This is a genomic window from bacterium, assembly GCA_030647555.1.
Lineage (GTDB): Bacteria > Patescibacteriota > Andersenbacteria > UBA10190 > CAIZMI01 > CAIZMI01.
Window position 1 is genome coordinate 1 of record JAUSJG010000008.1, and the last position, 57196, is coordinate 57196.

Sequence of the window (57196 nt, forward strand, 5' to 3'; positions counted from 1 at the left end):
GTTTCCGCCTTCAGGCGGACCCGCCGATGTGGCGGGCGATACCAATGAGATGCAAATTTAAAAAGCGAATAGTACAATAATAACTAAGGGCGCATAGCTCAGTGGTAGAGCGTTGCATTCACATTGCAAAGGTCGAAGGTTCGATACCTTCTGCGCCCACTCGAGATTTGTTTCGCTTTGCGAAACCATATTACCCGCGAAGCAAATTATTCTAATGTAATTAACAGACTTCACAATCATGGCAACAATTCACAAAAAAGTTTGGTCGGAATATTTTGAACAGATTATTGCGGGCAAGAAAAAATTTGAGTTGCGTCTGGCGGATTTTGAAGTGAATGAAGGCGACACTTTGGTTTTGGAGGAGTGGGATAAAGATAAAAAAGAGTATACTGGACGAAAAATTGAAGTTGTCGCAACCTATATTATTAAAACCAAGAGTCAAACTTTTTGGTCGGTGGAAGAAGTTGAAAAATACGGGTTTCAGGTTATTCAATTTGAACCAAAAGGCGGTAAAAATAAAGACTGGTCGGAGTATTTTCGGATCACAGGAAACAATCCGCCTTCAAAACTTCTCGTTAAATCCCTAGGATATGTTGCCCAAAAGAGTAAGGCAATTGATGTTGGCGGAGGTGCATTGAAAGATACACGATATTTGTTAGAGCAGGGTTTTGATGTAACCGTAGTTGATAAATCAGATTTAATAACAAAAGAAGCGGAGGCGATAAAATCCGATAATCTTCATTATTTTGTCTCATCTTTTGAGGATTTTGATTTTCCCAAAAACGAATACGATATCGCTTCTGCCATGTATGCTTTGCCATTTAATCCGCCGGAAAGTTTTGACGTTGTTTTTGCAAAAATCAAAGGTTCATTAGTAAAAGGTGGGATATTTTGCGGGCAGTTTTTCGGTGTTCATGATGAATGGAGTAATGATAAAAAGATGACTTTTCACACCAAAGAACAGGTCGAAAAATTGCTTTCCGACATGGAAGTTATTTTGTTTGACGAAGAAGAAAAAGACGACAAAACCGCCAACGGCACGTCAAAGCATTGGCATATTTTTCACTTTATTGTCAGGAAGTTATAGTGTTATAATAAGTTCATGAACTACAGCCAAAAGTCAAATTATCAAGCGTAGTTAATATTTTGTTATGATTGAAAAAGAAGGTGAAACAGTTATGAATAAGGAGACAATAACAAGTGACCCGCATGAGTTGAAAACACTCGATTATTTAAGCATGGAACGTCTTAATGAAATAAAAAATAAACTAGCTAATTTTGACGGATTAGGTGGTCAAGATGTGAAGTCGCAGACAGAAGTAGTTCGGCAACAATATGCTCGTTTATCCGGAGGAATGAGCTTATCTACAGAGTCTCAACGGCAACTTGATTTAAAAATGCAAAATGAAGTTGCTACGTTGCAAGAGCGGGGCTTGGAAAAACGGGAACAATTTGTTGATTTACAGATTGAGAAGGTGGTTTTAGAAAATTCGCTTGGCGTACCTCTTAGGCAAGAAAAAGTGTCTGCTCGTCCAGGAATAGTTTTTGAAAATAGTGCCGTTCTCTCTCCATATGGAAGCGGTGATTTTATTGGTTCTTTATATATTGGTGGAGCCGTGGTTGAAGGGTTACCTCTTTGCGTAAAAGCGACAAGGGGAATGGGAAGAGCAGTCTTTATTGAGGGAAGGACGCAATTAGAAGGTCGGGACTATAACTTTATTCAGTGGAAAGGTGTTGATTCTCTTGTTGGTGGAGGAATAGAGCAAAATCTCGCCGAAGCGGACGGTAGTGTCGATTATATTGTTGGTGAAAAGGTAGATTTTTCGCCGTTAATGATGATTAAGTTTCCGGGTGGCAAGGAGTCGGTGAGATTTCGCGGTACATCATTTTACAAAAATCTTTTGCGTGAGGCTGAAAAGAGCAAGCAGTTCGAACAATATGGTCTGCGGATGCCCAAAATTTTAAAAACAATAAAGTTTTCCCGGGAATTCTGTCAAGAACACAATTTGCCAGTGCCGGAAAATGATGAAGAAGGAGATTCGAACGGTGAGATGCTGAAGGATTTTGTCGAACGTCAAGATGTTGTTATGGGTGATAAACAAAAAGAAATAATACTTTTATCTTATGAAGCGAAAAAACATAATAAAGGTTTTGTTTTAGGACAAAGTATTAGGGCTTTTCGTAACGTTTGGCGCGTGGATGACGCTGAAAAGTTGCGCGGAGATAAAGAGGGGCTCGCGCAGATTATCGAAACTTCAAAAAAGATACTATCGGAAGAATTTGGACGAGAATTGGGGGATAGGGAGTTTGTTGAAGAGTTTGCAAAATTGCTTGGTCAACAAGTTGCTATACTTCTTGAAAATCGATTAGTGCAAGGCGCAATGCGAGACCACAAACAAGACATTACATTTGCCGCGGAAATTTGTGATTTTGATGGTGCTTATAATGTGGATGAGTATTTGGCAGATCCTAATAATGAACCGCAATGGTTAAAAGATGGTCAAGGCACGAGAGAAGATTGGATAAAAGAGCGAGAGTTGAAGTTGTACAGGCAGATTTTGCTTGTTGGTGCCCACTTAAAACCCATTATTGGGACAATGGAAGAATTGGGAAGAGGTGATTTTTCAGAAGAAGTTATTAGTCAGTTTATTGACGGAATTGCAAGTAATCTATCTGAAGAAAAAAAGAAGCAACTCGAGCAGTTTTTAGTGGAAAATCAAAATAAAATAGAGACGGAATATGATAAGAAAATGCAAAATATCGAAGATATTGTTGGAGATTCGGAAGTGGCACGTAGAAATTTTGCGGGATATAAGTTGTATTTCGAGGATATTTGTGCTAAATTACTGCAAAGCATACAAGGTAAAAAATAATTAATTTATTTTTAAGACATGCAATTTTATGTCAGAACGTGCTCCAAGGGTATTACCAATTGAGCCGGAAGAAACCGGGATGATAAAACGAAACTTAGAAGATGGTGAGTTAAGAGAGAGGCCTTTTGGGGAGGATGTTTTGCGGGTCATACGCAATAGTGGGTCATTTAGAGCAAACGTCGTAGCGATTCCTCCCTTTTTCAAAGGGAGGTGAGGAGGGATTGTAAAAATAAGAACATCTCAACTTCTTAACTTAATCCACCCTCGCCCTTTGCTCATCAGAGTAACACCGCCGAAGCGCGTGCAACTTTGAAAAAGGAGGGGGACAACGACGTCGTTTTCTTTAATGTTGCGATAATTCTGTTTTGTTGGTATCCCACTATTGCGTATGACCCTGTTTTGCAGGCTTCACTTGGGTTGGTGGAAAAATTACAAGGTCCAGAGTTTCAGAAAGCTTATGCAGATAGTCTTGCATATGGCTGGAGATATAAAATGAATTTTTCCACCTCTAAAAGAGATGAAAAATTTATAAAACAGATGACGTCGGGCGAATTGGATATGACAAACAGAGGATTTGGTCTGTTATATACAGTGATTGATAGGATGAAAGAGAAAATTAGTCGTGGTCTTGTTTCTCTGGATAACATGAAGGATTTGCAAAAAATGGCAACAGAGAAGCAAAGAGGAAGTGGTGAGACCTATAATGAAGGAATTATGGTAGAAACTCTTACAAATTGGCTCACTAGTTTTAAACAAGAGCAAATTGATCCAAAAAAAGTTGATGCAGAATTTTTAAGTGTTTTGTGTAGGGATATATATCAGATGATGTACAAAATTAATGAGCATGGTAACGCTAGAAAATTTGTTGATAACCCACGACAATTCAACGATGCGGCAATTGATTTAGATCGTGCCTATCAAGTAATAAAAGATGTTTCACGGAGTAATTACAAATTATAGATATCTCAAAATATTGGTATTGTATAAATAGCGCATTCTTGTTTGTGTTATAATATCCGTATGAACTACAGTCAAATTTTAAGGCGTAGCTGGGAGATTCTTAAAAACAACAAGTTTTTGTGGGGATTGGGGATCCTCGCAGGATTAGTGTCGGGTGGCGGGGGAATACCTTCTTTTAATTTTCCTTCTAGTTATCAATCTGCTCAACCTACGCCTGCTGTAATTGAAACTTTGCCGACAACTAGTCCAGTAAATCAAAACATGGATCTTTCAATGGCAAGTGCTGGGCGCATTTTGGGGGATGCTGTACAGAAAAGTAAGTGCATAACTCGCGATTTGGGTGATAAATCCTTGGGTGACAAGTGTGGTAATGGACCAGTTCTTACTTCAGCGGTGATTACAATAATCGGTTTGTGTGTATTGCTAGGTATTGTTGTCGGACTAATAATTCTGTATTTTGGTACTTCCGCCAGAGCGGGGTTGATATTGGCTGTGGATAAGTTAGAAACAACGGGTGAAAAAATGGGTTTCAAAAAAGCGCTCAATGAAGGAAAAAAGTATTTTTGGCGTATTTTTGGCGCGGGGTTGTTGTACTCGGCTTATGTCCTGTTTTTTTTGGCGATTTGCGGGGCACTGATTGGTATCGCGATATTGCTAAATAACACGGTTTCAACCGTTGTGATTGTGCTGATTGGCGTAGTTTTGTTTATCGCATTTTTGGTGTCATGCCTATATTTAGGGGTACTTTATTTGTTTATCGCGCAAATCATTGTTTTGGGAAATTTTGGTCCGATTGAGGCGTTAAAGAAAGCGCATCTTTTGGTGAAGAGTCAGTGGCGTGATGTGCTAATTAGCTGGATTATTATGATTGGAATCGGTTTTGCGATGGGACTAGTGATTGTTCTTTCCTTGTTGATTGTCGGCACAATTTTGGCACTTGTCGGATTTGGTATTTATGGATTGGCGGGTGTAGTTGGCGCGGTAATTTTTGGGATTATTTTTGGAACTATTTTGTTTGTCGTTTTATTTATTATTAGAGGTTTTGTCACCGCGTATATGTCGATTTTTACCACTTTGGTTTATCGTGCGCTATACTATATTCAAGCTCAAAAATTTATTAATTAATTTTTAATAACAAAACGATGGAAAATAATCAAGAGCAAGTTCCGGTACAGCCACCTGTTACCGCGCAAGTGCCAGTTGGGGTTAATCCGGCAGGCGCAAGTGGTGTTGATGGTCCAAACGGACCGTTTCCCGCGGAATTAAATCATTGGAATTGGGGAGCATTTCTTTTGAGCTGGATTTGGGCGATTGGTAACCAGGTTTGGATTGGATTACTAGTTTTGCTTTCATTTATTCCTGTTATCGGGGGAATTATCGCTTTAGTGATGGTGATAATGTTGGGTATCAAGGGTAACGAATGGGCCTGGAAAGCGAAGAAATGGGATAGCGTTGAACATTTCAAAACAGTGCAGAAAAAGTGGGCAAAGTGGGGAGTCATTCTTGCTATTGTTGGTGTTGTTATTGCAATTTTGATGGCCGTTGCCATGATGTTTTTGGTGGCGAAAGTGGCAACGGATGAGCCAAGTCGCGTTCAGCAATACAATGTAAATATTCCGGAGTAATAACAGTAAAAAAGTAATTGTAATATCAGTTAAATTTAGACGAGTTCGGACATTAAAACAGTTCTGTCTGCGGAAGGAACAGTTTTAATGTCCGAACTCGTTTATTTTGAGGAAATTTTAGCATTCGCCATTTTCTATATTTAGCTTTATTCTTTTTCTATGACCGAAAATACATTGCAGCCAAATGAAGGCAAAAAATTGGAAAAAGTTGTGGCGGGGGTAAATTATCTTCGTTTTCCGATTAAAACTCACGTCGTAAAACCAACGGATGATATTGAAGCGGTTGTAAAACAGTATTTGGCTCACCTGCTTCAGACGGGTGACATGGTGGCGATTTCGGAAAAAGTGGTGGCGATTACCCAGGGTCGTTCATATCCAATTAAGGATATTAAGCCGTCCTGGCTGGCAAAATTGTTGGTAAAATTTGTTTTTAAACCAAAGTGGGGAATCGGATTGGGAAGTCCGTGGACAATGGAATTGGCTCTGCGTGAGGCGGGGGCACCACGTATTCTTTTCGCCGCCCTTGCTTCGGCTATTACAAAACCGTTTGGCGTGCGCGGTGTGTTTTACCGCGTGGCCGGGAAAAATATCAACGCGATTGATGGCCCAACGCCTTACACACTTCCGCCCTACAACGAATACGCAAAATTAGCACCGAAGGATCCGGAAAATGTCGCACAAAAGTTAGCCGAATTGCTAAAAGTTGGCGTAGCGATTATCGATGCTAATGATATTGGTGTGCAAGTGTTGGGTGCTTCAGAGGGAATGAACATAGAGCTAATTCGTGAACTATTTAAAGACAATCCACTGGGACAGACAACAGAGCAAACACCACTTTGTATAATTAGAAAGTGTTGAAGTAGACAAATTAAGTAAATAACTACCGACCAGGGTTGAACCTTGGACAAGACTGTCCAAGGTTCAACCCTGGTTTGCGTGGCTTTGATTACCCGTTCCCTTGAAAAGGGGAACTTTTTGGTGTATATTGGTTGTAGGTGGAAAAAAGTGGGGAAAAGTGGGGAAAACAGTGGATAACTTTTCAAAAGCCAAGATGTTTATCGGCGAATATCACCATAGTATTGATGAAAAAGGACGTTTGGCTCTTCCAACAAAGTTTCGGAAGGAATTGGCACAGGGAATCGTGGTAACCCGTGGATTAGACCATTGTTTGTTCGTTTACACCCAAGCGATGTGGGAAAAAATGGCCGGTAGAATTGGCAATTTGCCCATGAATCAAAAGAACAATCGTGCGTTTGCCCGTTTGATGTTGGCCGGTGCGATGGATAGCAAAATTGACGGTCAGGGCAGAGTGGTGTTGCCGGATTATTTGAGAACGTTTGGCGGGTTAACAAAGAATGTGGTGGTGGCCGGTGTGCAAGATCGTCTGGAAATTTGGGACGAAGCCGAATGGGCCAGATACACCAAGGATGCGGAACAGCACAGCGAGGAAATTGCTGAAGCAATCGAGCTCTTTCAAAACGAAGTATAAAAATATAAACAATGGCGTTAGATCTTAATACGCAAAGTTTGGGTCGCACTGACCGTATCTTGCATCAACCGATATTTTTGCAAGAAATCCTTAAGTCTTTGGTTCAACCAAAGGCGCGTTACGTTGATGGCACTTTGGGGGACGGGGGACACGCCAAAGCTCTGCTTACCGCGAGCGATGAATCATCAAAATTGATTGGTATCGACTTGGATACGGAAGGACAAGTGCGTGCCAAAAAAGAACTCGTAGCATTTGGCGACCGCGTGTTATTTGCACACAACACGTTTGCGAATGTGGACGAAGTGGTTAAGCAGGTGGGCTGGGGGTTCGCGACGGGAATTCTTTTCGACTTGGGAATGTCAACTCATCATCTCCAAGCCGAACGAGGTTTCTCTTTCAAAAATCAAGGAGCATTGGATATGCAGTTTGATCCCACGGGGACGATCGCGCTTCCGGAACCGACGGCGATTTATCTAAAACGAATCGCGCGAAAAATTCCAGCTTATACCGCGAAGGATTTGCTGAATAATTTGCACGAGGATGAATTGGCAGAATTGATTCAAAGCTACGGCGAAGAAGCATTCTCCGAACGGATTGCTGCGGGAATTGTGCAAGAGCGCCGTAACGGCGATATCGATTCCGTTCCGCAGTTGGTCCAAATTGTCTTGCGAGCCTATCCCGGAGGAAAGAGACACGGGCGTATCCATATTGCGACTAAAACTTTTCAGGCATTGCGGATCGCAGTGAATAGGGAATACGAAACGTTGCAAATTGCCATCAAGAAATCATTAGCGATTTTGGCAGATGGTGGGCGATTGGCAATTATCTCTTTTCACTCCGGAGAAGATCGCATTGTAAAGCAGGTGTTTAGGCAGGCGGCACAAAGTGAAAACTTTACGCTTCTGACCAAACATCCAATTAAGCCGACGTTTCAAGAAGTTCGCGCCAACGCCTGGAGTCGTAGCGCAAAACTAAGAATTTTAGAAAAATCCAAATAAACAAATGACAATCTATTCCATCAATAATCACAATAAGTACGGTTCTGGAAAAGCAACACCGCGTCGCGTGTCGGCATTATTGGCGCATAATAAAAACACAAAAGACCAGTATTCTTCACAGCGAGGTTCGACTATGGGAATATTTCTCTCCGGATTGGGAATATTGTCGATAATAGTTGTCGCGGGCTTTCTCTATATTTTTCAGGTGACGAGTTCGGCGGTGGGTGGATATGATACAACATCATTGGAAAAACAAATTGTCAAATTGCAAGACGAACGACGAGATTTGGAAATGCAAGCCGCTGATTTGCAATCATTGCAATCTATCGAGCGAGGGGCAAAAAAGTTGCAGTTGGTGGCTTCTGATAAAGTTTTATACACCAGCCCGATTTCTAATAACAATTTGGTCGCGTATTCGGGACAAGCAAGTGGATTATAAATCGTTCACAACTGCGTCTATCAGTGACCGACCCTGACGTCCCCACTTCGCTCACCCTTTGCATAAAGCTACGGCGTGACACGGTAAAGCTACGAGGGGCAGGTCAGGGACGGTCCCTGATTTGTTGACAGTTAACTTGCTATAATAAATTGATGCGTGAGACTCCCTTAAAACGCGATAAAAATATGATCAAACGAAAGGGTGATCGGTTTTTCCTTTTATTCCTATTTGTTTTTGTGGTTTTTACGGCGCTTTTTTTGCGTTTAGGGTATTTACAGATTTTACAATCGGCAAAGTATACTTCATTGGCAGAAAATCAACGAACACGAACGTCAGATCTATTACCGCGACGCGGAAGTATCCTGTTGTCGGAAAAAGACGGCGTGGAACCATTCTCTGTGGCGACCACCAGGCAAGCAGAGTCCGCGTACGTAGAACCGCGCGTGATTAAAAATTTGGATTATACCGTAGGCATATTATCAGAGATATTGATGCGTTATGATCAGCGGGAAGTGGCGAGACGCGAAAAATTATTAGACGATTCCGGTCAGAATACGTTAGGGGAAATTGAAACAAGAAATAAGGATCGGAAAATTTTAATAGGAGAGGAAAAGTTAAAACAAGATGAGCAGGCTAAGCAGGATATTCAGAACCGATTACGTAACAAATTGAGTAATCCGAAAGATCCGTACGAGCCGTTAATTGCCTCTTATCAAAGATTCGACGATCAACTGATTCAGGATTTAAAAAATTTGAATTTGCCGGAAATTCGCTTTGAAAAATTTTACGATCGATATTATCCGGAAGAAACTTTAGCGGCGCAAGTATTGGGTTATGTGCGTCAAGAAGGAATAGGAATTAAGGGAGAATATGGAATTGAAGGGGCAATGAATGATGTTTTACAAGGTCGTTCCGGTTTTATGGCGTCGGAACGGGACGTGATTGGGCGTTTAATTTCCGTAAGCAGTATGGACCTTAAACCGGCAGAGGACGGGGCGGACATCGTGTTGACAATTGATCGAATTGTTCAAACCTACGCGGAAAGTGTCGCGAAGCAGGGGCGCGATAAATTTAGCGCGGAAAAGGCCAGTATTATTGTTGCGGATCCTTACACGGGAGAAATAAAGGCAATTGCAAATTATCCGACATTTGATCCAAATTATTTTGGGGATGTTCGTGATATAAGTGTTATGCGCAACAATGCAATTCTTGATGTTTTTGAACCCGGGTCTATTTTTAAGCCGTTAATTATGTCGATTGCCATCGATTTGGGCTTGGTTACCCCTAACACGACGATGAATGATGCGGGTGCCTTGAAAGTTGGAAAATATATAATTAATACTTTTAACGGTAAGCATTTGGGGGTGATAACGATGACTCAAATTCTCGAGCAATCAAATAACGTCGGAATGGTTTGGGTGGCGCAAAAAATCGGTGCGGAAAAACTTTTTGAAGGATTGCGTCATTTCGGGATCGGCGATAAAACAGGTTTGCCGCTCACTGGAGAGGCGGCTCGCGCTTTACCACTTCCGGATACTTGGTCGGAAGTAAAACTCGATACAATCAGTTTTGGACAAGGCGTCGTGGTTACTCCGATGCAGATGTTGGTTTCGGCAATGGCGGTAATAAACGGGGGACAACTTTTGGAACCGCATATTATCAAAGAAATTCGTTACTCCAATGGTAATGTTGATAAAACGCAAGTAAAGCTGATTCGACAGGTTGTTTCTCCTGAATCCGCAACGAAAGTTTCGGCAATGATGACTTCTGTTGTTGAAAATGGCGTGGGTGCGTTGGCAAAAGTAAAAGGATATTATGTGGGCGGTAAAACCGGGACTGCGCAAGTGGTGGAATCGGAAACGGGGCGTTATTCCGCCGATAAGAAAATTATTTCCTTTTTTGGGTTCGCGCCGGCCGATAAGCCCAAATTTGCGGTGCTAATTATTCTTGATAATCCGAAAGGTTTAAGTTTTGCTTCTGGAACCGCAGCACCAATGTTTCATGATTTAGCGAGCAAGCTTTTGAACTACTATATGGTGCCACCGACGCGGTGAGGGTGTCGGGAGAAGGTGGTGTAATTTTTATGAGCACCTTTTTTAATAAGAGCTCTTTCTGAGTTCAGATTTGTATATGGTATTTAGTATATAGTATATGGATTTACAATGTTTGGTGGTAAGATAATTTTTTGCGGTTGACTAATCATTGGTCGGAACTTTACAAAACAACATCGGACAATAATTCCATATACCATACACTAAATACTATACGCTTTTTCTAATTGTGCACGGTGTTTGTTTTGTTGTTTATGTTCTTGACTTTGGAAATGCCAAATAATATACTCTAAAGTCCGCTATGGTGGCGGAGTATGAAGATCCTTTCACAACTGAAAGAGAGGTGCGATATGGCAGGCACGGAGCGTGTTTTGACGCTTCCGGAGTTGCAAAAAAGGGCACTCCGGGCGTTGGACGATGCACGGCTTGTTTGTTGGGCGCGGGACGAAAGTCTTAAGCCGAGGGAGGTTTTGCGTTTGGCGCAGGGGCTTAAGGGGTTGTCTCGTCGACAACCCGAGGCAGCAAGATGCATGGCGGTGATCCGCCGTGACTATGGCCTAGAAGCCCTGGATCTATTTATCTCAAGCATGGCGCGAGCACGGGCGGAATTATCCGCCACGGAGCAGGCCCACCGAGGAGAAATCATGGACACTCGAGTATTGCAGAGTATTGTTGGTTTGACTGATGTTCGCAAGAAGTTTGAGCTGTTACTGAAGAACGGTTACGCGAAAGAAGCGGCCGAGTTCTTGCTTGAACTGGCTACGAATGGCACGGCTTTTTGTTGGCTTTCTGTGGGTCAAGTAAGAATTGCAAATCCGCTTGGCGATGAGTTTTGTCAAGAAAAGAGCGGTTCTGCAATTTCCAGTGTGGTGTTTGTTTTTCGGAGGGAAATTGGGAAAGGATTTTTCCCTCTTGATGACCAAGAACAAAAATCAGAATCAGAACTTTCAATTCGGTTAGTCAGCTTGGTGCCGATGTTGGAAAAGGCCGGTTTGACTGAAACTTGTCGCGTTGTCGCAATGGAGATCGTAAAGGCTGTGTTGGAAAATACCGTCAAACACGATCCGCGCGGTGAAGAAAGTCCTGCCAACTATTGGAATGTAGTGGGAACTACTGCGACGGCGCGGGAACTTTGGCCGGTCGGTCAGCGGAATCTGGAAAACAATTCGTTGGCTTTTCAGGTCGAAATTTGGCAAGCACGTTTTCACTTTTTTGTCGGTGATCTTGGCCCGTTAACACAGCAAGTTTTACCGTCATTGGATGATGGTTACCGTGGAACGTTGGAAACGTACCAACAGCTCGATTGGTTGGTCGATTATCTGCAGGAATGCGGATGGACCATCGAGCAAGTTTGCCAAGAGTTTATCGATTGGCTGGAACGGCACGCGGAACATAATTTGAACAATCAGGTTTTTGTGGCCGTGGCCGGTTCCGCGCGTTTGCAGTACGGACTGTCTTTGTCGAAAGCTCACTTCGCGCTTCACAAACGTCTCGAATTCTGCTGGCGACAGTTGTGCAACGAGGATCCAAGAGTACTTTCGTTAGAGATGTTTGTTCAACTGGGACGGCTTGGCTTGTTTAGTAAAGATGACGCCAGTTTTTTCCTGCGCGAACTCACGGATTTGTTGGCGCGGGGAAGAGTGGCGTTAACGGCGCAGATTGTACGCGTACTTTGTTCTCTAACCTCGGTTGGTTTATGTCAATGTTTTTCAGGGCCTTATAGCGCGTTGAAAAAAACAGTGTTGGCGGAATTGGGAGAGCTTGCTCCCGAAGCCTTCGATCTGGCAATAGAAAGGCAAGCGTTCGGCGTTGCCGCCGCGCTTGGCCAGCACTTCAACTGTGTGGATGAGGCAGCTTTACGCCTCGAGGCCAACAGATCATTGCGAGCGAAATTGGACGAGATCATTCCCGGTCCAGAAACGATGAAAAGCGCAGATCGAGAAGAAGTGCTCCTTTACGCGCTTGATGGTACCTGTCCTTCCATCGGAGACGAAGAAGATTGCTCGGACGCCACTCCCGAACTGATTGTCATGGGAATGCCGGGGAAGGGTTGGAATGGCACCTTGACTCACGAGCAAGCGGAAAAGTATTTCGACGTGCGTGCACAGCGCGACGAATTGCTCAAGACTTTGGTTGAGATTCGCAAAACCGTGATCAAAGGATCGGTCGAAACGGCACTCGCGCTGGAAATGCCGATCGCGTTGGAAGTCGTAACGCTTCTGTAGTCAGTCGTAGTAGGTTAGTAGTTTGACCCGCATGGTTCTTTGGAACTATGCGGTTTTTTGTATTTGGCAGATGATTCGTAGGGGAGCACGTCCCCGTGCTCCCGCAATAAAACGATATCAGTTTGTCACTCGGATAATTACTTTTTGTATAATTCTAAGTAGTATTTATACATAGCACCGATATTGCTGGTAGGTATTTGTTTTATCACAGAATAAGCTGAGAAATGATTCTTGTTCAAAACTATCGGATTTCCATCCGATACTTTTATTAGATACCCGGTTGATAAATCTTGTCTATTATTTTCCGTATTAAATTTGCCTACAAACTGACTGAGCATTATTTTATCTTTTGGATTGATATTTAAACCAACCTCTTGTTGGGCGATTCTTGTAAGTGTGGCATCTATACTTTCTCCCTTTAACATCCGCAAACCAGGGAGTGCCCATTGATTTTTGTATGGAGCGATTTTTCGCTTTACCAAAATTACTCCTTCATCGCCGTATTCAATAATAAGATCAAAGGTGGGAATAACAGCCCATTCCAAAATTAGATCAAATATTTCATTGGGGGCAAAACCCTTGTACTCCTTCATTACTATTTCTGTTTTTGTATAGATTCGATAACCAAACGGACATTCGGATTTTCTGAAGGAACGATATTGATTTTTCCCTTTCCATAAGTTTCTTCCAGACCGTGAAAAAACTCATCAGCCCACGACGGAGTAATAACGGTTACTTGGCTAAAATCAAGTTCAATTTGTTCTTTTGTATCTTTTGGGATTGTGTATGCTTGCGCGGCCAATAGCGCTTCGCGGCCAGCCGGTCGCGAAATCAAAAACTTGCCAAATTTACTCATATCGATACGCATAATTATAGTTTATCTTGTATTCATTATTATTTCAACTTCGGCATAGGTGCCATATACAAATTCTTGTTTATCTTGTACAAATGAAGCCACAACGCTTTCGTTTATTGGAAAAACTGTTTCAAATTTAGCGTCGCCTGTTTGAATGAAAAAATGTGCCTCGGGAAATTCTTGATTTAGTGATTTCATGATAAATTTTAATCCTCTTCCGCGATTTTCAGGTTGGCGGCCACTTATCTGCTTGGTCAACGCAACAATTAAGGCATCATGATGGGAGGTTAGATTTTTGTCTGCTTGTTGTAGGGAACGTAAAACTCCCTGTCCGCGGTCTGCAATAATGATCCGTAAAACATTATTTTGTACTTCAAAAGAAAACCAACAACCGGATATATCCTTCCATGAACCCAAATTATGATCAAAACAGTTGGTTGTAAGTTCGGCGGCAAGAGCCGTGAGGAGCGCTGTTTTTTCTTCAGCAAGGCCATTGGCGATTGCTTCTTGGTATAATTTTGGCAGGCGGCCGTCGGCAATATCGCGCGTTGGACAATAATATTGAGGTGGTGGTTCATTCACAAAATTTTCTTTTGCCCAAATTATTGCTTGATTTTCCATAGAGCTATTATACATCGCTTTTACAAAATGTGTCCGTATCCAGTAATTATTTTGTCTTTCTTGCTTCTTGTTCGAAAATTATTTATTCTATTATAGTCAAAGGAGGACGGCGTTCCGACTTCCGATATCCCGCCCATCTGGGCGAGGCTCGCCCTGAGGGGCGGCTGACTTCCGATCTCCTCGTACGGCCTCATCGTCTAACGGCTAGGACGAAGCGTTCTCAACGCTTAAATCGGAGTTCGCCCGCCAAAACGGCGGGCGCCCGCTGAAATAGCGGGCGATTCTCTAGTATGATTTTGCAATAGACAACCGCAAGAAAACAGATAAAACTGTAAATACGGCCTCATCGTCTAACGGCTAGGACGAAGCGTTCTCAACGCTTAAATCGGAGTTCGATTCTCCGTGAGGCTACCAATGTTTTATTGCTGTTGTTTCAGCAGTTTCGAGCAATCCGCTTCCTTCATATATGTTCTGGTTGGTAGGTTATCTGACAGAAAACTGCCCATGCTTTGTACACCAGATTTTGTGCGTTCCCAAAAACTTAACTGTTTGGACGCTAGTGGGTTGGGATTTGGGGCAGGAGTGGCCGGAAAATCTTTTGGCAGAATCTCTATTTCTAATTTTTTGGCGCCGAAGGCGATTGCTTCCTTTGTTGTCGGGTGCCAGATGTCGATAATTTTTACGCCGTTGTATTTGGCGTTCATTCGATCTTCTACGGTATAAAAATCATTGCCGATTTTCAAACGGGTGCCAATTGGAAGAAAATTGGTGGCAACTACTCCTTTGCGAACAACAGTGCCAGACGCGGTAATGCATGGCGACGCATCGTTTTGATCGACAGTGGGCGAATAGGCGACGGCAGTGACTTTAAATTTTTGACCGACTTTTGGGGAAAGGTATCCGACAGTACTCATTTGCAATTTACTGAAAGCGTCACCAATCGCGCTAAACCAGCCAACCTTTTTTTCTTCGGTTACTGTGATTCTGTAGCGCGGGGAGTTGATTTGTTGGGCAAAGGCAATAGAACTCATGATAAGAATGAGTAATGAAGTTGCGACAACAGAGTATTTCCAGGATGATTTTTTGTGTTTCTTTGGCACTAATATAAGTATATAGTGAGAGAAAAAATAAATCCAAAGCTGGAGTTTGGAAATAATTTTTCAGTCTCCAATTTGAAATTTGAAATCAATTTTTAATATCTAAATTTGAAATACGAACGCGTTTTTCAAATTAATTTATTACGATATTTCAAATTTCAAATTAAAAATTCACAAAATAAGATTGCTTTTCTACTGATGTATTTATAACAGTATGGTCTTCTCTCTATCTCTTCGCTTTCGAACGTATTGTCGCGTTCAAAATCTTTTTGCGAAGACGTAGATTTTTTGGTGTGACTTCCAATAATTCGTCTTCTTCCAAGAAGTCCAAACATTGTTCCAGGCTGAAAATTGTCGGCGGGGTAAGGATGAGAGCATCATCGGAGCCGGAAGCGCGCATGTTGGAAAGACGCTTTTCTTTGGTGACGTTAATTTCAATATCTTCTTCACGAGAATTAAGCCCGATAATCATTCCTTCATAAACTTCCGTCTGTGGTCCGGTAAATACTGTGCCGCGTCCTTGCGCGATATTTAAGCCATACGAAAAGGTTTTGCCTGTTTCAGATGAAATCAACACACCGTTGCGGAGTTGTTGCAAAAGCGCGCCCATTTTATCGAAGCGTAGGAATTGCGAGTTCATCACCGCTGTTCCACGTGATGCTGTCATGAGGGTGCTACGCAAACCAATCAAGCCACGCGTAGTAATTTCAAAAGTCAGGTGGGTGGTGTTGTCGGAATTAACGGTGTTGCCAAGTAGTACTCCGCGACGACGACCGATTTCGCTGGTGACCGTACCGACATGTTGTGTTTCAACGTCGACTGTTAATTCTTCGATTGGTTCCATTAAAACACCATCGACCATCTTTGTGATGACGTGTGGTTTACCGACTTCCAATTCGAAGCCTTCACGACGGAGTGTTTCGATAAACACGGACAAATGTAATTCACCGCGACCACACAACACGTATTCACCGGCATCACTGCGATCAAATTTCATGGAGACGTTTGTTTCCAATTCTTTGTTGATGCGATCCAAAATTTGGCGGGATGTGACAAACTGGCCTTCGCGACCGGCAAACGGGGAGGTGTTGGCACCGATGGACATTTTTAATGTCGGTTCTTGGATGGCAATCGTCGGTAAAACATCAGGATGTTCCGCATCGGCCACCGTATCGCCAATTTTGACGTTTTTAAGGCCCGTGAGGGCGACAATGTCACCCGCAACGGCTTCTTGCACTTCTTCACGGCTTAATCCGCGATTTACAAACACCTTATCGATTTTGGTGTTTTCAATTTTGTTATCTTTGTCGATAATTGCAATCGCCATACCGGGTTTCGCCACGCCACGGCGCACTTTTCCAACGGCATATTTTCCGCGGTAGTCGTCCCAATCAAGAGCGGCAATCAAAATTTGAAACGGCTTTTCCGGTTCAATAAATGGCGGTGGAATGTGTTTGATAATCGCTTCAAAAATTGGTGTCAGGTCGGCAGGAGCAGTCATATCGGCCGGCATTTCGTTCCAGGCTTTTCCTTCGCGACCGATAGCGTACAGAACGGGGAATTCCAAGTGATGGTCGTGCGTGGCCAGTTCCAAAAACAGGTCGTTGGTTTCTTCCAGGGCTTCTTCGACTCTAGCGTCACGCTTGTCGATTTTGTTGATGACAACGATTGGTTTTAGTCCAAGTTCAAAGGCTTTTTTCAAAACAAATTTTGTTTGGGGCATCGGACCTTCTTGCGCGTCGATCACCAAAACAACGCCGTCCGCCATATTGAGTGTGCGTTCCACTTCACCGGAAAAATCGGCGTGACCGGGAGTGTCGACGATGTTGATTTTCGTGTCTTTGTACATGACCGCCGTGTTTTTGGCCAAAATTGTGATGCCACGTTCGCGTTCCTGGTCGTTACTATCCATAATCAACGTCTGCGACATTACCGCTTCGTTTTCACGAAACGTATGTGCCTGTTTTAAAAGACCATCAACTAAAGTGGTCTTCCCATGATCGACGTGGGCAATAATAGCGACGTTGCGAATTTCCATGACGGCAATTAGAAACTAGAACTTAGGGTTTAATAATATATTGAACGGATGAAGTATAGCTGTGGTTGTAGTTTTTGGCAAGCGTTCACGATGCTAAATTTTTGACGTCTCAATAATTTAGTAATAACATTATACACATGAATAAAACAATTAAAACAGTGATATTTATTGTGGCGATAGTTGTAATCGTGATTATAGGTTTATTATTTTTTGTGTCTAAGAAGGGAAATACTGTAAATAATGAACAAAAGGCAGGTAATGTTTCTTCTTGGACTTGCGGGAGTCCTTTGGTTGATACTCGGGACGCAAAAAATTACAAGACTGTGCTGATCGGAAAACAGTGTTGGATGGCGGAGAATATCAACGTGGGGATTAAAATTGCTGGTTCTGAGAATCAAGGAACAAACTGTAGTTCGATTCAAAAATACTGCTATGATGATAATGATAATAACTGCAAATTATATGGCGGACTTTACCAGTGGAACCAGACTATGTGCGGTTCAATCACGGCCGGCACTCAAGGAATTTGTCCAATTGGCTGGCATGTTCCATCTCACGATGAATTTACTACCCTAGAAAGAGCCGTATGTATTTCTAGTACCTGCGCAACTGATTTTCCGTATGATTCTTCAAATTATATTGGTGAAAGGGGTACCAATGAGGGGCGTGTGTTAAGGGTAGGCGGAACATCAAAATTTAATGTTATGTTTGCGGGAAGTAGGTACCCAACGGGAGAGTATAATTCCAAAACAGCCTCTGGATCATTTAACGCGATTAACGTTTGGGGTACTTTTTGGTCATCTTCAACAAGACCACCGGCCACCTGGAGTGCGTGGGATCGAACTTTTGATTCGGGAAAGTCAACAATTTACCGAATAGATAATGAAAGGGGATATGGTGTTTCCGTTCGTTGTCTGAAAAACAAATAGAATTTTATTCCGCTTCGTGGATTTCTTTGTTTTCCATGTTTACCAAACTCTTTTTGATTTTGAGATGGGGGAAGGCTTGGGCAATTTTGGCTTCTAACTTTTGCATTACTTCGAAGTGGTCTTCTTTTGTTTCACTGCCACCGTGTGCCGCACAGTTCATGTGATCGTGGATGATGACTTCGTCGAAAGCGCCCTTGATTGCCTCGAGTGAGCGCATTTCGTCAGCGAGTGTTTCAAAATATTTGAGGGCACCGACGGCGCCACCGACAAAGGATAAAACGTACGGACCTTGGGGGATACATTCTTTAAATTCGTCTTCGTACATGCGATGATCGACACATAAGACCATGAAGGATTTCATAAATTGATATTATTAGGATTTAGTTGATAAATAATACTTTTGAGGGATTTAGATTTGTATATTGTATTTGGTATATAGTATATGGGTTTATTGACAATAAATCGTAAGATATTGTTTTGCGGCTGATTATTTCTTGGTCGGAATTTTATATTACAACTTTGGGATAATAATTCAATATACTATATACTAAATACTATATACAAAGAGCTACTGGAGTTTGCCGCGCCCATGCACCACAAGGGTGCAGGGCTCGCAAAGACTGATGCTATACGCGGTGTTTCTTGCGACGCAACTCTGCTACCTTAAGTCTCGCCATACTCTGTTCTATCACCGACGTTGCTTCGGCAAGTGATACCTGATCCTTGGCAGTCTTTTGCATTTCCATTGCACGTTCCAGTGCTTCTTTGGCGTGCATTTCGTTGATGTCTTCGGCTCTCTCTGCTGTGTCGGCTAAAAGGCGGGCGCGTTTTCCATCGATTTCCATTAAGCCACCGGATGTTGCTAGGTGTTCGAGATTCGCATCAGGATCGCCTTCTTTTTTTCGAACGGAAATTACGCCAGGTGTCACAATATTTATTAACGGCATGTGGTGCGGGAAGATTCCTATTTGTCCATTTGGTGTTGGCACCAGGATCTCATATACATCTTCCTGTAACTTGAGTCCTTCCGGCGTAACTAATTCGAATGATATTGAAGTCATGTGAAAAATTTTCAATTATCAATTGCCAATTATCAATGAATTATCAATTCTTAAATTATCAAACGACGACGTCGAAAATTGATCATTGAGCCATTTGATAATTAATTGAAAATTGGTCATTGAAAATTGATAATTATTTGGTTGCAACAGCAACCTCATCTATCTTTCCTTTCATATAAAATGCCGATTCCGGTTTGTCGTCGTGTTTGCCATCCAAGATTTCGCGGAAACCACGGATTGTATCGGCGAGACTGACGTACTGGCCGGGGATACCGGAGAAAACTTCGGCAACGGAGAACGGTTGCGACAAGTAGCGCTGGATACGACGAGCGCGACCGACGATTACTTTATCTTTTTCAGAAAGTTCTTCCATACCCAAGATGGCGATGATATCTTGTAAATCTTTGTAACGCTGTAACAGTTTTTGAACGTCGCGCGCCACTTTGTAGTGTTCTTCGCCGACGATGTCAGGAGAAAGAATTGTAGATGTTGATGCAAGCGGATCAACTGCCGGATAAATACCTAGTTCAGACAACTGGCGGGACAATACGATTGTCGAATCCAAATGACCGAAGGTGGTGGCTGGAGCCGGATCGGTTAAATCGTCGGCCGGCACGTAAACAGCTTGAACGGATGTGACGGAACCTTTTGTTGTTGAAGTAATACGTTCTTGCAGAGCACCCATTTCTTGTGCCAAGTTTGGTTGGTAACCGGCCGCGCTGGGGAGGCGACCCAAAAGGGCGGACACTTCGGAACCGGCTTGCGTGAAGCGAAAAATATTATCAATGAAAAGCAAAACGTCTTGACCCGCGTCGCGGAAAGACTCCGCCATTGTTAATCCGGAAAGTCCGACTCTTAGACGTGCTCCCGGAGGTTCATTCATTTGACCGAAGACCAGCGCGGTTTTTTCCAATACGCCGGATTCTTTCATTTCGTTGTAGAGGTCATTTCCTTCACGCGTACGTTCACCGACACCGGCAAAAACGGAAATACCACCGTGTTCGGAAGCAATATTATGAATGAGTTCTGTGATAAGCACTGTTTTTCCGACGCCGGCGCCGCCGAACAATCCCACTTTGCCACCCCTTGTGATTGGGGCGATTAAATCAATAACTTTAATACCGGTTTCGAAAATTTCAATCTTGGTATTTTGCTCACTGAATTTTGGAGCCAGCTTGTGAATAGGAGAGTGTGCCGTAAAAGTTCCGCCTTTGCCGTCGATTGGTTGACCAAGCACATCGAACATGCGACCCAGCGTTTCTTTGCCTACCGGAACAGAAATTGGGTTGCCGGTATCAGTGACGATGTGTCCACGGCGCAGGCCATCAGTGGCGCCCAAAGAAATAGCGCGAACGGTATGCGCGGAAAGATGTTGCACAACTTCAAGAATGATTGTTTTTTTCTGGCCTTTTTCTTCGACTTCGATAGAAAGCGCATTGTAAATGGCAGGTACTTTTTCCGCAAATTCCACGTCGGCGACAACGCCGATGATTTGTTGAATTTTTCCTTGGTTGATTTTCACTTCGTGTTCTTTGGTCATGGGTTTTGGTTAAGATTCTACAATTTAATAGTTGCTGAGATTGCTTCGCCTCGCCCCTTGGCGATGGCTCGCAAAGACGGACGGGTATCACGCTGTCGCATCTGCTCCTGATGTTATCTCTGAAAGTTCCTGGGTAATCGCTGCTTGACGTACTGTGTTGTATGTCAATGAGAGATCATCCATAATATCGCTCGCGTTATCAGATGCATTTTTCATGGCCATCATCCGCATCGCTTGTTCAGAGGCGATTGCTTCCAGGTTGGCTTGATAAATTTGCATTTCAATAAGCCTGGGAAGAATGAATTGAAGAACAAGTTCCGGTGACGGCTCAAAAGCGGTGTCTTCATTGATGTTCATCTGGATTTTTGACGGAGCCAAAGTTGCCGGGTCGATTGGCAGGATTGTGTGCAAGGTCGCGGTCTGGCGAATGGTGGAGACATAGTCGGTGAATAAAACACCGACGCGATCGATTTGGCCTTCGGAAAAAAGATTAATTGCCGTGGAGGTAATTGGTCTCAAATCAACTGTGGTTGGTTCGCTTGGCCAATTGGTGTAAAGACCAGTAAGTTCGATACTATCTTTTATTTTACTGACAAACTGTCCGCCTTTTTGTCCAATGATAATCGTCTTAACTTTAATCGTTGGATTTTCTTCAATGTGGCTGATTAGTTTTCGAAAGATATTACCGTTGTAGGCGCCGGCCAAGCCACGGTCGCTGGTAAACACAATCAACAGTTCACTTACGACTTCGCGCTTGGCAAAGAGCGGGTGCAGGTCGCCGGAAACAATCTTGCGTAGACGGTGCAGTGCTTCTCGCGCCGTGTAGGAGTACATTCGGGAGCGCAGAGCCGCTTCTTGGCAACGGTGCAACTTACTGGCGGCCACCATTTGCATCGTTTTAGTAATCTGGTGAATATTTTTCACCGATTTTATGCGACGGCGGATGGATTGCGCTTTGGCCATGACGGGGAATTATGAATGACGAATGATGATTGATGAGAATTACGCGCTGTTGGAAGTAGCTGTGAAATTTTTGGCTACTTCTTTTGCTGTTACCAATACCTTTTCCTTATCTTCGTCCGGCCAATTACCATTTTTCTCCAGATTTTCTAACACTACCTTATGGGCACTTTGAACGGCTTCGAAAATCGCTATTTCCGCTTCTTTTACTTTTTCCACCGCAACGGTATCAAATACGCCTTTTGTGGCAGAGAGTAATACAACGGCTTGTCTGCTCAAACTTTCCGGGGCATATTGTCCCTGTTTGAGAATTTCCGTTAAGCGTTTTCCCCGTTCGATACGACTAACGGTGTCCGGGTCCAAATCGGTGGAGAGTTGGGCGAAGGCCGCTAATTCACGATATTGCGCTAATTCCAAACGGAGGCTTCCGGCAACGGATTTAATCGCTTTTGTTTGCGCGGAACCACCGACACGGGAGACCGATAAACCGACGTTAATGGCCGGGCGTACGCCTTGATAAAACAAATCGCTTTCCAAATAAATCTGACCGTCCGTAATGGAGATGACGTTGGTTGGAATATAGGCCGAAACGTCATTGGCTTGTGTTTCAATGATTGGCAACGCCGTTAATGAACCGCCACCGTGTTCGGCAGAAAGTTTGGCGGCGCGTTCCAATAAGCGAGAATGGAGATAAAACACATCACCCGGGTAGGCTTCACGTCCTGGTGGGCGACGAAGAAGTAATGAAAGTTGACGATAGGCCCAGGCGTGCTTGGAAAGATCGTCATAAATGATCAAGGCATCTTTGCCGTTATCGCGGAAATATTCACCCATGGCGGCGCCGGCATATGGAGCGATGAATTGCAGAGCGGCGGGATCAGATGCGGACGTCATAATAATAATCGTGTTTCCCAAAGCACCTTCCTTGCGGAGACGATCGACAATGCGGGCAACGGTGCTTTGTTTTTGGCCGATGGAAACGTAAATGGAAATGACGCCACTCTTTTGACGACTTTGATTAATTATCGCATCGATGGCCAAGGCAGTTTTTCCGGTTTGGCGATCACCAATAATTAATTCGCGCTGGCCGCGACCAATCGGAATCATGGCATCGACGGCTTTGACACCGGTCATTAATGGTTGTTTCACGGATTGTCGGGCGAGTACGCCCGGAGCGATTTTTTCTACCGGGCTGGTAATGGTTGTTTTGATTGGACCTAAACCGTCCAGGGGTTTTCCAAGCGGATCAATAACACGACCGACCAATTCTGGGCCCACCGGTACTTCTAAAATTTTTCCGGTCAAGCGTACTTTTGCGCCGGCTCTAATATAACGGTCTTCACCAAGGAGCACAGCGCCGATTTGGTCTTCTTCGAGATTTAAAGCGAAAGCGTAAATTGATTCCTTTTCGTTTTCCGTCTCGATTAAGATCATTTCGTTGTAACCGCAATTCATCAAACCATAAATCCAGACAATACCATCCGAAACTTTCGTGACAATACCTGTTTCCGAAATTTCCGGCTTCGTTTTTAAGTCATTAATAGCGGATTGAAGTTCTGCGGTTAAGTCGGCGAGTGATAGATTGGTCATTTGGTTATACTAAAGCTTTTAGTTGATGAAGTGGACGCGCAAGCGACGCGTCAATTTCGATTGTTGGGGTTTCGACTTTGAAACCACCCACTAGCTGTTTGTTGATTTTATGCTTTAAGTGAACAGACTTGGCTGACGTGAGGTTTTTTAACAGATACTCGATTTCTGCGTTTAGTTTTTCCGTGAGTGGAAAGACTGTTTCCAGTATGCCAGTTAGTTGGCCGTGTTTCTGAAGCATTTGACTACCGATTTCGCGTATAATTACTTCCACTTCGTTTGTGCGTTTTTCTTTAATGATGGCTTCCGCCAAGATTGGTAAAACTTCTTTAATTGGGTGTTTTTCCAACAATGCCAAGGTCGCGACGGCTAATTGTTTGCGGGAAAAACGTTTCATTACGCGCGGTTTTCAGTGATATTCGTTTCGGCAATCGCTTCTTTGATGATGTTGTGATCAGCCGAAGAATCTAATTTGCGATTCAAAACCCTTTCGGTTGCTTGACTGATAAATAAGGCCGCTTCACTGAATAAAGATTTTCGCACCTGCTCGGCTTCGTGAACTATCTTGGCGTTGGTTGCCGTCAGGAGTTGATTATCCCGTTCGGCGGATTTTTGTTCGGCCGTCGCCAGAATTTCGACGGCCTGTTTTTTGCTTTGTTCTAAAATACCCCGGGCTTTTAGATGAGCATCTTTTAGAATCGTTTCTTTTTCTTTTTCCAACGATGTTTTAAGATGTTCGATATCCTTGGCGTTTTTTAGACTTTCTTCAATCTTTTTGTGGCGTTTTTCCAAAACATCCAAAATCGGTTTGTAGGCAAATTTCTTTAAAACCAAAAGAAGAATCGCGAAATTGATAATTTGAAAAACAAGACTGCGCAGGTCAATACCTATCGCGCCAATACCGCCGGAAGCAGCCACTTCCGCGGCTTTTTCTGAGGCTTGGGCAATTAGTACAAACAAGGAATCGTCTATTAGTGGTTAGCGATCAAACGAACTTTAAGATGAGCGCGATGACCAAGGAATAGATGGCGATAGCTTCGGCGAAAGCGACGACTAAGATCAAAACTGTTTGTAATTTACCGGCGGCTTCCGGATTACGACCAATGGCGTCCATGGCGTGCGAGCCCATCAAACCAATCGCGAGGGCAGGCATCGCGCCACCCAAGAGAATAGTGAGACCCGGCATTACTACTTTCATTGTTTCTGCGTCCATTTTTTTGTACTTAATAATAAATAATTGACTCGCGTTTGTTCAGTGGCCAACTGACGCTTCGGCATGATTATATTCCGAATGATCGGTTGTGGCAATCGCCAGAAAAACCAAAGTGAGCATTGTGAAAACAAGTCCCTGAACCAATCCGACGAAGAGTTCTAAGCCAAAAAATGGCAACGGCGCGATCAGGGGTGACAAGAAAGCGATTACCGCCAATAAAACTTCGCCGGCGAAGATGTTGCCGAATAACCGGAAGGAGAACGAAAACATTTTAGAGAATTCACCGACTAATTCCAATATTCCCACAAATGTCATAATCGGGTTCAAACTGAAGTATTTTTTTAGATGTTTTGCGACACCGAGTTCGCGGGCGGCATAAATTTGCGTCATTACGACCGAAATGATTGCCAGGGCGAGAGTCGTATTTAGGTCGGCGTTGGCGCCACGAAACAGGGGGGCAAGACCTTCTTTAGTCATAACCGTGATTGAGCCTACTCCAGGTAATAGGCCAAGCCAGTTGTTAATGACAATAAAAATAAAAATTGTCATCAAAAAAGGGAAATACTTTAGCGCTTTTTTGCGATCATGAAAAACTTCATCGACAAGGTCCAAAATCATCTCGCAAATCGCTTCAATCATGTTGGCAAACTTGCTTTTCGGATGAAGAGTGACTTTTTTGGCCGCCGAAATAAAAAGGCCAATAATTACCGCGCTTCCAACGACACCCGTAATCAGGGAGTTATTAATAGGTAAGCCAAAAATGTGATAAAGCGGTTCGGCGGCGAGAGAAATATTAATCATATTCCGTTGATTTTGTTTAATTGCTTAATTTTACGGCCAATCGTGATTGTCGAAACGGTAATCGCTAATAAAATTCCCACGATCATAAACAGTGGGGTAGTGGCTAGTTTTTTATCGACCCAAATGCCGGCGACAATAGTGACAAGGAGTGGAACGGCAATAATAAAACCCAATTCGCCGACCATCCCGGCCAGTGTGGCAAAATTAAACAAGGCTTTAGTATTTTTTTCCGATTTTTCGGTATTTCCAGGGTTCAAATCAGGCTGATTCATGGGTATTTAGGCGCCTTCAGTTTACCTGTCAGTCTCAAAATAGTCAACGAATTTTTTTTACCTGGACCACATTCCAAGTGGACCAACCTTGGTCCACTTGGAATGTGGTCCAGGTTTGGCAGTCTTGGTACAAAAAACACCCTCGGACCGGTTTGGTCGGAGGGTGGGGATTAGCTTGGCTTCCCCCTCGTAGTCTCATGTAGATTGAATTTCGATAGTCACGACTTCGAATTGGTCTTCATCAACCTCGAACGATACAATCAAGTCCGTTGGTGTATGGGAGGGTTCAATTGGCTTCGTCAAATTCAGCTCAACGCCGTCGCGATTCCTAAACATGCGAAAGTCATGAATTTGACCGTCATAACCGATTTCCACGAGTGGCAACTTTCCTGCGGGTGCTGACAAGAGTGTGACGCTGTTTATGTGGCCATTTATTGGGTGGTAAAGTCGAGTGTCTTGGCCTGCCGTGCAGGAGAAACTTGTTCCATCGTTCAGGATCAGTGCAAATTTGCCGCCCCACTTATCCTGTATTTTCTCTGCGTTCCATGAACCCCAGACGAAGCAGGTGAGAACCGTGAATACACAGATAACCAAACCGATAGAAACGTAAGTCCACATAATTAGCCCCTTATTCATTTGTTGAGCACAGAACAACCAACAACGACCGACACCACAACATAATATAGTTACCCAAAAATTGCAACCGATCAGGGTCGGACCCTGATAAGCTTCATCATTCATCAATCATTATTCATCATTCGCAAAAAGAAACAGCCCCTCGGGGCTGTTTTCTTTTTGCTTAATGAATTAAGCGCGGTCTTTCTTAAAGCAGTTTAAGCAATAGACCGGGCGACCTTCCGTAGGACGGAAAGGCACCTGTGTGGCTTGGCCACAAGCGGCGCAAGTAGCGTCAAACATTTGACGATCGCCTCTTGGTGCTCCAGCTCCACCACGTTCTGGTCTGTTTCCACGTTCCTTTTTAAAGCACTCGTTGCAATAAACCGGTCTGTCGCCAGACGGTTGGAAGGGAACTTGGGTTTGTTGTCCACAGCCTGAGCACGTTGCATCAAACATAGGACGATTTGGATCTTGGTTCAAAGAGAATTCACCTACTTTCGTTTCGTAAATATAATCGAGGTTTTTCCTTCGCTCTAACGCTATGGACGCTCTCGACCTTATCTACGCTTTTCGAACTCTCTTTTAACCGAGATCGCTAGTACGTTTCTTTGGTCTGCTACGTCTGCTATTTGAGGAGTATTTACCCCGTGACGAAAATATAGCATAGGGGGTGGAAAAAAGCAAATTGACAATGAAAACCCTGAGACCAAGCAATACCTATCATCCTTAAAATTATCAATTTTCAATGACCAATTATCAATTAATTATCAATTAATTATCAATGCTTAAATTATCAAACTTCGGCCGTTGCATTTGAAAATTATAAAAATTGATCATTAATTGATAATTGAAAATTGACCATTGAAAATTTTACATGGTTATTTTTTGGGAGAATTTGAATATTCATATTTGTTCTATCTTCATGTAATTTGTCTTATACTTACCTTGTCCTTTTCCACAACCGAATAGGAACCGTTTGAAAGGAGCTGACGTTGATTTGCGACGTATTGCATCGTCGTGATCTTTACGCACTTTCGAAACCCCCAACCAGAGAAAGGAGATCAAGAACAAATGTTCATCACATTTACGCCATATCGAGGTTTCCCCACTTACGTCACGCGCAGTGGAATCGTGTTCGTTGTGATCCGGTAGCGCACGAGTTGTTGCATATGGTGTTTGGCAACAGAACGCCGGAGGAAAGTACGGCCCTTGTTCGTCGATATTTCAGGCTGGTTGAGGGCCGGATGGGCGAGCAGGCTATTCAACATTTGGCGCGAAAATATTGGCCATGCCTTCAACAGCACTCAAGTGATCCGACAAGTTTGTGGATCGGCAAAAGTCAATGGCGTGACTTGCTTCGCGGGAATACTGAAAAGGAGTATTTGATCGCTGTTTTTGGAAAGAGTTTGCCATGGAAGATTGTTCGCTGGATTGTCCGTTTGGATGAACTGGTTGGACGACGAAGCGAATCCGAGATGATTAAGCATCTCGCGCGAACTTTTTGGAACGGCATGCAGTTGGATTGCGCGCGAAAGCCGGCAAAGAAACGTATTAAACCGCGAAAGTATCATCGGTTTCACCGGCCGTGTCGGGTGTTCGCCAGAGCTTAACCTTCCCTTGAGGAAGGTTTTTTTTACCATCATTAATATCATTCGCGCTTGCGCGAATATAACTAATGTCGGTAACCCCTCATAGCTCCGCGCGTTTCGCGGAGCGACGTGGCCGCCCATCTGGGCGAGCTTCGCCCTGAAGGGCGGGGATTATTCAATACAACAGTCGATCGCTTTTTTGACCAGTGCACCCAACTTTCCCATAAAACCGGATTTTTCTTGGTCGTGTTTGTTGACGGCTTGGTCATCGATTTTTTTCACGTCGCCAATATTTATCACATTTAAATTGATGCCCCAGAACAGGGAATATAAATTATAAGACTTGCGGAATAAGTCATAAGCATCTTCTTTTTTGCCCATCGATTGTTGTTTGGTGCCCACCTCAAAAAGGCGCATTGAGGCAGCGAGCAAGTGTTTACTGATGCACCAAACCTCGCCTTCCGGATTTTTGACAATTTTCTTTAATAATTCTTTGCGCATTTCGCGCACTTCGCTGATCATATCGAAATATTCTGTTTTTTCGGTTTTATTGCCCGAAAAAAGCAGATGCTCTTCGATGCTGACGAGATTCATAATCGCGATACTCAAATCTTGATCGGACGAAAGGTCCATTTTTTCCTGCTTTTTCATATTGTCGACTTTTTCGATAAACGCGTTTATTTTTTCTTGGTTATTTTGGTCCATAGTCGCGAATTATTTAGTGATAATATAAAAAACAAAACTGATAATTAGTAGTGTCGCAATCGGTGTGACTACTTTTTGAAAAGGGAAATAGGCATGTCCGTTGTTTTTGTTCTTTAGATATCCGTAATAAGCATTACCGAGCGTGAAGAAAATTGTGCCGATTGTCATACCGAGCAATATTTTATCAAATCCCCAAAGTTTATTGATGGGGTGTCCGATAAAATTGCTCCAGCGAAGTGATATTAAGATTAAAATATAATACGCTAAAAAGGTGAGGATGTTTCTCGCTGGGAACTTAATATTTTTCCTTTGAAACCAATTGATGTTCCAGATGATGATGGATAATGTTAATCCGCCGATCCAAATGCCGGTAATAGAGTCGTCGATGCCCAGCCAGCGCGAAAAACCTACGCCGGCACCAACAGCAACGACGCACACGGGACAGACGGCGTAGACGGAAAAGGGAACGAGTGCTAAAACAAGAGACGCGGGGAGAAGTTTTGTAAAATTTTTCACGGCTATTTTATTCCTGCTTTATCTTTAAAAAAGTTGATTGTTTGGTCTTGGCCCTGAATACAGGCTTTTCCGTCCCAAAGGAACGGGACGCCGATCGCGTCGGTCGCTAATCCGCAGGTTTTGGCGACTTCTGCCAATTCCTTGGCATTGGCCTGATTGTTATAAACTTCTTTTTCTTCAAAGGTCACTTTTTCCTTTATTTTATTATCTTCGATAAACTGCGCGACAATTTTGCAATGCGGACATGTGTCGCCAAAATAGAGAACTATTCCAGTGGGAATGCTCGGTTCCGGTGTGGTCGTGTTTGGTTGGTTGGTTTTCCACCACATTGATCCGCCAATAATTACTAAGGCTACGACGATAATCCAGAGGGTTGGGTTTTTCATAATATAATATATTTAGAATTATTCATAACGCAAGGCTTCGATTGGGTCTTTTCGCGCCGCTTTACGTGCGGGGTAGATTCCAAAAACCAGTCCCACGACCCCAGCCATTCCTACACCCAGTATGATAGCAGATAATGGTAATTGGAAGGGCCAAGCGAGACCGAACCGCGCTTTTAACACAACCGAAGTAATAAACGCTAAGCTTATGCCGAGTATTGTACCAGATGCGCCACCGCTGACCGTAAGAATTACCGCTTCCAGTAAAAACTGTCTTAAGATGTCGCTGTTTGTAGCACCCAAGGCCTTGCGTAAGCCAATTTCCCGGGTGCGTTCCGTGACCGAGACAAGCATAATATTCATAATGCCGATACCGCCTACAACCAATGAAATAGAAGCAATCATTGCGAGAAAAACCGTTAACGCCTGTGTAATTGTGCTCAAACGGTTCACAACGTCCTTTTGAGTCATAGCGTAAAAATCATCTTTTTCAGGATCAATAATGTTATGCATATCGCGCAAAGTTGTCTTGATGTCGCTGGCTGCCAGATCAACGTTTGCGCCGTCTTTGATGCTCACGAATACTGTATGAAAAAAATTAATGCCCAAAATATCTTTTTGCGCTGTTGAATAAGGTAACAGAACAAGTTCATCTACGTTAAAAACGGAAACTTGACCCAAGTTGGGCAATACACCAATTACACGTATATTTTGGTCGCGGATTTTAATAAATTTCCCCACTGCATCAGATTGACCAAAAAGTTTTTCACGGACAGTGGCACCAATTACCGCCACTTTGTTGCGCTGTAAAATATCATCGTCGGAAAAAATGGTACCTTCAGATGGAGAAATTTGAAACATTTCCGTTAATGCGCTTGATGTCCAGCCGAGAATTGTCGGACGGTAAGAGTTTTCCTGATAAGTAACAGCACCGGTGACCAAGACGGATGGGTCAACAGAGGCGACATCAGGTACATTTATAGGATTACGCAGGGCGTCGATTTCTCGTTGTTTTATTGAATTGGAGAGGACAGTCTCGGTGGCTTGGTTGGGGTTGGTCGGCTGGCGACCAGGATGCAACATAATGATGTTTCCGCCAAAACCTTTTACCTGGTCGAGAATCAGGCCTTGGGCACCTTGACCAAGAGCGACGACTAAAACAATCGCCATTACGCCGATGATAATGCCGAGAATCGTAAGAAGAGAACGGGCAAGGTTCGTTCTTAAACTGTGAAATGCTGTTTTGGTGATGGTGATTATGTCCATTGTTGAAGCAAGAAGTTGATTTAAATAGTGAAACTACGCGCACAACACAGCTTTTTTGTATATCGTATTTGGTATATGGTATATGGATTTAGTATGTTGGGATGTGTCGTCAAGTTTTTCGATGAAATTAACTTTAAAATGTAATACTTAATTTTGACGGATATTTTTCTGAACCCCATATACTATATACTAAATACCACATACAAAAATATTACTTTTCGTAACCGTTATGGCCGTGCATAAGACTACTTTGTTCATCAGATACAATCGTGCCATCTTGCACGCGGATCATTCTTTGGGCATAGCGTGCGGCCGGTGTTTCATGAGTGATAACCAGAATGGTGTGCCCTTGATGGTGTAAATTGTCCAATGTTTCCATAACGCTTTTTCCGGATTGTGAGTCGAGGTTGCCGGTGGGTTCGTCCGCCATTAAAACTTTTGGATTATTAACTAAGGCACGCGCGATGGCCACCCGCTGTTTCTCGCCACCCGATAGTTGAGACGGTCGGTGCTTGAGGCGATGGAGCATATTTACTTTTTCCAACATTGCCAAAGCTCTTTTTTCGTGTTGATTTTTTGGGATTGACGAATACTGGAGAGGCAATAATACATTTTCCATTACCGTAGAGCGGGCCAGAAGATGAAAAGCCTGAAAAATAAAACCGATTTGTTCATTGCGAAAGTGCGCGGCGTAAGGTTCATCGAACTTTGTGGTGTCGTGACCGTCAAAAAAATATTTTCCTTCGGATGGTTTGTCGAGCAGACCCAGAATATGGAGAAGTGTTGATTTTCCCGAACCGGAAGGGCCCATTATAGATACAAATTCGCCTTGGTTGATTGAAAAACTCACACCACGTAATGCGAGGGTTGCCACGCCGTCGTCTTGGTATGATTTTTTGACGTCACGAAGCTCGATGAGCGGAGCCATTATTTTACTGTCGAAACAATAACTTTATCACCGGAGTTTAGTCCGCTAACAACTTCAATTGTTCCGTTTGAGCCTAAAAGACCGGTGACAACTTCGCGCTCCGTCTCTGTGCCTTTGGTGTCAACAATTTTGACGTATTGTTTTTCATCACGCGTGATAATTGCCCGGCGTTGAACTCCGACAACATTTTCTTTTTTTGCGGCATGTACAATCACGTTGGCCGTTAAACCCGCTTTTATTTTTTCACTCAAGTTGTCTATTTTGAGACGTATTTCAAATGTTGGCACACCGCCAATCACTTTTGCCGCCGGCGCAACGCGTGTAACTGTCGCGGGGTATTGTTCCGTGGAGGGGAAGGCGTCGAATGTTACCGTTGCTTTTTGGTCAACTTTGATCTTCATAGCGTCGGTTTCCGGCACATTCGCCGTTACTTCCAGTACGCCGTTGCCCTGGATGCTTAAAATGGGTTTCGATGCGCTGGCCAATTCGCCTTCGTTAATATCGCGAGAAGCGATAATGCCGTCAAAGGGGGCAGTAAGCGTGCTCTTGGCGAGAGCGAGTGCGGCAAGGTTTTCACTCGCCTGAACCGCGGAAAGGCCCGGTGTGTTGAGAGACGCTTGGACGGATGCCTGATATTGCGCGCGTGCCAATTCCGCTGTTTTTTGGGAGTCGTAAGTACTGTTTAACAGGGAATCTTTTTGTTCGGAATAAACTTTCTGGGCGTTGTGATAGGTGGTTTCGGCGCTTAGGACAGTGGAATATTTTGTTTTGGCAGTTGAAGACTCGTCACCGTATTCGTCTCTTGTGGCGTTATAAGCATCGCCTGCTTGTTCAAAAGCGGCTTTCGCATCTACGACGGCTAAACGGTATTTCAGGATTGTTTTCTCGTTCAATTTCTTCGTGTTCGTGTAGTCCTGTTCCGCTTTTTGGGAAGAAATCAGGGTTTGGTCTTGCGTGGCGACGCGTTGGGCGCGGGCTTGGGCCAATTGTAATTGAGCGGAACGAACATCTATTTGGGCTAATTTTTGACCCTTTGTTACAACATCGCCACTATCAACAAAAATATTTTTGACTGTGCCGGCCAGCTCAAACGATAAATCTGAAGAAAGAGGGGATTTTACGTTTCCAGAAAAACTGACGTCTTGCACGATATCGCCACGCTCGGCCGTGACGGTGCGGGTCACATTAATGGCGGTGCCGTTTCTTCGTCCAAATATTAGATAACCAATTATCAATAAAACAATTACGACTGTGATACTAGTGTAAATTTTCGTAGATTTTTTCATAGAATATGCGTCCAGTTTATTGTATTTTGTGGTTTTTGCCAAGAAGAATTTTTTAAAGTAAAATGAGAAGGAAATAAATGAAAAAGATTGTTGCTTTCTTTGTTGTTGCGCTACTCCTTAGTGTTTCTCTGGTTCTGTTTGCCGCGTCAAAAAGTAAGCCCGTACCAAAGCCGGCACTTGGAAAAATTATTGTTACAGCGAGTTTTTATCCTTTGGCTGAGTTTGCAAAAAGAATTGGTGGAGATTACATCGACGTTGTAAATATTACGCCCGCAGGTGTGGAAGCGCATGATTATGAACCAACTCCACGTGATATCGCGGCAATAAGAGTTTCGAAAGTTTTCCTTTATCAGGGTGCCGGATTTGATCCTTGGGCGGAACGAGTGGCACAAGACTTAAAAGGAACCGACGTAAAGGCGGTGAATATTACTGATCAGTTTGATTTAAAATCGGTTATCGGTGAAGGAGTCACCGCGAAAGACCCTCACGTGTGGCTGGATCCTGTTTTGGCACAAAAAGAGGTGTTGAAAATTCGTGACGCGATAATAAGTGTTTTTCCGCAATATTCCGATCGTTTTAACCAAAACGCGGACGCATTTATTGTGAAATTGGTGGCATTGGACACCTTTATTCGTAAGTCGTTAACCGGTTGCGCACTTTCCGATATAATTGTTTCTCATCAGGCTTTTAGTTATTTCTCCAGCCGTTATGGAATAAACGAGACGGCGATTTCCGGAATTTCTCCCGAAGAAGAACCGTCCGCGCAAAGACTCGGAGAAGTGGCACAGTTGGCAAAAGAAAAAAATATTAAAACAATTTTCTTTGAGACATTGGCAAGCCCCAAACTTGCCGAAACGGTTGCCAAGGAAGCGGGATTAACGACGTTGGTTCTTAATCCTTTGGAGGGATTAATTCCGGAAGAAATCAGTTCCGGCAAAGACTACTTGTCGGTTATGGCAGATAACGTGCATAATTTACAGCAAGCGTTGCAATGTCTGAACCAATAATCAAAGTTCAAAAATTAAATTTCCAATATCTTGGGGAGCAGGTTTTACGTAACTTGTCGTTTTCTATTGATGCCGGTGAATATCTGGGAATTATCGGGCCAAACGGGGGTGGTAAAACAACGTTGGTAAAAATTTTGTTGGGATTGCTTAAGCCGACTTCCGGTCAGGTGGTAATGTTCGATCAGACTTTAGAAAATTTTCATGATTTTAATCGCCTTGGGTATGTGCCCCAAAGAATTTCGCATACCGATAGTGGGTTTCCGGCAACCGTTAATGAAATTGTTTTTAGCGGGCGCACCGCCGATAAGCATCCGTTTTATCGTGTTACTGCCGAAGATAAAAGAGTTGTCGAAGAGGTAATGAAGGTAACGGAAATAAACAGCTATCGTCATCGGTTAATTGGTAACTTATCCGGCGGGGAAAGACAGCGGGTATTTATCGCGCGTGCCTTGGCTTCAGATCCGGAAATACTGATTTTAGATGAACCGACGGTCGGTGTGGATGCGATGGCACAAAAGCAATTTTATTCGTTTCTAAAAGTGCTTAATAAAACACGGGGAATCACGATTCTGTTTATCACTCATGATTTGGAAATGATCGCAAGGGAAGCCACTAAAGTGCTTTGTTTGAATCATAATTTGGTTTGTTATGGTGATCCGTCTGCCGCTTTGGATGACAAAGTTTTACTTGATATGTATCAGACAGACATGAAACACGTTCACGATCATTCACACGAAAACGACCAACATGCTTGATTTGTTCCAGTATGACTTTATGATTCGCGCTTTCATTGCCGGTATTGCCGTGGCCTTGGTGGCGCCAACGATTGGAACATTTCTTGTTGTGCGTCGGTATTCACTTATGGCGGACACTTTGGCGCACGTGTCTTTGGTTGGAGTGGCGATTGGTTTGGTCACGAAAACTCAACCGGTACTGATGGCGATTGTGGCGGCAATAATCGCGGCGGTTTTTATTGAAAAATTGCGCGGTACCAAGCGGGTTTTTGGGGAATCGATTTTGGCACTGTTTCTTTCCGGTAGTTTGGCAATTGCCAGCGTGATTATCAGCGCGGCGGGCGGGTTTAATATGAGCCTGCTAAATTTTCTCTTTGGCAGTATTACTACCGTCACGCAATTGGATGTTTACGTTATCGTCGCGATGAGTTTGGTGATTTTGTTTACCATATTTGTTTTCTTCAATAAGTTTTTCCTGGTGTCGTTTGATGAGGAGTTGGCGCGCACAGATGGAATTCGCGCAAAAGCATATAGCACGTTATTGGTGGTATTGGCCGCCGTTACCGTTGCTTTATCAATGCGGATTGTCGGAGTGTTGCTCATTGGTGCCTTGATGGTAATTCCGGTGATCACCGCGATTCAGTTTAGTCGTGGTTTCCGTGCCACAATACTGCTTAGTATCGCCACCTCATTCATGTCGGTTGTCGTTGGTTTATTAACTTCTTATTATTTCAGTCTCGCCAGTGGTGGAACGATTGTCGTGGTGGCCTTGCTTTTGTTTTTATTAAGTATTGTTTTTAATAAGAAAACATAAATAAGTTATGTGCGATTTCATGCAGTGTGTGTCGGCGAGACCAGACGTTAAAACAGTCCCAACTTTGGAATGGACAGTTTTAACGTCTGGTCTCGCTTTTTACTGCAGTGTAATTAGGGGGATCATTATTGTTTCCATTATTTTCCTTTTCCCGGCGGGGGCTTTCGCGGCCAGTCCCTTGTTGGATCAAGTTTCTGTTGGCACGGTACAGATCAAAAAACAAATGGCGAAAAATTTCGTTTTAGACGCTGACGGTAAAAAATTCACCGTACCGGTAAAAACATTGAAAAATTTTGTTTCCATGATCGAAGCAGGTGATAATACAATGATAAAACTTAAGGCTTGGCACATTTATGATTTTTTAAATGTATATGTATCTCCAAACGTGAATGATGAGGGCGCGAACGCGCGTTTTGTTATGAAAAACGGGACGTGGGTTTTTAGCGCGCCCGGGCGAGAAGGGAAAATTGTTGATGGGGTAAAGACTTCATTGGCGATTCGCAGTGCATTAGCGTCAGGAAAAAGTATGGCCAAAGTTTCGATGAAAAAATACCTGCCCCCGATTACATCGGAGAAGGAGTTTAAGAAATTGGGTTTAAACACGATTATCGCGGAAGGCACCACGAATTTTGGCGGGAGTCCTGCTAATCGCGTTAAAAATATTACGGTTGGTCGGGATAAATTACAGGGAATACTGATTGCTCCGAATGCTGAATTTTCTTTGGTAAAAACACTAGGTTCAATCACAAAAGAAACAGGTTTTTTTCCGGAACTTGTTATTAAAGAGAATGTCACAGTTCCGGAATATGGCGGGGGATTATGCCAAATCTCCACAACCCTCTTTAGAGCAATTGTTGCCGGTGGGTTCAATGTCACGGAACGTCGCAATCATGCTTATCCGGTTAAATATTACGGAACACCGGGATTCGATGCCACTATTTATTCACCGCGTCCGGATTTGCGGTTTATCAATAATACCGGTAATTGGTTGATATTGCAGGGTTTAATCGCGGGTAATAAATTAACTTTTCAAATTTACGGCAAGCCGGATGGACGTAAGGTAAAAATCGATGGGCCGCATGTGATAGAGAAAAAACCCGATGGTTCGCTTAAAACATTATTACGTGAGGTTGTTCTTGATAAAAATGGAAAAGAAATATTAAATAAACTTTTCCCAAGTTCATATAAATCGCCCGACCTTTTTCCTATTACCAGGAAAGAAAATGGGGAAAGTGGTACTATTAAGCCATGAAAAAAATACTTCTAGTAGTAATTGCGATAGTGGTCATCCTGGGGGGTGCTTTATTTCTTTATGCAAAGAGGTTTACTCCGGAGCAAAGATTGCAGGCGGCGTTTGTGAATTTGGTTAAAGCGGTGAATGGTCATTTGCAGGCGAAGGTGGACATCAAGACTGATCCGGCAACATCAGCGACGCTTTCGGAATTTAAAATAGATACGGATGGTAATTTCCAAAAAGGAAACGGTGGTCAATTAGACCTTGATTCCAGTGTTGTTGTCGAGGGTTCGATGACAGGAGCTTCGGTGATTGGAAAAGGCGCAGTTCGTTTGGTTGGTGGAAAATTGTTTTATAAGTTAGATGAAATTCCAGTTGCCTTAGCTGACATTACTTCCATTCGTGGCAAATGGCTTCCCGGTACAACAAATATTAACCTGCTTCCGGATGCTGCACGCGCGAATATGGTAGTATTATTTCAGAAACCGCAACTTTTTACGTCTATTAAACAGATTGGTAAAGAAAAAGTTGGGACCACAAACACAACGCATTTTCAAACAATCTTCTCGGCGAGCGGTTATGCCAGTTTTGTCGAGGAATTTTCTAAATTGTCCGGTAATGCAACACCCGTGAGTAAAGCTGATTTGGAAAATGGTGTGAAGGCGTTAAACAATGTTCCGTTTGATGTTTGGCTCGATTCAGGAAACAAATTACGCAAAGTCGCTGTGTCTTATATAAATCCGCAAAATAAGGCGAACGTGAGTATTGAATTGTTGCTGACAAACTTTGTTGGAAAAGATAAAATCGCCGAACCGGCACAATCGGAACAAATCACACCCGCCCCGGCAACACCAGTCGCTTCAGTGGCTCCGATTGTATCGCCTGTCGCAACACCAGCAACAAAATAAAAATATTTAAGCAGTTGTTATTTTGGTTGATTCCTTTAATGGATCATCCTAAATTTGGATTTGATTAAAAGTGTTTGTCAGATATTTTTAAGTAAAAAAAGGAACCCTTATCGCATTCTCGAAAGAGAAAGGGGTTCAACGGGAATCGATCCAGATTCCTGACTACATTTGTCGGTAGTCGCGATGGCGGTGCGGCTGCATGCAGTGAAGGCTGTACGTCCAGCCGTCGGCGTCGGATGCATAGATGGTGAAGTCGTCCTTCGGCGGATCAAGCACCATATTTCTGACCAACGTGCTCTGGTCCGAATTCACCCTGCATTCGCACAACACCCGCTCGTACCCGCCTTGGTAAACACCGTGGATCACGAGTACTCCGTCGTCTCGGATCTCCAGGTACGGCTTTACCAAAGGAGAGACGGTGAAACTGACGTTACACCCTTCACTTTGGAACAACAGCGGGTCGGAGTGTTCGTGAGCGATGTCCCATTGCTCAAACATTCGCTTGCGCACCATCTCCGCTTGGTTCGCGCACTGCTTGGGCGCATAGAGGCTGAGCGACCACAATGCAACGCGGCGCGAATAAGTGTGGGTGGACTGCATGACTTTTCCTTTCAAAGAACGGGGGGGGTGGAACAATTACCTGATTAAACAAGAGATAATTCTACTCCTTTTTTCAGTTTTTGTCAATAGTTGCTGATTTTGGTGTTAAAAATTGGCTAATGATAAGCAAAAGGTGTCAGGTACTTTTTGTCGAACAAAAAGTACCTGACACCCTACGTTTTACGCTATACTTATCCAATGGACACAAACATCATCTTTGGAATTATTATCGGCGCGTTGATCGGGGCAGTTATAATGCTGGTTTTGGCGCGCAAAAAAGGAAATGATCGCACAGCGGAACAAAATCTGATGGATCGTTTTGATAAATTTCAACGCCAGGTGGAGGCACGGCTGGATTCATCTAAGGAGTTTTTGGCCGAGCGAGTAAATGCCACAGAACGAACGGCGCGGGAACTTTCGCAGCATTTTGGACATTTACGGGAAGCATCACAGCACATATTGCGAACCAATACCGAGATTTTGGATTTTCAAAAAATGCTCGCTTCACCGTCGGCGCGCGGTGGTTTCGGCGAAATGCTTTTGGAATCTTTACTGCGAGACATTCTTCCGCAAGACCGTTATGAATTGCAATATACTTTATCATCGGGCGATCGTGCCGACGCGGTTTTGAAATTGCAAGATGGTTACATTGTTGCAGTCGACGCAAAATTTCCGCTCGCTTGGTACGAACCATTGGTGCACGCATCGGACGAGCAAGAACATTTGGAAGCGTATCGCGCCTTTTCGGCGGATGTAAAAAAACACGCCAAAGATATTGCCAATAAATATATTCACGAACAAGATCGGACGCTTTCATTCGCATTTATGTATATTCCGACCGAGGGTGTTTATTACGAAATCGTCCGCAATCCGGAACTTTGGAACGCGATTACGGCTCTCAAGGTTTATCCTGTTTCACCGAATTCTTTTGTGCCGTACATGTACACCGTTTTGGTGGGCTTAAAGGGTATGCAAATCGAAAAAGAAGCAAAACATATTTTGGAGTTACTTGGAAAATTACAAAAAGATTTTACCCGCGTGGATACGGAATTTGGAAAAGTGGGCGCGCACCTTGAACAGGCCTTGCATCGCCATGAAGACGCGGAAAAGATTTTTTCCCGGTTGAAGGGGAAGGTAGAAGGATTGAGTACCGGTTCACAGGCAGAAGTTTTGGATTCCGGCGAAGAAATAAAACCGGAAGAAGTATAAAAAAACCGCTCACGTGAGCGGAGACCCTAGGCGGCCAGAAATTTGCGATACTGACTTCGTCGATAGACCATGTACCATCTCTGATCGTAAGTTGTCAGTGCGTTGTCAGTTAGGCGGTAGGCAGTGACACGGAGGCTGGAAAACTTCTCGTGTTTCCGGCTTATGCGCTTTACATATCCAGCGACGATCAAGGAATTCAGAATCTGCTGGAGTTTATCCTTGCGAAGAAGGAAATCAGATCGTCGAAATTCACTGATCAGTTCGCCTATTGAAAGGCATGTTCCTCGCGGGGAGAGTTTCTCGATGATATACTTTTCGATTGAAAAATAGGTTAGAAAGTTTCTTCTGATCCGGTCGAAGATCAACGTTACAACGGAAACGAGCACAAAGGTTGCGCAAAACACTTGCAGGGTTGACATGATCAAATCCTTCGTCAGAAATGAGGAAAGTTGGAAAGAAAGAACAAAGACCTATTTTACTCAATGTCGGGTAAAAGTCAAAATTAGGTGCTTGCCTATTGCCTTAACGAGGACTTTTCTTTACATTCAGCCTTATGCAACTCCCGGAACGTGCTAGAGAAGTAATTGAGGGTTTGGATCAAACACGTGGTCTATTTTATAACGTTGGTCGGCCGACGGCGGAGTTATTGTATGTTTTTGCTAAATTGCTTCGGCCAAAGCGTGTTGTGGAAGTGGGAACGGCTAATGGGTACTCCTCGATTATTTTGGGGTCTGCGGTTAAGGATATTGGCGGTTCAGTTATTACAATTGAGCGAAACGGTCGAATGGCGGAAAACGCGCAAAAAAATATCTTTTCTGCCGGGCTACAAGACGTAGTCACGGTTCTTCCCGGGAGCGCGTATAAGATATTGGATCGTTTATCGGGACCATTTGGTATGGTTTTTTTGGACGCGACCAAACAGGAATATCTTGGTTACTTTGAACGTGTAAAAAATAAAATTTCACCCAATGGTTTATTGATTGCCGATAATGTGGTTTCGCATGAACAAGAGTTGGGCGATTTTATGCGAGAGGTGAGTGGTGATAATAATTTTTCGTCCTCAATTTTGCCATTTGGAAGTGGGCTAATGATTGCTACGAGAAACCCTGTCAAAGAGCCTGTAGAGAAAAAACATATTTCGGATATGGGTGAATTGGTAAAACAAATCGGACCAAGGATATTTCAAGGCACGGCACGTGACGTGCAAAACGGGAAAATCTTTCTTAAAAATTTGTACGACAAAACAAATAATGATATTCATTTAAAGCAAGAATCGGCGGACGATTTGGATGGTTACGAAGAAGCACTTTTTGAGGAAGAGAGTAAACTTCCGGAGTTGTAATTATATTTTTGGACACTTGCACTGAATAAGAACAGACAAATTTATTCTTAAAAAATTTTCAATGATCAATTCCCAATTTTCAATTAATTATCAAACGACTTAATTATCAATTGACGACGTCGCCTTTTGATAATTTAAGAATTGGTCATTAATTGATAATTGACCATTGAAAATTGATAATTATCAAGTTAATTTATTGGCTTATGAGCGTGATTTTATTTACGATTTCCTCAAAAACCGTCTTAACATTTAAAGCAAATAATGTTTCGTCGGCGGTTTGCAGTTTTTTAATTTCACGCAGTTTTGTAACATCATAAGTTGGTTTTGTACCTTCAGCCCGAATCACGTGTCCATAATTTCCCCACGGTGCAGTGCGCGTTTCGTCGGTTGGGCCGAACAATCCAAATGTTGAAACTTTTTGGGAGACGGCAACGTGCATTAAGCCGGAATCATTACTGACAAACAAACTACACATACTCATTAGTGCTGTCGTTTCGCGTAGCGAGAGGGTGACATTGAATGGCTCATGTCGCATGTTTTTTGCAATTTCCGTTTTTAAGTGGTCTTCATCCGCACTACCGAAAATTAAGATTTTGGCTTTAAATTGGTCGGCCAATTGGTCGGCCAATTGTGCCCAGCGTTCAGTTGGCCAGCGCTTATAGATCATGTCCGAGTTTGTTCCAGGGTGAAGGCCAATCAAATTTGTTTCATTGATATTGTTTTGTGTAAGAAAATATTCAGCTCCTTTTTGCTCGTCAGAAGTAAGTGGAAAATCATATTCGGTATTTGTGGAACTGGTATCAATATCAAGCCCTTGAAGTAAGTTTAGATTTTGTTGAATGTCGTGTATCTGTTGCAGTGCGAATGATTTTGTAAGAAAGAGGCCACTATTTTTCAAGAAATGATAATTGTATTTATGGCCGATGCGTGTTGGTATCATGCCAAAAGAAAGGAGTGAACTGCTAGTGATCAACTGTCCAGGGTAAGCAACTATCCCAATATCAAATTTTCCTTGCTGTATCGTTTTAATCATTCCAACGCGCTGTCTTAATGATGGTTTTGGGAATCCAACAAACAAATTTTTGATATTATTATTGTGTAGTAATACATCTTTTGTTCCGCGTGGTGCCACCATCACCGAAATTTCTGCGGTGGAATTTGTCTCTTTTAGTTTCTTTATTAAGGGTGTTTGCATGAGTAAATTTCCGATACCGGACATTGCCATAACAAGAACGTGCGGTCGTTCGGTTGTCTTATAATTAATCATGCTTCTGTTTTAACAAATCAGCATAAAGTTTTCGGAGCTTTGCCACACTTTGATCCCAGGCGAATTCCGTGTGGGCGCGTAAGCGTGCCGTTTCCGCCATTTCTTTTGCCACAATTCCGTTTGAAAGAATAGTAATTGTCTTTGAGGCTAAATCGGCAACATTTTCAGGCTCAAAAAGCAAGCCAGTTTTTTCGTTTCTTACGATGTAGGGGATGGCGCTGCCATTTGTCGCCACAATAGGACAACCGGCCGCACCGGCTTCCAAAAGTACAATTCCAAATGCTTCGAAGCGACTAGGAAAAACAAAAGTACTGGCATTTTGATATGCCCCGATGAGTTGGTCGCGGGTGGTTTTTCCTGTCCAGGTTATAAATTTTTCCAAACCAAGGGCCTTTGCTTGTTCTTCGCATTGTTTTCGAAAGCCAAAATCTTCGCCGATAATTACCAAATGCGTATCGGGAACTTGTTTCATAACTTGAGGTAAAGCGCTAATGAGAAGATCGACGCCCTTGGCCTTTGCGATGCGACCCGCAAAAAGTAAGATGTTTTTGGCGGTGACATTCCATGCTGGAAATGGATTATTTTTTTTTGTTGAAAACGTTTCGGCTTCAATTCCTGGCGGAATTAATTCCACTCGGTCTAACATAAAGCCATCTTTTTTTAGCATTTCATGTTCGTAGGGAGAAATGACAACAACGGCGTCCGCCGCGGCGACGGTCGCTTTGCCATAAAGTATTCTGTAGAGTTGCCACTTCATTGAACGGCGATTGTCGGTGTTGTAGTAATAGGTGTTTAAAACGAAAGGGATGTTTCTTTTTTTGGCCACGCGTGCGGCAATGTCCGCCGGTGCATACCAAAACGCATGGGCGTGTAAAATATCCATTTCCATTGTTTGTAAATCTTCTTTTAAGTTTATCGGAATGGGGTAACCGACAGAATCGAAAGTGTGCGCGTCGTGGCGGTGGATGTAAGGCGGATCAATTGGAGGTGGGTCCAGCAGGGTTGGTGGATGGTGCATTTTTAGATTGGTGGTCTCAACCGAGACGTCTTCGCCTTCAGCGCGCAATCGTTCTACCAGTTCTTTCGTATAATCTTCAACACCGCCGGTGGCGGGAGGATAACGGAGGAGGGTGTGGACTATTTTCATTTTTGTTTTAGGAGTGCCAAGTATTTCCTGCACATTTTGTATTCATATTGTGCGCTGAATAAACACCAAAGCCAACCTTGCCAGCCGTCCAGGATACCGCGCTGACGAATAAATTTTCTGATGAGTTGCTTGAATGCGCGTTCGTGTAAAAAATATATTCTTGAAAACGGATTTGCCGGAGAAACAGAAACGGATTTGCCTGCACGGTCTTTGCCGATACCAAGCATCTGTTCCGCGTCGGCGCTGGAATATTTTTCTTGGCGCTCTTTGTAACCCGCAATTGTTTGATAGTGGCTGTGGTGGAGAATGAAATTATTTGATCTGCCTGAATCCGGAGCGCCAAATTGGATGCGCGTATTGTCGCTTTTGCGCACCACTTGTTCGTGCACCAAGCTGTCGTTCCAGCGCGCATGTTCACGACTGAATAATCTTAAATTATTGCCGGCCAAATGTTTTAGCGGACGGCCGAGAAAAACTGTGATAATTCTTAGCCAGTAGAAATTGAATTGTGGTGTTTCTAAAATAGCGCGCAGTTCGATGTTTAGCTCCGATGTTATTTCTTCATCCGCGTCAATTTGTAGAATAAAGTCGCAATTGGTTTTACTGACGGCAAAGTTTTTTTGCGGACCATAGCCAAGCCAATTTTGCTGAAAAACTTTATCGGTAAAACGCTTGGCGATATTGACGGTATTGTCGGTGCTACCACTATCAACAACAATTATTTCTGTGGCTAAATTCTTAACACTGGCAAGAGCAGTTGCAAGAAATTTTTCTTCATTTTTTACAATACAAATTACGGCCAGGGTTTTCATTTTGTTTGATATGTTGACGCAACCTCCGCGATTGTCGCAAAACGAACTGGAAGGTGGCGGATAAAGCGTAAGTGCGACTCGAGACTATGAAGTTGTACAGAATGAAGCTCGTTTGCTTGATTAACATGATGATAAGTTTCAATTAGCCATTTATTACCCCAATAAGCTTTTAGCGCCCAAAGATTCCATTTCAAAACTGAAAAATTATTTCTTGATGCATTAAAAGTGTTTAGAGCAAAAAAATCTTTTGGTGGTAAATTTTCCCAACCACGTTTCGTTGTGCGGGCAGCAGAAAAATATTGGGAGGAAATTTCTTTCACGCGCTTGTCGAACGCGCCACCCGGATAAATCAGTGTAGTTGCATTAGTTTTTTCTTTGCTCTCCTTTAATTCTTTTTGAATTTGCTCATCGGAAAGGGAAGGGAGTGGTACGTGGCTTAGGCCGTGCGCCGCTAATTCGTGTCCCTTTTTGGCGCAATAATCTTTCCATGTGTCTAGTGATAAAACGGATGTATTTGGAGGCACAACAACTTTTTTTGCGTTCACGGGGACGGCAACTGTTGCCCTGAAGCCATATTTTTCAAAAAGCGGCAAAGCCTCCGACATAATTTCGGAATATCCATCATCGAAGACGAAAGAAATTATACCGCGAGGTTTTAACATGTGGTCATTTGTGAATGGTCTCGTTTTTGCGGAGTGTATCAACCAAGGAGTAATCTGTAGTTTGTATATAGTATATGGTATATAGTATATTAATTTTAGGGGCCTTCATTTTTCGTTGTGGTTAATTCAGACCGTGAATCTGGTCGTAAATTTATTTTTCACGCGCGCTACTAAATTCGATTTTAGAAGGTGGTAATTTGTAGTTAATAATTCCATATACTATATACCAAATACAATATACTAATCAGAATCCAATCCGCTTAAACACTTCGATATTCTTATTGCACCAGTCGAAAAGTTTTGTGACCCCATCAACAGGTGTAACTTTTGGTTCCCATCCCAAGACATTTTTGGCTTTATCAATGTTGCTGATATAGACAGGTTGATCACCAGGGCGCCAGTCACTGCTTTTAAGCGGAATTTCACGGCCGAGGAATTTTTCCAACATTGGAAATATTTCCTTGATAGCCAAAGCCTTATCTGGCCCACCGCCGATATTAAATACTTGGCCACTTACTTTACCGATATTTTCTACGCCCAGTTCATAGGCGCGGGCAAGATCTTCGACATATAATACGTCGCGGACTTGTTTGCCATCGCCATAAATGGTGATATTTTTTTGAAGCAAAGCGGCAATGGTAAACCACGCGATCCAACCCTGATCTTCCACGCCATATTGACGTGGGCCATAAATGCAGGATTGACGGAAAACAATCGTTCGTAATCCGTAGATGCGGGCATAGTCGCGAACATACTGATCGGCCGTGCCTTTGGAACAACCGTATGGTGAGTGGAAATCTAATAGGCGGTCTTCGCGGATTCCTTCCGGCAAGTCGCGATATTTATAGCGCGTGCCATCATCAATAACCACAATATCTTCCATGCCACCGTAAACTTTATTGGTAGAGGCGTAAATTAATACCGGATTGGCCTTTGTGGTGCGGATTGCTTCCAGTAGATTCAGTGTGCCGACGACATTGATTTCAAAATCCTCGCGCGGATTGGCGACCGAAGTGGTGACGGCAACTTGTGCCGCCAAGTGAAAAACCGCGTCGTGTTTTTGCACTTCTTCCTCCAAAATTTTATTATCGGTGCGCATATCGGCTTTAATAAAACGAATTGCCGGATGTGTCTGTTGTAGCCACTTTAAATTTTCATCGGTCCCACGACGCGATAGATTATCCAGAACGGTTACTTCCCAGCCTTTCTTGGAAAAATAATCGGCAAAATTGGTGCCGATAAATCCGCACCCGCCGGTGATGAGTAGCTTCATTTCTTTTTGGCGACGTAGAAGATTCCGGTGGCAATCATCCAAGGAGAAAGAGAATTCATTATTTTTTTAATCAAGACACCAAACCAGTTCAGGCGGTACGGTTCTTTACCGCGCAATATCGGCCAATCCACCCATAGTCCATAATGACTGGACGGTTCCGGTAGGTCGTGTGGATCGATTTCCATTACTTCAAAGCCCATTCCTTCTAATAAGACGCGAATATCGCCCTTACGAAAAACATGACTGGTAAATACCGCTTTTTGGCTCATGAGTTTGGCCCGAACAAAGTATTCCAGACTCTTCATTGGAAAATAGGTGTAACGACGGAGCGGGTTGCCATAAGGAACTTCCAGAAAAAGATAACCACCTGTTTTCAAAATTCTTTTTGCCTCTTCCGCAACCTGTTTTGTCTTGTCTTCCGCATATTCCCAAACCCCGATCGCCATGTAGCCGTCAAAAGAATTGTCCGCAAAGGGGAGGTGTAATACATCAGCGGTTTGTACCGGTAAATCAGGATATGCTTGTTTGGCTAAGGCGATGGCCTTTTTGGAATTATCCACGCCTTCCACGTCAAAACCGCGTGCCCGCATAAAAGCAATCCAGGCCGCGAGGCCACAACCGGCATCCAAATAATGTTTCCCCTTTTCTAAGTACTTTGTGACCAATGGGTAGAAGAGTTGTTTGCGGTACTCTTCCGGGTCGTCTTTCTGTAATCCATCCGCCTCATATTCGCGGTCCCAGTTTTCGGTTGGCTGCACTCCGTCTTGATAAAACTTGCGTAATTTATAGTAGCTGTACATAAGTGATGATAATAGGATACAGGTAAAACACCTCGTTCGACAAGGCTTTTTTACTTTAGGGACTGTCCCTAAAGTAGCGCATACTGCATACAAAATACTGTATACTGCATACATGACTAAAATTGCCTATATTACAAACGCGCCGCCACAAGCAGGGATGGGGAAACCGGCACGAGAGATTTATAGCAGAATTAACCCCCCCCTTAGTCCCCCCTTGAATAATGGGGGATACGTGGCGGATTTCTTTTATCTCGATGCCAGTAAAAGAGAACTATTAAAAAATGATGTAAAAATCGCGGAAGTGAGCAATCTGCCAAAACCTTTACAGTTGAAACCGATTCAGTGGTGGCGTCTGGCGCGTCAATTACCCACAGAAGGTTATGACCTTTGGCACATTACAAATCAGACGTTGTCGTTTATTCCACGGCAAGATTTTCTATTGACTGTTTATGATTTGATTGAACTATTGGAACCGCAAGAAAAATTTGGGAAATACGTTGCGCAATATCTATACAAAGGAATTCCTAAGGCGAAACACATTATTTGTATCTCGGAATATACCAAAAAGATGTTACAGCAAGCCTACGCCGTACCTGATGAAAAAATCACCATTATCCCGTTGGGGGTTGGGGAACATTTCAAACCAATCGAAGGGGTACGAGAAAGTATCGCCTATCATGAACTGCTGGCGCAAAATAATTTACCGAAAGACGCGAAAATCATTTTGTATGTCGGGTCGGATCATCCGCGTAAAAACTTGAATTTGCTGGCCGGGGTTTTGACGAAAGTTAAAGCGCGGGTGCCAAACGCGTATTTGGTGAAAGTGGGTGACCCTGGTCTAATGGCGGGTCGTATCGATTTTCAAGATAAATTAGCCGAACTGGGGCTAACTGATGCTGTGCGCTTCATTAGCAATGTCGGTGATGAAAAATTACGTTTATTGTATGCATCAGCGGATGTCTTCGTTTTTCCGTCTTTCTATGAAGGTTTTGGGATCCCACCATTAGAAGCGATGGCGTGCGGAACGCCGGTTGTTTGCTCCAATGCCACTAGTTTGCCGGAAGTAGTTGGGGACGCGGGGTTGTTGCATGATCCGACGGACGTTGAGGGTTTTGCCACGTCAATTACTAGGATTTTAACGGACACGAATTATTCTGCGGAGTTGAGTCGCAAAGGATTGGAAAGAAGCAAGATGTTTTCGTGGGAGGGGATTGCGCAAAAGACGGCGGAAGTGTATCGGAGAATGACGGCGAGTATTTAGTATTTTGTATATAGTATATGGATTTATCAATAACAAACGTCGAGTGTTGTGTAGATGATATATATAGTTAAGGTTAAAAACAATTTACGAATGTTGTTGCTACTTCCATATACTATATACCAAATACAATATACAAAAATCTTGACGATAACGATGTAATATAATATGATTAAACACGATGAGTGAAAGAAAGTTATCGATTGGAGATCGTGTCATCGGTTCGGGCGAGCCCTGTTTTATCATCGCCGAAGCTGGTGTGAATCATAATGGTAGTTTGGCGCGTGCCAAACAATTGATTGACGCGGCGAAGGCTTCCGGTGCGGACGCGGTGAAATTTCAAAAACGCGACCTGGAAGAAATTTATCAGAAAAAGGTGTTAGACAATCCAAACGATTCCGAGCAAAAATATCAATTTTTGATTCCTATGCTAAAGGAATTTGAGTTGAGCGATGATCAATTTAAGGAACTGGAAAAATATGCCAAAGAAATTGGTATTATGTTTTTGGTTAATCCTTGGGACATCAAGAGCGCGGATAAGTTAGAAGAATTGTTTGATATTCCGTTTTATAAAATAGGGTCACCGGATTTAACTAATTCGGAATTGCTGTCGCACGTGGCGAATTTTGGTAAACCGATGGTTTTGTCGACTGGAATGAGTACGACCGATGAAATTAAGGAAACGGTAAAACTATTGGAAGAAAAGAAAGTGAATTTCGCGTTACTGCATTGTAATAGTACGTATCCGGCACCGTTCGATAAAATAAATTTGAAGTTTATGGAAAAGCTGCGTGAATTTGGAGTGCCGGTTGGTTATTCCGGGCACGAGCGTGGCATTACAGTGGCGATGGGCGCAGTGGCGATGGGGGCGTCAATTATTGAGCGTCATCTTACTACCGATAAAACGTTGGAAGGAACGGATCATAAGGCCAGCTTGTTGCCGGAAGAATTTAAGCAAATGGTGCAAGGAATTCGTGAAGTTGAAATGTCGCTGGGCAAAGCGGAACGCGTTTTGTCACAAGGCGAGATGATGAACCGCGAGATTCTTGGAAAAAGTATTATCGTCGGAAAATTTATTCCCGATGGCACTGTGATTACTCGTGAGATGTTGGAAATAAAAAGTCCGGCCAAAGGTTTATCACCACAGCGCCTAAAAGATGTTGTGGGTATTGTCGCCCAGCGCGATATTTTTGCCGGTGAATTTATTACGGAAGATGATTTGAAAGACGATAATTTGATGCGTGATTTTAAGAGTACGGATATTAAATGGCGCTGGGGCATTGTCGTGCGGTTTCATGATTTCCAAAAATACTTGCCATACGAGCCAAAATTGTTTGAATTTCATTTGAGTGACAAGGATTTGGAGATGAACTTGCCTGAAGGTAATTTCAAACAAGAGCTAGTTGTTCACGCGCCGGAGTATAGCTATCGTACTTACTTAAATTTGGTTTCCGTTAACAAAGAAGAACGGGAACTGGCACTGAAGAATTTGCAAAAGAGTCTGGATTTAACGAAAAAACTGGCGGAAAAATTCACAGGTAAACCCAAATTTGTGTTTCACTCCGGTGGTGTTACTTTGGCGCCATATGAAAAACCGCAAGAATTGGTGCAAATCCTTATCGATATGATAGGCCGATTAAAAGGAGATGGAGTGGAAATTCTGCCGGAAAATTTACCGGCGCGGAATTGGATCTTTGGTGGTGAATATGTAACGAATATATTTATGTTTGCCGATGAAATCAAAAAGATTTTGGATCAAACCGGTCTCAAGATGTGCTTTGATACCTCGCATTCAATGTTGGCTTGTAACATGCATAATATTGATATTTACGAAGAAATTAAAAAGTTGCGACCATATATTAGTCACATGCATATTTCAGACGGCGCGGGCGTAGGAGAAGAGGGTCTTCAGGTTGGTAAGGGAGAAATTGATTGGGCGAAATTGATGGGTGTGATGGATGGCTATCAAAATACAATGGTGCCCGAAATTTGGCAGGGTCATTTACACAATGGACGTGGATTCTTTCAGGCACTAACACACTTGAAGGGATATATGCGATGATTAAGACGTATGTCTTTGCGAGGGGTATCAACCCCGAAGCAATCTCTAGAAATTCTTTGTATATAGTATTTGGTATATTGTATATGGAATTATTTTGTGAGATTGGCTTTCTACTGTTTCGGGAATATAAAACACTAGTGTCGCCTTACGTGGTTAAAGTTTGATAAATCAATATACTAAATACTATATACTAAAACTATGTACGCACTTGAAAAGTTCTATCCCAAAGGTTTTGACCCGGCACGTTACTGGGAGGATCGCTATGCGCAAGAACATGCGGCGGGAAAAAGTAGTGAAGAATACGCCAAACAAGAATTTTGGCCACTAATGGAAAAATATCTTTCTAAAGAAAAACTCTACTTGGATGCCGGCTGTGGAATTGGTGGCTGGATAATTTTCCTCAAAGAACAGGGCTACAACGTAGAGGGTATTGATATTGCAGCACGTACGCTTCGGGCGCTTATGGAATATGATCCTGATTTAAAACTTAAAATGGCGACGATGACTGGGATTCCGTACACCGATAGTTCGCTGGATGGGCTACTGTCTATCGGAACATTGGAATATGTGAAAGACAAAGTCCCGGTTGCTTTAAAAGAAGTGAGTCGTGTCCTAAAGAAAGATGCTGTATTTTTTATGGAAGTGCCGATTGCAAATATATTGAGAAAAATAATTTATATTCCACTCAAAAAAATAGAGCGAATGATCAAGATGTGGCAGGGGCTGACGCCAACGTTTAGTAATTATCTTTTTGATAAGGAAAACTTTCTTAATCTGCTCAGCGAAAATGGTTTTGAAGTATTAGAAGTAAAACCACATGAATTGCCAGACAGAGATAGTCATTATTGTTTGTATGTGGATTATCCTTTTCTGCGAGGTAAAGAGCCGTATAAATTGAATGTTCTAGGTAAGTTAATGAAAAAAGTAGCAAATGCCATCTCGCCATGGATCGCGTCGACTGGTATGGTGGTAGTGGCAAAAAAACTTTAGGGTGTATCTTTAAAGTATCAACTTTAAGGATACACCCTAAAGTTCCAGATCCTCATCCATTATTCATAAATCACTATCATGAACGATTTTGAAAAATTCGCGCTTAAGGGGAAAACGGTATTAATTACAGGCGGAGCCGGTTTTTTGGGAAAAATATTTGGCAAGGCCGTTGCTCACGCTGGTGGCAATGTGGTTTTGGCCGGTTTAATATTGGAAGATGCTGAAAAGGCGGCGCAAGCGATAGCGACTGAAACCGGTGGGCAAGCGATGGGCGTAATGATGGATGTGACCAGTAAGGCGGGAATTACAGCAGCCATTGAGGCAGTAACCGCCAAATTTGGGAGCTTAGATGTGGTGGTAAATAATGCCGGGCTGGATCCCAAATTTGATGCCTTGTCCCTCTCAAATGAAACGATGTTCGAAAATTATCCGGAAGAGTTTATCCGGAAGAGTCTGGAAGTAAACTTGCTTGGCGCAACATTGGTGGCACAAGCTTCTGTCAAATACATGATGGGTCAAGGAAGTGGAAACATTATTAATATTTCCTCGCTCTATGGTATCAACGGCCCGGATCAAAAAATCTATCCGGAAGGAAAACAAAAGCCAGTTGATTATTCAATTTCAAAAGGTGGGTTAGTGATGCTGACAAAATGGCTGGCTACAACCTATGCAATAAAGGGTATTCGCACGAATACGTTAACCTTGGGTGGAGTATTTCGTGATAATACCGAAGACTTTATGAAAAAATATGGAGCCAAAGTACCAAACGGAAAAATGGTAGGTCAAGACGAGGTTGGTGCGCCACTGGTTTTCTTGGCGTCGGATGCGTCTACTGGTGTGAACGGGTGTAATCTGATCGTAGACCACGGTTTCTCGGCGTACTAATAATAGTCGTCGTGTACGTTCAATTCCAGCCGTCGCTAAAGCTATGGCCGGCGGGCATGAATTGCCCAAAATAAATACGACTGACTTAAATAAAAAAATGAGCTTTATTTTGAAGCTCATTTTTGGAAGTTTTGTTTGCGAAAACGGATTAACCGCGACCGTTCACGGAACGGAGCAACCCTGCTCCGTTCCGTGAACGGTGCAGAGTTCCGACGTCCCGCCCTTTAGGGCGAGGCTCGCCCCGATGGGCGGCCGATTCCCGATTTCCCGCCCTTCAGGGCGAGGCTCGCCCCGATGGGCGGCTGACCTCAGACTTTTGGCCACTTGGCCGGATCTACTTGCATTGGGTCTTCGATTGCTAGTTCTCGGAGTTTAACTAAAACATCATCTGGTAATGGTCCTGCGGAAACCGCGGCAACCATTCCGGCAATACGTTCCGGTTTTGTTGTGCCCATCAAGGCCGTGGAAACGGCGGGGTTACTAATTACAAAGCGCATCGCAAGCGTTGGTAAATCCATTCCCAACTCCGTCGCAATTTTTTCGGCTTGACGAGAATTTTCTTTTAATACCGAAAGTTGCTCCGGCAGTTGTTCTCGGCGCGTTGGTGTAAGTGAGCCTTTCAGCAAAACAGATCGGTTGATAATCCCCACATCGTTTTTCATCGCTTCTGTCATCACGTTGGCCACCATACGCTGATCCACAACACTGTGGGCCAGTTGCAGAGTCTCAAAAAAATTAGTTTTAATGGCTACGAGGGGTGCTTCTTCACCGCGCGTGGAAATGCCGACGTGTTGAACTTTTCCAGAATTAATTAATTCGCGGAGGATGTCAGCGATTTCACCGCGTTCGATTTGTTCGGCCGTAGCGTAATGTAGTTGTAGTAATTGCAGGGAATCGGTTTGCAGTTTTCTCAAACTTTCTTCGACATCGCCGACAATTAGTTGTTTCAATTCGTCACCATGTGGATCGATGCCTTTTTCTAACGGCATGCCACACTTTGTGCCGATCACAATATCTGGAATTTTTCCAATACCGGATTTGCCAATGCGTTCTTCAGATAGTCCATAACCGCGCGCGGTATCAATATAATTTATTCCCGCATCGATGGCTGTCTTCAGGATTGTAATAGCCGTTTGTTCGGATGGTACCTCTTTTTTGCCGATACCATACTCAAGACCAAGTTCGACTGTGCCTAAGCCAAGCACAGTGACTTCGAGTTCGGAACTTCCTAATTTCTTTTTTAATAGTGTCATATGGATTTTATGTTACGAGGAGTGAGGGAATAGTCAAATTGATAGGGTATGTTTTAGTCACAACGGATGTCGCCGTCTGCTGGAGTGTTATCGTTAGACGCCCAAACAAAATATATGTTTTCGCTTTCTTTCGGTTTATAGTTTTTCAAATATTTTTCTCTCAATTCATACCACGGACTGTCAAGACGTTCATTGCCATCAGGAAAATAAACTCCTGCTGTAAAAAAATCATATGGATAGAATTTTTCTAATTCTTCTTTTGCTATTGGGCTTGAGCGGAACTCGCCTGCAATAAATTCACAATAAGTGCCATCTGCCCAATTTCCCACTTCCGCCACTTCTGTTATCAGGTTTGATTGAGTTGGATGAAACGATTCTATTTGCTGGCGAAAATTATTCTGAAAAACCTTTAAGTGATAATTATTAAATGGAATTTTGTATGTCATATATATAGCAAATAAAGTAGCGAGCAGTAAAAATACTGAAATGATGGTGGCACCTGATATAATTGTTATTTTGTAAAATAATTTCATTTGTTTTATTTTAACCAATCTTGGGCTAATTTATAAAATTCGTTGACTATTTGTAAGCCACGATCGTTCGGTTGCGGACTGTTATGTGGGTCTTTGTGTTTTAAAGAATAAATTTTTAAGTTTTCATCAATAAAAACCAGGCTTCTCTTTTTAGTATCAGTGGCAATTAAAATTATTTTAATAACATTCTTATTCATAAGTTTTTATATTAACATATGTTAACATTACTTAATTATAGGTCTTAATTTCTTTAGGTCAATATCTCGTTATAGCTAATAAATAGTGTTACCGAAACCGTCTACATGAGGAGTTACGTGACGGTAACCGCTCACAGGTTAAGGAAATAGCCGTAGCGGTCACATTGAAGGTGGTGCACGCTTGCACTTCCTCCGATGTGGACGACGGTTCGCGTTGACGCAAACCTTCTACCACTTCCGATGAAGGCCAAGCGTGGCCCACATCGGAAGTGAGTGCGACGATTCTTCGTTTTCCTTAACCTGTGAGGGGTTACCTAATCGGACATTTTGATTTTTTGGCTGATTTGGCATAAATTGTTTATATGGCACAGTAGCAAATTGTTCAAAGCAACTCGGTTTATATTTATTCCTCAAAAAACAACATATCGCAGGAATTAAGGACGGGAGGAAACGGGTATTACGATGTATTGGGAATTACGGCTGATATTTGGGGGCGAGATCTTAAATACCGTTCTAAATAAAAAGCCGTCCTCCGCGAGGAGGACGACCCTTGGATGTGATACCCTTTCAGTTACGACTAACTGAAAGACACAAGAATACTAGCAGGCAGGTAGTGGTTTGTCAAGGGCAATGGGTGGAATTATGAAGGACAACAGGTAGAAAAATGAATTATTTATCACTAACATCAGGAGAATACACCAATAATATGAAGATCGTGAATTCAAACCCTAAACGTAACCCAGTAAATGTAATCGCGCTGATTCCAGCGCGTGGTGGGCAACAAAGTATCAAGTACAAGAATCTCTCCAGGCTTGGTAAAAAATCCTTATTACAATGGGCGATTGAAACGGCCATGACCTCTAAAATGATTGATGCGGTGGTAGTGTCTACGGAGGATAAAAAAATTGCCAGAGAAGCAAAGAAGTTTGGTGCTTTAGTTGCACCGCGTCCGGCTGAATACGCACAGGCAACAAGCGGTGACGCCGGTTTTTATACGCACGCTGTTCAATGGTTGGAGCAGGAATTTGGATGGAAACCGGAATATATCGTTAATCTGCGACCAACTACACCGTTGCGTTTTTCGGAAGATGTTGATGCAATGATTGAATACGTTCAGAAGAGTGGTGCGGACGGTATAAAAAGTGTGATGCAAACTCCTGTTCATACTTATAAAATGTGGACATTCGCGGGAAACGCGAATAAAAAAATTGGTGAAGCCGGACAGATGAGTCCGATTTTAAACGACGAATACCGAAAACTGCATGGTCCCGATCAGCCGCGTCAGCGGGTTTTTGAAATGTATCCGCAATATTGGCAGGATGGCCAGGTGGATATTACCCGTCGAAAATTTATATTACGTCCGGAGTGTCTGAAATATGAAAATGTTTTTGGGCCGAACTTGCACGGCTATGTTTTGGATGGACGCTTGATTGCCGATATCGACAGTGAGAAAGATCTTATCCGGGCAGAAAAGTTGTACAAACAGTACCTTTTAGAAAAGAAGCAGAATTTGTCGAACTACTGATATTTTCACATTAGCTTAATGTTTATTGCCCCCAATTATGGCTAATATAAGCTCGTAATAGGCACAAAAAAGTTAAGTTAATGTGAAAATATCAGTAGATTAATATAAGCGAAAGCAATATTTGTATATTGTATTTGGTATATAGTATATGGAATTATCGACTGTTGCGAAAATAAATTGGCAGATTGGGGCTATCTCTACCATCTGTGCTACATGAACGCTCGGATTAAATAAACCCATATACTAAATACTATATACAATATACTGGTAAAAGACTTCAGTCTTTTACACTAGTTTCTGAATTTCTTCCATCGTCCTCTGACAAGAAGAGCCATCAAGGAAAGTGATGATATTCTTACAGCTCTGCACTCGACCATCACGGTCTTTTTCAGGGTGCTCCAAGTAGTCATTAATTGCGGGAATTAAATCTGGTCGTTTTTTAATGACACGTACCCCGCCACCGGAAACTATGTCGCGATAATGTTCCTTAAAGTCCTTAACCACCATCGACTTTCTCCAGTTCCACCAATCGAGTGGTTTGCCATAGAGTACGCAAATGGTCGGGCGATCGCCAAGCATTGATTCCACGGCGGCAGATGAAGAAAAATTAACCATCACGTCGGTGTATTTCCAGAGTGCCACGAGCATATACATTTCGCGCATCGTGGGGTTGAAGTTGAAATCTTTGTGTGGGGAATTGTCACGGCGTCCGAAAGAATAACGCAGGGTGTAATTATATTTATCGGCCCAATGTTGGTGCATCGCCGGCTTGCCACTTCCTGGGTGCATGGAAGCATAAAGTTGTAAATCGGCAGGAAGGCTTCCGTCTTGTTTCGCGATACCGATTTGTTCGGCGACATTCGACATGTCATACAGTTCGACGGTGGCGACATGCAAAAGTCGCTTGTTTGGATCTAAGCCGATGTATTCAAAAAGTTCTTCACGTGAAGGGATTCTATTTGTGTGAGAGAAAAGATCGAGGCGTGGCGCACCGGTCACCGCAACCTGTTCTTCTTTGATGTCCGTAAACTCGCGAAGTAAATGGTCTTTCATTATTTGATTCCAGACGATAATTTTATCGGGAATAACTTGCTCCGACCGTAGTCGTGCCATTTTCCAAATATTGTCCCAGGATTCAATGAAAGTGCAGGTTTTTAAACCCAGTTTTTTAGCAACGCGAAGAATTGGGCGATCAACGACATCGCGCCCCGTTGTTGTGGTTAATACCAAATCTGGTTGATATTTTTTGTAGATCGTTTCTAGTTTGGTTTCCGTTTCCGGTTTATCCCAGGCTTCTGATTTTATGTCTTCAAAGGTAAAACGGTGGCGCGGATACTCCGAAGCAGGGAAAAATTCATCTGCCCATGGCGCGCCGGGAGAAACGATAACGTAATTCCAAGTATATTTATTAATCAAAAGCTCACGCATTGGCTGGAGCAGGGCGCGGTGATGAGAGCCGGAAGGGACGGAGATAACAATGGTGGCATTCATATGATTAAAGTATCAGATAAATTTATAAGAACCAAATGGATTTGAATTGTTTAGGGATGATTCTGTAAAAGGATTATTCCTAAATAGCGTTACGACGTATTGACGCAAACTATAACTTATAGTATGCTACCTTATTCCCTGAAAGCGTTTCGGGGTTTGTGTTCTGTGAATAATTTGCGAAGGGTATGAAAGATGCCAAGTAAAAAAGCGAAAAAACGATTTCTAGTGGTCGCCGCCCATACAGGTAGCTTCCTCAATGGTCCTCTG

At 43.1% G+C, this 57196-nt stretch carries 60 protein-coding genes and 2 tRNA genes; 27 read left to right on the forward strand and 35 right to left on the reverse strand.

Annotated features, from left to right (window positions below):
* Positions 1-87: 87 nt before the first annotated feature.
* The 12 genes from Q7S57_02090 to Q7S57_02145 all read left to right on the forward strand — a co-directional run bounded on the left by Q7S57_02090 (position 88) and on the right by Q7S57_02145 (position 12660).
* Positions 88-159, forward strand: a tRNA-Val gene (locus Q7S57_02090).
* A gap of 79 nt (positions 160-238) precedes the next feature.
* Positions 239-1087, forward strand: coding sequence for a DUF3850 domain-containing protein (locus Q7S57_02095; GenBank protein MDO8512037.1), 849 nt, complete (start codon positions 239-241; stop codon positions 1085-1087).
* 64 nt (positions 1088-1151) lie between these two features.
* Positions 1152-2873 (forward strand): hypothetical protein, encoded by a 1722-nt coding sequence (locus Q7S57_02100; GenBank protein MDO8512038.1) that lies wholly within the window; start codon positions 1152-1154, stop codon positions 2871-2873.
* 399 nt (positions 2874-3272) lie between these two features.
* Positions 3273-3833 carry a hypothetical protein gene (locus Q7S57_02105; protein ID MDO8512039.1) on the forward strand — a complete coding sequence of 187 codons (561 nt, stop codon included), beginning with the start codon at positions 3273-3275 and terminating at the stop codon, positions 3831-3833.
* A gap of 60 nt (positions 3834-3893) precedes the next feature.
* A complete protein-coding gene (locus tag Q7S57_02110) occupies positions 3894-4958 on the forward strand; it encodes a hypothetical protein (protein MDO8512040.1) in 1065 nt (354 codons plus the stop codon).
* Between the two features lie 17 nt (positions 4959-4975).
* The gene (locus tag Q7S57_02115) at positions 4976-5458 is read left to right on the forward strand and encodes a hypothetical protein (protein MDO8512041.1); all 483 of its coding nucleotides are present in this window, start codon (positions 4976-4978) and stop codon (positions 5456-5458) included.
* 159 nt (positions 5459-5617) lie between these two features.
* The gene (locus Q7S57_02120) at positions 5618-6316 is read left to right on the forward strand and encodes a coenzyme F420-0:L-glutamate ligase (protein MDO8512042.1); all 699 of its coding nucleotides are present in this window, start codon (positions 5618-5620) and stop codon (positions 6314-6316) included.
* A 100-nt stretch (positions 6317-6416) separates the two neighbouring features.
* The gene (gene mraZ, locus Q7S57_02125; GenBank protein MDO8512043.1) at positions 6417-6947 is read left to right on the forward strand and encodes a division/cell wall cluster transcriptional repressor MraZ; all 531 of its coding nucleotides are present in this window, start codon (positions 6417-6419) and stop codon (positions 6945-6947) included.
* 11 nt (positions 6948-6958) lie between these two features.
* Entirely contained in the window at positions 6959-7945 is a 987-nt protein-coding gene (mraW, locus tag Q7S57_02130; protein ID MDO8512044.1) for a 16S rRNA (cytosine(1402)-N(4))-methyltransferase, read from the forward strand.
* A gap of 4 nt (positions 7946-7949) precedes the next feature.
* Positions 7950-8384 (forward strand): hypothetical protein, encoded by a 435-nt coding sequence (locus Q7S57_02135; GenBank protein MDO8512045.1) that lies wholly within the window; start codon positions 7950-7952, stop codon positions 8382-8384.
* A gap of 185 nt (positions 8385-8569) precedes the next feature.
* Positions 8570-10438, forward strand: a complete 1869-nt coding sequence (locus Q7S57_02140; protein ID MDO8512046.1) for a penicillin-binding protein 2 — start codon at positions 8570-8572, stop codon at positions 10436-10438.
* A gap of 311 nt (positions 10439-10749) precedes the next feature.
* Complete coding sequence (locus tag Q7S57_02145; protein ID MDO8512047.1) at positions 10750-12660, forward strand: hypothetical protein; 1911 nt, start codon at positions 10750-10752, stop codon at positions 12658-12660.
* A 137-nt stretch (positions 12661-12797) separates the two neighbouring features.
* Here the strand turns inward: Q7S57_02145 and Q7S57_02150 are convergent, their stop codons facing one another.
* The 3 genes from Q7S57_02150 to Q7S57_02160 are packed head-to-tail and all read right to left on the reverse strand — an operon-like array spanning position 12798 to position 14137.
* On the reverse strand, positions 12798-13253 hold the full coding sequence (locus tag Q7S57_02150; GenBank protein ID MDO8512048.1) for an NUDIX domain-containing protein: 456 nt from the start codon (positions 13251-13253) through the stop codon (positions 12798-12800).
* A gap of 2 nt (positions 13254-13255) precedes the next feature.
* Positions 13256-13528, reverse strand: a complete 273-nt coding sequence (locus tag Q7S57_02155) for an STAS-like domain-containing protein (protein ID MDO8512049.1) — start codon at positions 13526-13528, stop codon at positions 13256-13258.
* A 9-nt stretch (positions 13529-13537) separates the two neighbouring features.
* The gene (locus tag Q7S57_02160) at positions 13538-14137 is read right to left on the reverse strand and encodes a hypothetical protein (protein MDO8512050.1); all 600 of its coding nucleotides are present in this window, start codon (positions 14135-14137) and stop codon (positions 13538-13540) included.
* A gap of 339 nt (positions 14138-14476) precedes the next feature.
* On the opposite strand from Q7S57_02160, the gene Q7S57_02165 reads away from it, so the two are divergent.
* Positions 14477-14551 (forward strand) — tRNA-Glu (locus Q7S57_02165).
* Between the two features lie 5 nt (positions 14552-14556).
* Here Q7S57_02165 and Q7S57_02170 read toward each other — a convergent pair.
* Complete coding sequence (locus tag Q7S57_02170; GenBank protein ID MDO8512051.1) at positions 14557-15168, reverse strand: 3D domain-containing protein; 612 nt, start codon at positions 15166-15168, stop codon at positions 14557-14559.
* A gap of 292 nt (positions 15169-15460) precedes the next feature.
* On the reverse strand, positions 15461-17272 hold the full coding sequence (gene typA / locus Q7S57_02175) for a translational GTPase TypA (GenBank protein MDO8512052.1): 1812 nt from the start codon (positions 17270-17272) through the stop codon (positions 15461-15463).
* Positions 17273-17409: 137 nt separating this feature from the next.
* On the opposite strand from typA, the gene Q7S57_02180 reads away from it, so the two are divergent.
* Positions 17410-18201 carry an FISUMP domain-containing protein gene (locus tag Q7S57_02180; GenBank protein MDO8512053.1) on the forward strand — a complete coding sequence of 264 codons (792 nt, stop codon included), beginning with the start codon at positions 17410-17412 and terminating at the stop codon, positions 18199-18201.
* Between the two features lie 4 nt (positions 18202-18205).
* Here the strand turns inward: Q7S57_02180 and Q7S57_02185 are convergent, their stop codons facing one another.
* The 12 genes from Q7S57_02185 to Q7S57_02240 form a co-directional block, all read right to left on the reverse strand.
* Positions 18206-18562, reverse strand: a complete 357-nt coding sequence (locus tag Q7S57_02185; GenBank protein MDO8512054.1) for a hypothetical protein — start codon at positions 18560-18562, stop codon at positions 18206-18208.
* A 265-nt stretch (positions 18563-18827) separates the two neighbouring features.
* A complete protein-coding gene (gene atpC, locus Q7S57_02190; protein MDO8512055.1) occupies positions 18828-19262 on the reverse strand; it encodes an ATP synthase F1 subunit epsilon in 435 nt (144 codons plus the stop codon).
* Between the two features lie 133 nt (positions 19263-19395).
* Entirely contained in the window at positions 19396-20802 is a 1407-nt protein-coding gene (gene atpD / locus Q7S57_02195) for a F0F1 ATP synthase subunit beta (protein ID MDO8512056.1), read from the reverse strand.
* A gap of 87 nt (positions 20803-20889) precedes the next feature.
* Entirely contained in the window at positions 20890-21765 is an 876-nt protein-coding gene (gene atpG, locus Q7S57_02200; GenBank protein ID MDO8512057.1) for an ATP synthase F1 subunit gamma, read from the reverse strand.
* 39 nt (positions 21766-21804) lie between these two features.
* Positions 21805-23352 (reverse strand): F0F1 ATP synthase subunit alpha, encoded by a 1548-nt coding sequence (atpA, locus tag Q7S57_02205; GenBank protein MDO8512058.1) that lies wholly within the window; start codon positions 23350-23352, stop codon positions 21805-21807.
* A 4-nt stretch (positions 23353-23356) separates the two neighbouring features.
* The gene (locus Q7S57_02210) at positions 23357-23746 is read right to left on the reverse strand and encodes a F0F1 ATP synthase subunit delta (protein ID MDO8512059.1); all 390 of its coding nucleotides are present in this window, start codon (positions 23744-23746) and stop codon (positions 23357-23359) included.
* Complete coding sequence (gene atpF, locus Q7S57_02215; protein MDO8512060.1) at positions 23746-24309, reverse strand: F0F1 ATP synthase subunit B; 564 nt, start codon at positions 24307-24309, stop codon at positions 23746-23748. Before atpF ends, Q7S57_02210 begins: the two co-directional genes overlap by 1 nt.
* A 25-nt stretch (positions 24310-24334) precedes the next feature.
* Positions 24335-24562: an ATP synthase F0 subunit C gene (gene atpE, locus Q7S57_02220; GenBank protein MDO8512061.1), complete on the reverse strand. Its 228-nt coding sequence runs from the start codon at positions 24560-24562 to the stop codon at positions 24335-24337.
* A gap of 39 nt (positions 24563-24601) precedes the next feature.
* A complete protein-coding gene (gene atpB, locus Q7S57_02225) occupies positions 24602-25363 on the reverse strand; it encodes a F0F1 ATP synthase subunit A (protein ID MDO8512062.1) in 762 nt (253 codons plus the stop codon).
* A complete protein-coding gene (locus Q7S57_02230) occupies positions 25360-25635 on the reverse strand; it encodes an AtpZ/AtpI family protein (protein MDO8512063.1) in 276 nt (91 codons plus the stop codon). Before Q7S57_02230 ends, atpB begins: the two co-directional genes overlap by 4 nt.
* A 195-nt stretch (positions 25636-25830) precedes the next feature.
* A complete protein-coding gene (locus Q7S57_02235) occupies positions 25831-26376 on the reverse strand; it encodes a hypothetical protein (GenBank protein ID MDO8512064.1) in 546 nt (181 codons plus the stop codon).
* A gap of 66 nt (positions 26377-26442) precedes the next feature.
* A complete protein-coding gene (locus tag Q7S57_02240; protein ID MDO8512065.1) occupies positions 26443-26709 on the reverse strand; it encodes a hypothetical protein in 267 nt (88 codons plus the stop codon).
* A 536-nt stretch (positions 26710-27245) separates the two neighbouring features.
* Here Q7S57_02240 and Q7S57_02245 point away from each other — a divergent pair.
* Complete coding sequence (locus Q7S57_02245) at positions 27246-27863, forward strand: hypothetical protein (protein ID MDO8512066.1); 618 nt, start codon at positions 27246-27248, stop codon at positions 27861-27863.
* A gap of 150 nt (positions 27864-28013) precedes the next feature.
* Here the strand turns inward: Q7S57_02245 and Q7S57_02250 are convergent, their stop codons facing one another.
* From Q7S57_02250 to Q7S57_02275, 6 genes are all read right to left on the reverse strand, one after another.
* The gene (locus Q7S57_02250) at positions 28014-28547 is read right to left on the reverse strand and encodes a hypothetical protein (GenBank protein MDO8512067.1); all 534 of its coding nucleotides are present in this window, start codon (positions 28545-28547) and stop codon (positions 28014-28016) included.
* A 9-nt stretch (positions 28548-28556) separates the two neighbouring features.
* The gene (locus Q7S57_02255) at positions 28557-29063 is read right to left on the reverse strand and encodes a hypothetical protein (protein MDO8512068.1); all 507 of its coding nucleotides are present in this window, start codon (positions 29061-29063) and stop codon (positions 28557-28559) included.
* Between the two features lie 2 nt (positions 29064-29065).
* Positions 29066-29449 (reverse strand): hypothetical protein, encoded by a 384-nt coding sequence (locus Q7S57_02260; GenBank protein ID MDO8512069.1) that lies wholly within the window; start codon positions 29447-29449, stop codon positions 29066-29068.
* An 18-nt stretch (positions 29450-29467) separates the two neighbouring features.
* The gene (locus tag Q7S57_02265; protein MDO8512070.1) at positions 29468-30712 is read right to left on the reverse strand and encodes an ABC transporter permease; all 1245 of its coding nucleotides are present in this window, start codon (positions 30710-30712) and stop codon (positions 29468-29470) included.
* Positions 30713-30923: 211 nt separating this feature from the next.
* Positions 30924-31640 (reverse strand): ABC transporter ATP-binding protein, encoded by a 717-nt coding sequence (locus Q7S57_02270; protein MDO8512071.1) that lies wholly within the window; start codon positions 31638-31640, stop codon positions 30924-30926.
* Positions 31640-32926, reverse strand: a complete 1287-nt coding sequence (locus Q7S57_02275) for an efflux RND transporter periplasmic adaptor subunit (GenBank protein MDO8512072.1) — start codon at positions 32924-32926, stop codon at positions 31640-31642. The genes Q7S57_02270 and Q7S57_02275 overlap by 1 nt, the downstream gene beginning before the upstream one ends.
* A gap of 77 nt (positions 32927-33003) precedes the next feature.
* Between Q7S57_02275 and Q7S57_02280 the strand changes: the two genes are divergently transcribed.
* From Q7S57_02280 to Q7S57_02300, 5 genes are read left to right on the forward strand one after another with little or no spacing between them, the layout of a single operon-like run.
* On the forward strand, positions 33004-33933 hold the full coding sequence (locus Q7S57_02280; GenBank protein ID MDO8512073.1) for a zinc ABC transporter substrate-binding protein: 930 nt from the start codon (positions 33004-33006) through the stop codon (positions 33931-33933).
* On the forward strand, positions 33918-34688 hold the full coding sequence (locus Q7S57_02285) for a metal ABC transporter ATP-binding protein (GenBank protein MDO8512074.1): 771 nt from the start codon (positions 33918-33920) through the stop codon (positions 34686-34688). The genes Q7S57_02280 and Q7S57_02285 overlap by 16 nt, the downstream gene beginning before the upstream one ends.
* Positions 34681-35481 (forward strand): metal ABC transporter permease, encoded by an 801-nt coding sequence (locus Q7S57_02290; GenBank protein ID MDO8512075.1) that lies wholly within the window; start codon positions 34681-34683, stop codon positions 35479-35481. The genes Q7S57_02285 and Q7S57_02290 overlap by 8 nt, the downstream gene beginning before the upstream one ends.
* 7 nt (positions 35482-35488) lie before the next feature.
* Positions 35489-36733: a VanW family protein gene (locus Q7S57_02295; protein MDO8512076.1), complete on the forward strand. Its 1245-nt coding sequence runs from the start codon at positions 35489-35491 to the stop codon at positions 36731-36733.
* Positions 36730-37623 (forward strand): hypothetical protein, encoded by an 894-nt coding sequence (locus Q7S57_02300; protein ID MDO8512077.1) that lies wholly within the window; start codon positions 36730-36732, stop codon positions 37621-37623. The genes Q7S57_02295 and Q7S57_02300 overlap by 4 nt, the downstream gene beginning before the upstream one ends.
* A 162-nt stretch (positions 37624-37785) precedes the next feature.
* Here Q7S57_02300 and Q7S57_02305 read toward each other — a convergent pair whose 3' ends face one another.
* Complete coding sequence (locus tag Q7S57_02305; protein ID MDO8512078.1) at positions 37786-38223, reverse strand: hypothetical protein; 438 nt, start codon at positions 38221-38223, stop codon at positions 37786-37788.
* A gap of 198 nt (positions 38224-38421) precedes the next feature.
* Between Q7S57_02305 and Q7S57_02310 the strand changes: the two genes are divergently transcribed.
* Positions 38422-39432: a DNA recombination protein RmuC gene (locus tag Q7S57_02310; GenBank protein ID MDO8512079.1), complete on the forward strand. Its 1011-nt coding sequence runs from the start codon at positions 38422-38424 to the stop codon at positions 39430-39432.
* 26 nt (positions 39433-39458) lie between these two features.
* On the opposite strand, the gene Q7S57_02315 is transcribed toward Q7S57_02310, so the two are convergent.
* Positions 39459-39851 carry a hypothetical protein gene (locus Q7S57_02315; GenBank protein ID MDO8512080.1) on the reverse strand — a complete coding sequence of 131 codons (393 nt, stop codon included), beginning with the start codon at positions 39849-39851 and terminating at the stop codon, positions 39459-39461.
* Positions 39852-39985: 134 nt separating this feature from the next.
* Here Q7S57_02315 and Q7S57_02320 point away from each other — a divergent pair, with 134 nt between their 5' ends.
* On the forward strand, positions 39986-40774 hold the full coding sequence (locus tag Q7S57_02320) for a class I SAM-dependent methyltransferase (protein MDO8512081.1): 789 nt from the start codon (positions 39986-39988) through the stop codon (positions 40772-40774).
* A 193-nt stretch (positions 40775-40967) separates the two neighbouring features.
* Here Q7S57_02320 and Q7S57_02325 read toward each other — a convergent pair whose 3' ends face one another.
* The 6 genes from Q7S57_02325 to Q7S57_02350 all read right to left on the reverse strand — a co-directional run bounded on the left by Q7S57_02325 (position 40968) and on the right by Q7S57_02350 (position 46735).
* Entirely contained in the window at positions 40968-42041 is a 1074-nt protein-coding gene (locus tag Q7S57_02325; GenBank protein ID MDO8512082.1) for a glycosyltransferase family 9 protein, read from the reverse strand.
* Positions 42034-43221, reverse strand: coding sequence for a glycosyltransferase family 4 protein (locus Q7S57_02330; protein ID MDO8512083.1), 1188 nt, complete (start codon positions 43219-43221; stop codon positions 42034-42036). Before Q7S57_02330 ends, Q7S57_02325 begins: the two co-directional genes overlap by 8 nt.
* The gene (locus tag Q7S57_02335; GenBank protein ID MDO8512084.1) at positions 43185-44000 is read right to left on the reverse strand and encodes a glycosyltransferase family 2 protein; all 816 of its coding nucleotides are present in this window, start codon (positions 43998-44000) and stop codon (positions 43185-43187) included. The genes Q7S57_02330 and Q7S57_02335 overlap by 37 nt, the downstream gene beginning before the upstream one ends.
* Entirely contained in the window at positions 43997-44662 is a 666-nt protein-coding gene (locus Q7S57_02340) for a polysaccharide deacetylase family protein (protein MDO8512085.1), read from the reverse strand. Before Q7S57_02340 ends, Q7S57_02335 begins: the two co-directional genes overlap by 4 nt.
* Positions 44663-44906: 244 nt before the next feature.
* The gene (locus Q7S57_02345) at positions 44907-45935 is read right to left on the reverse strand and encodes a GDP-mannose 4,6-dehydratase (protein ID MDO8512086.1); all 1029 of its coding nucleotides are present in this window, start codon (positions 45933-45935) and stop codon (positions 44907-44909) included.
* Positions 45932-46735: a class I SAM-dependent methyltransferase gene (locus Q7S57_02350; GenBank protein ID MDO8512087.1), complete on the reverse strand. Its 804-nt coding sequence runs from the start codon at positions 46733-46735 to the stop codon at positions 45932-45934. The genes Q7S57_02345 and Q7S57_02350 overlap by 4 nt, the downstream gene beginning before the upstream one ends.
* 112 nt (positions 46736-46847) lie before the next feature.
* Between Q7S57_02350 and Q7S57_02355 the strand changes: the two genes are divergently transcribed.
* The 4 genes from Q7S57_02355 to Q7S57_02370 all read left to right on the forward strand — a co-directional run bounded on the left by Q7S57_02355 (position 46848) and on the right by Q7S57_02370 (position 51930).
* On the forward strand, positions 46848-47996 hold the full coding sequence (locus Q7S57_02355) for a glycosyltransferase family 1 protein (GenBank protein ID MDO8512088.1): 1149 nt from the start codon (positions 46848-46850) through the stop codon (positions 47994-47996).
* Between the two features lie 178 nt (positions 47997-48174).
* Positions 48175-50055, forward strand: coding sequence for an N-acetylneuraminate synthase family protein (locus Q7S57_02360; GenBank protein MDO8512089.1), 1881 nt, complete (start codon positions 48175-48177; stop codon positions 50053-50055).
* A 198-nt stretch (positions 50056-50253) separates the two neighbouring features.
* Positions 50254-51045 carry a class I SAM-dependent methyltransferase gene (locus Q7S57_02365; GenBank protein MDO8512090.1) on the forward strand — a complete coding sequence of 264 codons (792 nt, stop codon included), beginning with the start codon at positions 50254-50256 and terminating at the stop codon, positions 51043-51045.
* A gap of 78 nt (positions 51046-51123) precedes the next feature.
* Positions 51124-51930: an SDR family oxidoreductase gene (locus tag Q7S57_02370; GenBank protein MDO8512091.1), complete on the forward strand. Its 807-nt coding sequence runs from the start codon at positions 51124-51126 to the stop codon at positions 51928-51930.
* 308 nt (positions 51931-52238) lie between these two features.
* Here Q7S57_02370 and Q7S57_02375 read toward each other — a convergent pair whose 3' ends face one another.
* The 3 genes from Q7S57_02375 to Q7S57_02385 are packed head-to-tail and all read right to left on the reverse strand — an operon-like array spanning position 52239 to position 53913.
* Positions 52239-53183 (reverse strand): aldo/keto reductase, encoded by a 945-nt coding sequence (locus Q7S57_02375; GenBank protein MDO8512092.1) that lies wholly within the window; start codon positions 53181-53183, stop codon positions 52239-52241.
* Positions 53184-53236: 53 nt separating this feature from the next.
* Positions 53237-53716, reverse strand: coding sequence for a hypothetical protein (locus tag Q7S57_02380; GenBank protein ID MDO8512093.1), 480 nt, complete (start codon positions 53714-53716; stop codon positions 53237-53239).
* Between the two features lie 5 nt (positions 53717-53721).
* Positions 53722-53913, reverse strand: coding sequence for a hypothetical protein (locus Q7S57_02385; protein MDO8512094.1), 192 nt, complete (start codon positions 53911-53913; stop codon positions 53722-53724).
* A gap of 664 nt (positions 53914-54577) precedes the next feature.
* On the opposite strand from Q7S57_02385, the gene Q7S57_02390 reads away from it, so the two are divergent.
* Positions 54578-55438, forward strand: a complete 861-nt coding sequence (locus Q7S57_02390; protein MDO8512095.1) for an acylneuraminate cytidylyltransferase family protein — start codon at positions 54578-54580, stop codon at positions 55436-55438.
* 285 nt (positions 55439-55723) lie between these two features.
* On the opposite strand, the gene Q7S57_02395 is transcribed toward Q7S57_02390, so the two are convergent.
* Positions 55724-56929, reverse strand: a complete 1206-nt coding sequence (locus Q7S57_02395) for a hypothetical protein (protein ID MDO8512096.1) — start codon at positions 56927-56929, stop codon at positions 55724-55726.
* Positions 56930-57196 lie beyond the last annotated feature (267 nt).

Coding starts and splice junctions, on each gene's coding strand:
- Q7S57_02095 (MDO8512037.1), top strand. CDS start 239: ATGGCAACAATTCACAAAAAAGTTTGGTCGGAATATTTTGAACAGATT.
- Q7S57_02100 (MDO8512038.1), top strand. CDS start 1,152: ATGATTGAAAAAGAAGGTGAAACAGTTATGAATAAGGAGACAATAACA.
- Q7S57_02110 (MDO8512040.1), top strand. CDS start 3,894: ATGAACTACAGTCAAATTTTAAGGCGTAGCTGGGAGATTCTTAAAAAC.
- Q7S57_02115 (MDO8512041.1), top strand. CDS start 4,976: ATGGAAAATAATCAAGAGCAAGTTCCGGTACAGCCACCTGTTACCGCG.
- Q7S57_02120 (MDO8512042.1), top strand. CDS start 5,618: ATGACCGAAAATACATTGCAGCCAAATGAAGGCAAAAAATTGGAAAAA.
- mraW (MDO8512044.1), top strand. CDS start 6,959: ATGGCGTTAGATCTTAATACGCAAAGTTTGGGTCGCACTGACCGTATC.
- Q7S57_02135 (MDO8512045.1), top strand. CDS start 7,950: ATGACAATCTATTCCATCAATAATCACAATAAGTACGGTTCTGGAAAA.
- Q7S57_02140 (MDO8512046.1), top strand. CDS start 8,570: ATGATCAAACGAAAGGGTGATCGGTTTTTCCTTTTATTCCTATTTGTT.
- Q7S57_02145 (MDO8512047.1), top strand. CDS start 10,750: ATGAAGATCCTTTCACAACTGAAAGAGAGGTGCGATATGGCAGGCACG.
- Q7S57_02150 (MDO8512048.1), bottom strand. CDS start 13,253: ATGAAGGAGTACAAGGGTTTTGCCCCCAATGAAATATTTGATCTAATT.
- Q7S57_02155 (MDO8512049.1), bottom strand. CDS start 13,528: ATGCGTATCGATATGAGTAAATTTGGCAAGTTTTTGATTTCGCGACCG.
- Q7S57_02160 (MDO8512050.1), bottom strand. CDS start 14,137: ATGGAAAATCAAGCAATAATTTGGGCAAAAGAAAATTTTGTGAATGAA.
- Q7S57_02170 (MDO8512051.1), bottom strand. CDS start 15,168: ATGAGTTCTATTGCCTTTGCCCAACAAATCAACTCCCCGCGCTACAGA.
- typA (MDO8512052.1), bottom strand. CDS start 17,272: ATGGAAATTCGCAACGTCGCTATTATTGCCCACGTCGATCATGGGAAG.
- Q7S57_02180 (MDO8512053.1), top strand. CDS start 17,410: ATGAATAAAACAATTAAAACAGTGATATTTATTGTGGCGATAGTTGTA.
- Q7S57_02185 (MDO8512054.1), bottom strand. CDS start 18,562: ATGAAATCCTTCATGGTCTTATGTGTCGATCATCGCATGTACGAAGAC.
- atpC (MDO8512055.1), bottom strand. CDS start 19,262: ATGACTTCAATATCATTCGAATTAGTTACGCCGGAAGGACTCAAGTTA.
- atpD (MDO8512056.1), bottom strand. CDS start 20,802: ATGACCAAAGAACACGAAGTGAAAATCAACCAAGGAAAAATTCAACAA.
- atpG (MDO8512057.1), bottom strand. CDS start 21,765: ATGGCCAAAGCGCAATCCATCCGCCGTCGCATAAAATCGGTGAAAAAT.
- atpA (MDO8512058.1), bottom strand. CDS start 23,352: ATGACCAATCTATCACTCGCCGACTTAACCGCAGAACTTCAATCCGCT.
- Q7S57_02210 (MDO8512059.1), bottom strand. CDS start 23,746: ATGAAACGTTTTTCCCGCAAACAATTAGCCGTCGCGACCTTGGCATTG.
- atpE (MDO8512061.1), bottom strand. CDS start 24,562: ATGGACGCAGAAACAATGAAAGTAGTAATGCCGGGTCTCACTATTCTC.
- atpB (MDO8512062.1), bottom strand. CDS start 25,363: ATGATTAATATTTCTCTCGCCGCCGAACCGCTTTATCACATTTTTGGC.
- Q7S57_02230 (MDO8512063.1), bottom strand. CDS start 25,635: ATGAATCAGCCTGATTTGAACCCTGGAAATACCGAAAAATCGGAAAAA.
- Q7S57_02235 (MDO8512064.1), bottom strand. CDS start 26,376: ATGAATGATGAAGCTTATCAGGGTCCGACCCTGATCGGTTGCAATTTT.
- Q7S57_02240 (MDO8512065.1), bottom strand. CDS start 26,709: ATGTTTGATGCAACGTGCTCAGGCTGTGGACAACAAACCCAAGTTCCC.
- Q7S57_02250 (MDO8512067.1), bottom strand. CDS start 28,547: ATGGACCAAAATAACCAAGAAAAAATAAACGCGTTTATCGAAAAAGTC.
- Q7S57_02260 (MDO8512069.1), bottom strand. CDS start 29,449: ATGAAAAACCCAACCCTCTGGATTATCGTCGTAGCCTTAGTAATTATT.
- Q7S57_02265 (MDO8512070.1), bottom strand. CDS start 30,712: ATGGACATAATCACCATCACCAAAACAGCATTTCACAGTTTAAGAACG.
- Q7S57_02270 (MDO8512071.1), bottom strand. CDS start 31,640: ATGGCTCCGCTCATCGAGCTTCGTGACGTCAAAAAATCATACCAAGAC.
- Q7S57_02275 (MDO8512072.1), bottom strand. CDS start 32,926: ATGAAAAAATCTACGAAAATTTACACTAGTATCACAGTCGTAATTGTT.
- Q7S57_02280 (MDO8512073.1), top strand. CDS start 33,004: ATGAAAAAGATTGTTGCTTTCTTTGTTGTTGCGCTACTCCTTAGTGTT.
- Q7S57_02285 (MDO8512074.1), top strand. CDS start 33,918: ATGTCTGAACCAATAATCAAAGTTCAAAAATTAAATTTCCAATATCTT.
- Q7S57_02290 (MDO8512075.1), top strand. CDS start 34,681: ATGCTTGATTTGTTCCAGTATGACTTTATGATTCGCGCTTTCATTGCC.
- Q7S57_02295 (MDO8512076.1), top strand. CDS start 35,489: ATGTGCGATTTCATGCAGTGTGTGTCGGCGAGACCAGACGTTAAAACA.
- Q7S57_02300 (MDO8512077.1), top strand. CDS start 36,730: ATGAAAAAAATACTTCTAGTAGTAATTGCGATAGTGGTCATCCTGGGG.
- Q7S57_02305 (MDO8512078.1), bottom strand. CDS start 38,223: ATGCAGTCCACCCACACTTATTCGCGCCGCGTTGCATTGTGGTCGCTC.
- Q7S57_02310 (MDO8512079.1), top strand. CDS start 38,422: ATGGACACAAACATCATCTTTGGAATTATTATCGGCGCGTTGATCGGG.
- Q7S57_02315 (MDO8512080.1), bottom strand. CDS start 39,851: ATGTCAACCCTGCAAGTGTTTTGCGCAACCTTTGTGCTCGTTTCCGTT.
- Q7S57_02320 (MDO8512081.1), top strand. CDS start 39,986: ATGCAACTCCCGGAACGTGCTAGAGAAGTAATTGAGGGTTTGGATCAA.
- Q7S57_02325 (MDO8512082.1), bottom strand. CDS start 42,041: ATGATTAATTATAAGACAACCGAACGACCGCACGTTCTTGTTATGGCA.
- Q7S57_02335 (MDO8512084.1), bottom strand. CDS start 44,000: ATGAAAACCCTGGCCGTAATTTGTATTGTAAAAAATGAAGAAAAATTT.
- Q7S57_02340 (MDO8512085.1), bottom strand. CDS start 44,662: ATGTTAAAACCTCGCGGTATAATTTCTTTCGTCTTCGATGATGGATAT.
- Q7S57_02345 (MDO8512086.1), bottom strand. CDS start 45,935: ATGAAGCTACTCATCACCGGCGGGTGCGGATTTATCGGCACCAATTTT.
- Q7S57_02350 (MDO8512087.1), bottom strand. CDS start 46,735: ATGTACAGCTACTATAAATTACGCAAGTTTTATCAAGACGGAGTGCAG.
- Q7S57_02355 (MDO8512088.1), top strand. CDS start 46,848: ATGACTAAAATTGCCTATATTACAAACGCGCCGCCACAAGCAGGGATG.
- Q7S57_02360 (MDO8512089.1), top strand. CDS start 48,175: ATGAGTGAAAGAAAGTTATCGATTGGAGATCGTGTCATCGGTTCGGGC.
- Q7S57_02365 (MDO8512090.1), top strand. CDS start 50,254: ATGTACGCACTTGAAAAGTTCTATCCCAAAGGTTTTGACCCGGCACGT.
- Q7S57_02370 (MDO8512091.1), top strand. CDS start 51,124: ATGAACGATTTTGAAAAATTCGCGCTTAAGGGGAAAACGGTATTAATT.
- Q7S57_02375 (MDO8512092.1), bottom strand. CDS start 53,183: ATGACACTATTAAAAAAGAAATTAGGAAGTTCCGAACTCGAAGTCACT.
- Q7S57_02380 (MDO8512093.1), bottom strand. CDS start 53,716: ATGAAATTATTTTACAAAATAACAATTATATCAGGTGCCACCATCATT.
- Q7S57_02385 (MDO8512094.1), bottom strand. CDS start 53,913: ATGAATAAGAATGTTATTAAAATAATTTTAATTGCCACTGATACTAAA.
- Q7S57_02390 (MDO8512095.1), top strand. CDS start 54,578: ATGAATTATTTATCACTAACATCAGGAGAATACACCAATAATATGAAG.
- Q7S57_02395 (MDO8512096.1), bottom strand. CDS start 56,929: ATGAATGCCACCATTGTTATCTCCGTCCCTTCCGGCTCTCATCACCGC.